Below are 57671 nucleotides of genomic sequence, written 5' to 3'. Positions count from 1 at the left end.
TAACAGGAAATTTATCTAGTGATGCCTGTAAAATAATATTTAAATATACTTCTACTTTGTTGCAAATTTGATCCCATGATTTTTCATTTAACATGACTTGTGCAAGTTCTTTATAAAAATCAGAACAAGAAAGCATATCATCTTCAGTTGCTGAGCAATTTTGATTGATATAGTGACTCATTTGCCTTCCTAAAAACATTTGTCCCGTGTGCGGATAAAAACGAATTCCAATGGCACAAACTTTTCCTCTAAAAACCATCGTCGTTAGATTTTTTGTTGGACCCATAATTGTTGTTTCTTGTTTTGCAATATGATCGTGATCTTTTAGCTTATATTCAATTTCATCACCAAAATTGATTACAATGCCACTGCAAGCATCGCTTAAAATCTTAAATGGTAATTCTTCTTGATTCGAATCATTATAGGCAAACCAAATGGTCTTCACGTATTCGCTAAGGATATTAGCTGGAGTAATCATTTTTAGATTGATGCTATTGAGATCTTGCATTGTTGTCGCATTTTTACAATTTTTTCCAATTGAGGGTTATTATAGTTTAATCACATCTTAAATTGGAGGACTTATGTGGAAAAAATACTTACTCTCTCTCGCAATTTCGTCGAGTTATCTCTCAGCTGTTGCAGATCGCTTTGGACTTTGGGGCGTCGCTGGAGCTGACGGAGTTGTTTGGGGTAATTATGAACAATTTCTCGCCTATACAAAGTACCTCAATGGCTGGGCACCAGAGGCGCTTATTCCATTTTTAGGAGGAAGTGCAACTTTCCTTGAAATAATTCTCCCCCTTATGTTTATCTTTAAATTTAAAGTGAGATATGCGGCCATTATCAGTACGGCCCTTTTGAGCACATTTGCCTTGGCCATGATTTTTTCAGGTGGTTTGAAAGGACCGCTAGATTACAGCGTTTTCACTGCTATTTTTGCATCTTTGATCTTAGTTGAAGATAAAAAAGCGAAAGGCCAAGAATAATCTTGGCCTATAATTTTATCTACTCTTGTTCGCAATATGAAAAGTCGAACTCATTCAGATATTTATATCCACTAGGAGAAAAGGCCTTATCCCACATTTCTACACCGGCCATTCGATTTAAAGCATCTTCTGCTAAATCTAAATTTCTATGATAAGAGGCCGAGTTTACAAAAGCACCTACAAGACTACCATTTTGATCTTTAACTTTATTTCCATAGCAATTCATTTCATTTTTTAAGTAATCATAAAGATCTATAAGACGTAATTCATTCATCGCCTTTGCCGAATAGTATTTAATCTGTCCATCTTCAACTACTGATAATTTTTTTAGAAAAGCATCAATATTTTTCTGAGAAAGTTCTCTACAGATTCTCACCTTCTTACCTTCATCATCACCCGCTCTATTTTCGGCAATAACTTCATTTGAGGCCTTCACAAAACAATTGAGAAATTGTCTCGAATTCAAAGAAGCAAAAGAAGGTAGTGACTGACAAATTAATAGTAGGATTAAACTCTTTTTCATAGGTCTCTCTCCAGTTGATTGGGTTATGAGACTAGTCTATAGAATTTATTTTAAAGCAGGTGGTGATTAGAAATAATTTCAAAGGGTGTCGGGTTCTTCAACACTTGCCAAAAAACCCGATTTTTCAACAACTTACTATATTTTACGATACTCTACATCTTCAATATCATCGCTTCGTCGCTTATAAACCACCACTCTTTCCTTTATGGCATATTTCTCTGTAGACTCTCCAGAGAGGGCCACAATCCAAGAGAACATCACTAGCACCGGGTTCGTTTCCCAGTAGGCAATTGTCGCAAGAATCGCAACCAATAGTCTTGGAGCAAAGATAAAACCCAACCACCACAAAAGCCCCCCAGAGACGACATTAGAGAAAAAAAGCGTTAGACGTGGGAAGATAGTTATAAAGATAAGAAAAAAGACGCCACGATTATCCCAATAGCTAACTGTTCCATAATCAACGTTAAAAACATTTACAAGAATTGACGATGCACCTGTGATTACCAGAAAGAGAATAACAATTTGAAATAATGACATATAATATTCCTTAAAACCGTATTATGAATCTAGTATAACGAATCTATATTATAAAAAAAATAGAATTGCAGGAATTGATGAAAAGACCAATTAACAAAAAACGTGTCATTCTTAAGACAACTTTATTAATCATAGTCTTGGCCTTCTGGTACATCATGTATCAAGGCATGACTGCTCCGAGATAATTATAGCGCCAGAACTCACATGCGCTTATAATTCATATTATGAAACACCTAAGTTCAGAGACCAAAGGTCGAATAGAAGTTATCCTAGCAAGCCTTGCCTTTGGCTTTCTTGGGATATTTGGGAAATTTGCCTTTGAAAACAATGTCAGCGTTGGTCAGTTGTTAACCTTTCGCTTTCTATTGGCCACTCTCGCTCTATGGCTATGGCTCTTTGTGTTCAAGCGCCACCTAATTAAAATATCTAAAAAGCAGCTCTTTATTACTTCTATGCTTGGTATTTTTGGCTATGCTTTTTTTTCAACGTTATACTTCGAAGCCGTTAGGGGTATTAGTGTCGCTCTGGCCGCGCTACTGCTCTACACTTATCCTATATGGGTTACGCTGTTTTCGGCCCTATTTAAACTCGAACAAATCACTTTAAAAGACTGGCTTATTTTGATTACGGCAAGCACTGGTTTAGTGCTTGTTCTTTGGGGTAATATTGAGGCCTCAAATCTCATGGCCCTTTTCTTTGGCCTTGGCTCTGGTCTTTTCTACGCTCTTTATATTCTGGCCAGTGGCCAATTTCAAAAAGATATAAAACCGATCACATCAACTTTATATGTTATTACCTTTTGCACCATTGCCCTTGCAGTTTTTCACAGACCCGATCTCGGCCATTTTTTAAGCTTAGGACAAAATGCCCTCATGGCCGTTGGTGGACTCACATTTATTTGTACCATCCTTCCTTTAACCTTGATTCTGGCCGGATTGCAAAAACTTAAAAGCTCAGAGGCCGCACTCTTAACGATGATTGAACCCATCACTGCAGTTGTTATGGCCCAGATCATCTTTGACGAAAAAATGAACTTCATGCAACTCATTGGCGCCCTCCTTATCCTCTCAAGCCTTAGCGCAAAAGCGATTAAAGTAAAAAGATACCGTAATTAGCGGCAAGTATCTGATATTAGAGTGGTGTTTTTTTTCCCTCATGTAATCATGGCGAAATTCTCAGATAATAGTCATCATGAGAAGAGCAACATCCATCATTCTAGCATTACTATTTTCATCAACCATTCTTGCAAAGAAGCTTGAGCAAGGCTCGACCTATCTTTTACAAAACGGTTCCATTTCAACAACAGATAACGAAGTTGTCCCCCAAGGAACTTATATTAAAGTTGTAAAGCAAGATAGTTGGAGTACTCATTTCCAAGTTTTGGATGAGAAGATGGCCCCTAAAAATGCAGTTAAAAGAGCAAGCACTCAATGGGCCGCCGCTTCAGCTGTTGAGATAGGGCCAAGGGACATAAAAGGAATTCTCGACAATGTTTCTGTAAAAGTTCCAGACCCAAATGAGAATTGCTGTCAGCCTGGAACAAATCACAAATCACGTGACATTGTTGCCCCAGAACCTGTGGTAACAACTCCAGCTTCGCTTAAAGATGACGACGCGCTTGCAAGCTACTTTTCATGTTATCAAAGAAACTCGTCACACATGATGAATTATCGTAATAAGTTCAAACAAAGTATTCGCGAAAGTGCAAAAACATACAACCAGCTCTTTGGTGATGAAGTTAGTGAGAATGAAGTTAATACAACATTGTCTTGTCTTCTCTTTAGAGAATCTTCTCATTGGGAAGGAAAAACTTCGGCAACAGGAGCTGTTGGACTAGGACAATTTACAGGAGTTGCAATCTCTCAAGTAAGAAAAATCCTAACCTATAAAGCCCCGCCAGCTAATTATTTTGAGAATAGAATTAATACTCAAAGAAATGAGCACAAGGCAAAAAGAATTAGTGCTTCAAATTTACAAAAAAATATTCGACTCATTGAAGCTGAAAAAAGAAACCACGATAGATTAACTGAACTAAAAAATCTTTGGGAAAAAATCAATATTCGCAATAGACCGACAGCGAATCAAATTAATGCCAACTATTTAAAGAATAATGAAAATCATGAGGCCGTCATTGCTCTTTCAACTCTTATGATTAGAAATTGCCAAATTCAATTACAAGACCGAAACTTTGAGATGAGTCAAAAGAATAGTCTCCTGGCCTGTGCTGGTGCATACAATATGGGTGTTGGAGGATTTGTGACGAATGCCCTTGGTGATGGAAAAAATCAAAATCTGAATACATGGATTTCGAATTTAAAGAAATCTGGAAGCTCTCAAAAGGCCGAAACAATAAATCACATTATTAGTATTCATCGCTGCTCTCAAAAAGATGCTAATCTTCCACCATGTGGAACAAGTTCTAATTACTGTACAGATTTACCAAAGGCCAATGCTTGTAACCCTAGGGCCAACCCTATTTGTGAAGGGGAATGTTAATGAAAAATGCAATTACACTTTTATCTATAATGCTAACTTTTAGCTTAATGGCAAATAGCTACAAAGTTGAGGTTTATACATTTGAACAACTTAATAAGCTTGAAAAAGAAATGGAAGCTTGGGCAAATAAAGTTGGCCAAAAAGATCTCATCGTAATGGGAAAAATGGATCAAAAACCAAAAGAGATAGAAACAATTCGTCTCTTCTTTCCTTACCTTCTGCCAAAAGAATATCTTACATACAATATTGATATGACCTGTGCTCCATCATTACAGAAGTTCAGAGATAAGAAGGATTTAGAGTTACATAAAGAATGGGAACAATGTGTGCGCGAACTATACGCAACAGATGTTCCACCTGAGCTTGAAAAGGCCCTAAAAGAATTAAGGCCCAAGAAATAATTAATGAACTTCTTTTGAATCTACAAAGAAAGTACAATTATCAGAATGAAGGCGCGTATAACCAGCACATAGGTCGCGCCCTTCTAAAGTTCTCGCGACACCTTTGTTTCCTTCAACTTTAATATAAAGAATATTTTCATCGTAAGAAAAAATCTGAGTCCCCTCAGTTTTCAATAGCTCATCATATAATGGCACATAACGAATTAAATTCACGCCATCATCACAAACGAAATATGTAACATTCGTTTTCTTTGAAGTAACGATTGTAAAATTGATTCCTGCTGGATCATGACATTGGATTTCGATAGCGTGACTAACAAATGATGTTAGAAATAGAAGGATAAGTGATAGTGTTTTCATAAAAAACTTCTATCACTTTCAAGGCTCCATGACATCAAAAAAATCTGGAAAAGATTTTGTAACAGAATTTGAATGAGTTAGCTCGCCACCACCATTGGCCCTCAAGAAAAGATAGCTCACCATCACCATGCGATGATCATCTGGAGGAGTTAGCGACATTACCTTATCTTTAATTATTCCAGTACCTTGAATTAGCAGTTCACCGAGACCTTCTTCATTTAATGTAAAATCAATAGAATAAGCTTTAAGCAAACGGATTATCTCCATCAGCCTATCGCTCTCTTTAAAGCGAAGAACATTCACTCCAGTAATAGAACTTGTGCCCTTAGTATGCGCACATAAGAAGGCCAGGGTTGGAATAAGATCTGGGCAATCAGTACAATCAAAAAAACCAGGTCTTAATTCTTGCTTCTCTATAGCAAGGCCTTTTGAATTCAGTTCGAAAACTCCACCCATTTTAGAAATGATAGATAAAAATTTTGAATCGGCCTGAAGGGAATCAATATGATGACAATTTGTCACATTCACTTTTCCACAAACGAGGGCGAGTGCAATTGGATAACTTAAAGAACTAAAATCGACAGGAACTTCAAACTCAGATGTTTTCTTAAAGTCTTCGATAAGATTAAGAGTAAGATCAAAATATGATTTTGATGTCGAAAGATTTTTTGCGACAACAGCAATTCCCAAGTGAGAAAGAGCAAGCTGCATTCCTGTTGCAAATTGAGTTGTTTTTTTACAATCCACTTCAACAGATTTAATGTCTGACGATATTGGCCCTTGAATTATAGGCCATCCCCCTTGGTTTTTCTCAAAATTCACACCAAGAGAACCTAAAACTTTATAAAGTTCATCCATTGGTCTTTCTTTCATATGACCTTTTGGTTCGATTTGATACTTGTTTTTGCCAAGAGCAAGAAGAGGTATAAGAAAACGATTTGTTGTTCCACCATCGCCAGTTTTTAAAGTTACGATACTTTGGGATTTAACTTCACATTCAGGAAAAGAGCCTTTAATTGTAACGGTCTCATTATCACGTAATATTTTAAGACCAATTTTTCGCAAACATTCAATCATATTCTCAACATCTGAAGATTCAGGCATGTTGTGAATAATAATATCTCTCTTATCTATTGCGGCCAATATTAAGGCCCTATTGGCATAAGATTTTGAAGTTGGAATTTCAACTTTCTTATTGAATGGATTATTTTCAACTCTATAAGTTTTAGAGTGCATCTATATTGGCCTTTCGTTTAATAAGGAGTTCGTTAAGTTTTGCAAGTTCAATTTTATCAATATAAGGAGTTCCCGCTCCCTTTAATCTGATTATTTCAAGAACACCTGAAGCAGCAACTTTTTTATCTTTGGAAACATAGCTCATCACTTTTTCAACATCTATGCCTTCCCCTTTCCAAGGGACGCTTCCAAACTCCCAACCGAGTGCAGAAGTTACTTCATCTAAGACTTCATGATTTTTCTTTTCATCAAATAATTCAAAGATAAAGCGCATACCATAATATACGGCCGCACCATGGGAGATAGGATACATCTTTTCTATAGCATGACCGAATGTATGCCCAAGATTTAAAATCTTTCTCTCTCCGATTTCTTTAAAGTCTTTTTCCACTAAAAGTTTTTTGAATTGGGCACAAGAACTTATAAGTGCATTGAAAGTCGTTCTTGCATCTTTGGCCTGACGGTAAATTCCACTGGAAATCAAAATATATTTTAGGATTTCACCACGACCACTTTGAATGTGCTCAGGTGGTAATGTTTCAATAAAGCTTGAATCAATCCAAATATTATCTGGCTGATAAAATGAACCGATAAGATTTTTTCCAAAACGAGAGTTTACAGCAGTTTTCCCACCGATTGCGGCATCAACCATAGCTAACAGCGTTGTCGGAATGACAGACCAAGAAACACCTCTTAATAAAATCGATGCAACGAGTCCTGCAAAGTCGCTTGTTACTCCACCACCAATAGCAATTAAGTGGCAGTTTCGATGGGCCCCTTTTTCAATAAAGAACTCTAAGCACTCTTCAAGGTAAGCAAGAGTTTTAAGACCTTCTGTTCCTTTTGCCTTGTAAACAATCACTTCTTTTCCGAGATCTTTTAGATTTGAGATGAAATCTTCGTACGACTTTAATACATTTTCATCTACAACTAATAAAAGCTTGTCGGTTTTTAAACCTTTTACTCTTTCAACAATATCTGATTTAGAAATATAATAAATTGAACTCAAAATTGACCTCTATAATTGATAAGCATTTTGTCTTAATAAATGATCTGCAATCGTAACTTTAACCATGGCCTCTACAACTGGAACGGCCCTTGGTAAAATACACGGATCATGTCTTCCCTCTTTAGCTTTTTCTCCAACAGTTGAAGTTGGCTTGAAAACTGATTGTAAAAGAATAGTCTCACCGTTTGAGATTCCACCTTCGATTCCACCAAAATTTTTAGCATCACTTGAAACTACACTTCCCATTAGGTTTTCCATATCTTCACCAAGACCAAAAGAGAATGAAACACAAGCACCAATGGACATGACCGCATGGGCAAGCTCTGCTTTTAATTTATCAAAGGCCGGCTCACCAAGACCAGCAGGACATCCTTCAATAAGAGTACAAACTCGACCGCCAACACTTTCTCCTCTCACCTTTAAATCAGTAAGAAAGTCTTCCATCTCTTTATTTGAAACCGTTGCGGGAAAATTATAACGATTGAGTTGAGTCTCAACACTCAGCTCTTCGTTGCGAGCATCAAAAGGACCCATTTTTGTAATAATTGTTTTAACTTTTATATCTTTAAGAATGAGAGAAGCAAAATAGCCAGCGATGACACGACTAACAGTTTCGCGCCCACTACTTCGTCCGCCACCTCTGTGATCTCTTACACCATATTTTTGAATATATGTTTTGTCTGCATGCCCAGGTCTGTAATTATCTTTTAATTTGTCATAATCACCACTGCGCTGGTTTGTATTTTCAATCATGACAGCAATGGGCGTTCCCATAGTTGTATTTTCAAAAATACCAGAAAGAATCACGGCCTTATCGGCCTCCGTTCTAGCTGTGGTTCCGGCCAACTTTCCAGGGGCCCTACGATCTAACTCTTTTTGAAGATCTTCTTCTGAGATTTTAATGCCTGCTGGCATTCCATCAATAACCACACCAAGGGCCTTACCATGAGACTCGCCAAAGGTTGTAAATGAAAACATTTTTCCAAAAGTATTTCCGCGCACAAAGATCTCCGATCTACTTGTTTATCTGTCTTCAATTCTACTATAATTCACCTAATTTGCGTGAAAGAATTGGTGAAAAATGAATATCGAAGACTACAAAAATCTCTATGAAATCCAAAGCCTTGATTTAAAGGTCAAAGAGCACTTAGATCTGATATCTGATGAAGAGCGCAGGATCGTATTCATGGAAAATCAGGAAAAAAAACGCAAAGAACAATACCAAATTGGACAAGAAAAGCTCAGAGAGACTAAAGAAATAACTAAGAAACTTGAAAAAGAGCTTTTTAGTATCCAGCAAGAACTCGATAGGGCCAATAAACATCTAAATGAGGCGCAAAACCAACAACAGGCCACCGCCCTTGAGACTGAAATCCAAAATTTATCACCTAAGGCAATGGCGTTAGAAGAAGAGATTTTCTCTTTAATGGAAAAAGAGGAAGAAATAAGTGCAACTCTTAAAACTGATGAAGACTATCTCGCTGGAGTTGTTGACACAATTAACGATATTAAAAAAGAAGTATCTACCTTTGTTTCATCCGAACAAGCAAAAATAAAAGTCCTAGATGAAAGGATTGCTGCGCTTTTTGAGAATACTCATCCAGACCTTGTGACTTACTTTAATCGCTCTAGATCAAAACATCGCTTTACGGGATCTCTTTCGACAATTCAAGGAAGTGGCTGTGTCAAATGTAAGTATGTTGTTCCCTCACTAGTAAGAGAACAAGTTGAAAGAATGACTGCTATAGAAATGTGCTCTGGCTGTGGGCGCTTATTAGCGCCACTTAATTCACGATTGTAAGAATCGTGCTATTTAAATAGAAAAGGCTCAATGAAAGTACATTGCGTTCAACTTCATATCTCGCCATTGAGATTTGGGTTTCAATTAATCTCTCTTCTGCATTAATAACCTGATCTAAAGATGCTCGACCTCTATTGTAAAGTTTGTTGTATTCATCAAGCGCTTTTTTCGCCAGATCAACTCTCTGTGTTGCCGATTTTAAATTCTCTGAAATTAAGTTGTATTGTGAAATCACAGAAGTTAACTCTGCTTCAACATCTTCAATCGCCTTCTTAATTTGATTTTGAGAGTCTAGCATTTTTATTAATGCTAAAGATTTATTGGCCTTTTCTGTCGAAAGGCCGAAAGGTAGCGACACTTCTAACCCTACTTTAAACTCACGATTATCAGATCCGAATGTTCCATCACTAAAAGATTTACTGCTTTTTTTATCAAAGTTATTTGTCGTGTAAGAGCCCATTAATGAGACATCTGCCGTCACATTATTATTTGCATAATGGAACTCTTTTTCTACGGCCATAAACTTCTGCTGAAGGCTTTTTACATAGTGATTATTTTTATAATCAAATTCCTTTGGCGGATTTTTAAGATTGATATCAATTTTTGATAGTTTTTCAATTTCACTTTCATCAACTTTTCTATGTAAAAACTTTCTTATTTTTTCTACATTTTTATCAAGCTCACTTTTTGCAGAACGAAGTGACTCTGTTGCATAGAGCTCTCCAGTTTGAGCACTAAATAAATCGGCCCTTTCTTTAACTCCATCGCGAACTTGTTTCGAAATTAGTTTCAATCTTCTTTGTGATCTCTCAAGGGCCATTTCTTGGAATGAGACGACACTTTTACTTAGCGAAGCTTGCATATAGCTTGTTAGAAATATAAGGAGCTTGGCCCCTGCCGTATTTGAATATTCTAATTTTGAAGACTCATATAATTCGTTTTTGCTATCTCTTAAAAGAAGTGAGTTGCGACCAAAAAAGTTTTTCCCTAAATCTTGCTTTAAAGACAAAGTTTGCGAATACCCACTTTGATCAACGCCAGCGTATTCCCCAGTCATCAAAGAACCTGAAAGGCTCAGAGTTGATCCTAAAATAGTCTCTTTCGATAGGCTCAATGTATTTGTATAGATCTTATTATTTAATGAATAATAACTTGAAGGAGAAGTCTTCAAAGTACTGTTAGAATATTCTGATGAAAGAGATAAAACGAAATCTCTTTTGTTTTCTTCTAAATCACTTAGAACTTTTGCACTTTCCAATTGGTATTTAGTCGATTGAATATCAACGTTTCGCTTTAAAAACTCAACAGCAATGGTTTTAGTATAAGCGTAAGCGTTGTTAAAATTACAAAGAAGAAGTAATCCAACTATTTGAACTTTCAAGCGAGCTCCGTGTGATAAGACTAGTGACAAAGTTTATTTAAGAACTTCTAACGCAATATTTCCAATTATTCAAAAGATTATGGCAATCTGAACAGATTTCGGGTAAAACCTTCAGACCGAGTCAGTGAGATCATCGCCGGAAAACTTCGGTTTTCGGGAGGAAAGTCCGGGCATCGTATGGCAATGTAGCGGTTAATGGCCGTCCACCGTGAGGTGAGGACAAGTGCAACAGAAAGGAAGTACAGGGGTCTGAGGACGTTTATGGTAGCTTCGGCCGGGTAAACTCCGACGGTTCGTCCACCTGCTGTAGTGAAAACAGGTAAACTCTACGTGATGCAAGCCCAAATAGGTCTGTGCTTGAAGGTTGCCAGCCTGAGCAGACGGGTTGGGTGCTTGAGCCTATCGGTAACGGTAGGCCTAGATGAATGATGGTCCTCGACAGGACCCGGCTTACACGCTGGCTCGGTTTTTTTTTAATGATCTTATTCTACGATCTTGTTTTCTAACAATTATGAAACTCCATTAATACTGTCTAGTTTTTGACTGGCCTAACACTTAGATAAGTCACTGAGAATTCACTTAGACTATAGAAATGAAAAATAAAATTGCCTTGATCAATTTTCCAAGTGAACTTGATGTAGGCTTTGATCTTCATTACTATTATAAGATTTATTATCTCAGCACTCCAATTACTGAGTTCGTCTTGACTCAATTTCAAGCGATCATAGTCTTCGATCCCAAAGATGAAATCGACACTGATTCTCTTAACTTTTTTTCAAAAATAAATAAGCTTAACGTAGAAGACTATAAGAATATAAAAAGAGATCCTCTTTTATTTTTAGATAATATCATTGGTCGTGAAATGCTCGTTAATCCTAGGCAGTTTGAAATTCTCCAAGGAAGTGTTGTTAAGAGCAAAATAGATGGTCGATTCGGTCCAGGTCTCGTAAAAGAAGTCATTGATGATTACAACGTCGCCATCCATTTTACGAATGCCAAAGAACTAAAGTTACCTGATACAATTAAATGCCATAAATCAACTCTAAGAGTGATTACTCATATTAAGGAGATTATATATCATGAAAGAAATAAATTTATTTAACGACAAAGGAATTATAACTAAAGAGGCCATTGAAAAACTTTCCATCATCGGAGCGACAGCTTCTTGTGAATGTCCTAAACATTTAATTGATATCCTAAAGGCGGTTCAAGAGTTTACCGAGTATCAAGAGAACTGTATCAACAATACGCCTCAAGATATTCATACCCACGCATGGTTGATGGCAACATCAAAAAACTTAGAACATATGGTTTCGAGTACTATCGTAAATTTGGCGAGGCTAGAGGGTATTATTGATCACAACAATAAAATAATTCAGGAGGATTAAAATTAAAATCCTAATGTCTTCAAAATTGAGAGGCATTGATGGGTATCAATATCTACTCCAACAGAAGGAACTCTTTGTCTAAAGATAGGATCTTCATATCTATTATGGCGACGACCTCTTGATTGGTTTTCATCAAAATTTGAAATATATCGATAAACTGAAAGAATATTATTCTCATCACAGGGTCCATCTTCACACATGTGGGGAGGATTATCTTGGATAAAGATATGGGCCAGTTCATGGGCAATCAGTCTTGATGAACTCCCGCAACCACCACCTTTAAGATTAAGTAGAACATGATCCTTCAACTGTTCTTTAAAATCCATTGGCAAACTTTGTTCAAATTGCACTTTTGGAAATGCAAAACCACAATGTCCTGTTAAATTGGGGACATCAATTAATGTTAGCTCTCTTTTATAATTCAAAAGATTATTTGATTTTAAAAGTTCTACTAACGATGGTTGAAAGTATTTTAATTGAAGGCCTTCATATTCAACGGTCATTGTTTCATTCACAAAATTAATATCGTGAGTAGATGCAATACTTCCTCTGTTGATTTCAAAATCAATATCTATCGAACAAGATCGCTTTACCTGCAAAGAGAAGAATTCAAGACCACGTTTTGCAGTCTCAAAAAATTGTGAATCGCCAGACTCAAAAACACTCACAGAGATCGTTTTTGCATACGCAGGAGAAAGTGCGATAAAAATAAAGACAAGATACTTAATCATCCAATTTTATTAGCATAATTTTGAATAAAGTGAGTCTATTCTGTAATAAATTTACAGAAATTTGAAGGCCTTATGGGAAGCCGTTGTAAAATTCGATTCTTTATTTTCAATAGGATAGAATGAGAATCCCTTTTCTTTTTTAGTAAGGGCCGTAAATTCATTCTCGCTTAGATGAATGACGTAATTTGAGATCTTATACTTTGTAATCGAAGTCTTATATTTTTTTAGGTTATCAACATCAATTTTTTTAGAAAGCTTAGGATATTGTTTAAGAGATACGTCTTCACTCTCAATGATAAAAGTGGGAATTTCAACCTGTCCTGAAAGCCATTCTTTTTCAGACTTCACATAGCCGAGGACTTTATCTCTTTTTTGAACGATAACCCTAAGAAGCTTTAGTTCAAAAAACTTCTCTTTCTTCTTCTCTTCATTCATTACAGGAATGGTATCTACTTTGTTTTCTTTAAACGAAACACAGCTTGCACTCACTGGGCATAAAGTACAATTAGCTTTTCTTGCCTGACAGTAAATACGCCCCAAATCCATTAGGGCCTCATTAATTTTTCGAGGTCCAATTTTTTCCATATTCGGAAGAATCATACCATCATTAAATTTTTGAGCGATCGCTTTAAGAAGCTTAGGCCCCTTTTCGACTTCAATACCATAGATACGAGCAAGAACTCTCTCAAGATTGGCGTCAATTGCAAGAGACACTTCATCAGCACCTATAGCTCTAATGGCATTGGCCGTATAATCTCCTACACCACTGATTGCTTTTAATTTATCTAACTCGAGTGGAATCTTCCCTTTGTAGAGTTCTTCAATATCAATGGCGGCCTTTCTCAAATTTCTGGCACGTCGGTAATATCCTAAACCTTTCCAAGCAATGCAAACTTCTTCTTCAGTAGATTTTGCCAGTTCTTTAGTATTTGGAAATTGCTTTAAGAAGCGATCGAAATGAGAAAGGACAGTTGAAACGGTAGTCTGTTGCAACATAATTTCAGAAACAAGAGTGCCATATAGCGAACGTTTTTTTCGCCAAGGCAAATCACTGTAAGTCCCTTCGGACCAAGTTATCAGTTTTTTTATTGAATCTTGTTTCATGGCAAAGACTATATTTTAGAGACTTTCTATTTGCAAGCTTTACCTAGATCAAGAGCGACCTGTTTTAACTTATCTGATGTCACATCGGCATAATCACCTCCGCGCATAACAGCATCGTTTTCCTCTAAGAAGCTTCTAAGAGAGGGAGAGAGTTCATCTACATCAGTGATAATAATAAGATGTTCTACTTTAGAATCTTGAATCCATTGCTTCATTCGACCTTCATCGTTTAGTCCATGATTAATGCACAATGAATCAAAAGTCCCCATTTGTTTTTTGGAGGTATCAAAAATACTAATTCCAACTTTTTTAGATGAGCAGCTTTTTATAAAATTTTCGACAAAAGTTCGACGAGCACAAAAATTCAAATCAGTTGAAAAGTCTACTCTTCTCATGCTTGAACTTGTATCAACCCAAATTTCTACATCAGAAGGTTTTGTATCTTCTTTTGTGGCCTTTCCACAGAAAATATCAAAGTAATTACCTTTCTCACAATTAACCATATCAACATCCATAGAGTTGATAGTTTTAACTTTTAATTCTTGTGGGGTTTCGTCTTTAATCGGTGAATTATTTTTATTATCTTCATTGGGAATATATCCCAACTGTGGATGAAAACATCCGTCTCCCATAGGCTGACACTCAACATTGAGAGCAAACATTGGACTTGTCATCGTAAATTCTCCAGGCAACATTTCTAAAAGAAGTGAAACCTTTGGAGGAGCGACAAAGAGAACTTCTAACTTTTTAGGAAAAGCATACGTAAAGTTACTTGTCATAAAGAGCGCTAGAAGAATGTTTTTCAACTAATCAATCCTTTCTGGCGGAAGTAGCGAAAGAGCTCATTGCCAAGATCGACAATTAAGTCTCTTCCTTCAATATCAAGATGCAAAAAGTCTGTCATATAGGCCTTTTGTCTTGGAGTAAGTTCGGCCAGTTTATTTTGTAGTGTATCAGCAGAACTTCTGCCCCCTTCATCTGCACGAAAAGGAACAGTTGCTTTACGACCACCAATATTAACGTTTGCGTTTGCATTGCGTGTCCCCACACCCAATGTCGCAATTATCGCAGCATCAAAGTCATTTTCGGTACCAACACTACTCGTCGCTGTTTGAGCAGCGCCCTTCGCGGGAGCACCTTGTGCTTGAGCTTGTTCATTAGAAGGAGCTGGTCCCTCTCTAAATGCTCGTACCAGTCGCAAGAACTGATCCGTATAATCCTCTTCGACAAAATCAGCAATTTCCATAGGAGGAATCGCAAGCTTTGCTACTATTTTAGCAACTAATACATCATCTATGTCCGTTACTTTCATAGACATGAAACGACTCATAGTAGAGACACCAACATCAATCTCATCTGCAAGTTGCTTTTGAGTCGATATGTCACGTAATTTCATATACTTGCTACATACCGCGAGAAAATCTTGCAATTTGTCTTTATCAAATTTCGACATGGAATCCTCCTGCGACGACCTAAGTTACTGAAAACTTGTCATCTCAATTTGACTCACGAAGAAAAATTGCATCGTGAGTGCTTGAAATCCCTATCGGTTTTGCAAAAAAATTCCTTAATGCAATTTTATATCTTGACGCAACGAGTCAGATATTCTATACTCGGTTCAGAGCTACCCATCGGGGGCTCAAAGCACAGGGTTCGGGGGTCACATGGAAAATACATTAACAAAATTCTTCAATCCTATTTACAACCAAGTTCATGACATCGCTCATTACGAGGTAATCGAAAATGAAGTTATTGATGCTCGTGTTCTTAACAAGTTAAGTATTTCTGGTTCTCTCTTCTCTCTCACAACTTTTAATGACGTGACTTTCGAATCTTGTGTCTTTTATGGATCTGTCTTTAAGAATTGCACGTTTTCAGGCTGCAAGTTCTTGAATTGCAGATTCGAATTTGGCGAGATTATTGAATGCGACTTTAGAGCGACAACATTCGATAATTGCTTTTGGGATTTCACAGTTCTTTCTGCTAACGTACTGAATTTATGTAAAATCGACGGTAAGACCTCTTTTTATCTTCATAAAGAGGACAATGAGCTCCACGGTTGTATCCTTGCTGGCCCAGTGAGTTGGGAAGAAGTTCTCAGCGCTCCAGAGGATGAAGTTCCACCAGCAATTCCTGTGGACGAGAATATTTTCTCTCTGTCTGAATACCTAGAAGAGAAGACAAGAACGTTAATGCACATATTTAATTTGGCTTCGTAATACCTGACACAATATCGGTCTGTTTGCTTCAGGGAGTATTTAAGTCAGGCACCATCCTTATACTTAAAGAAGCAACTAACCTTTTTCAGACAAGGAACTACGGATAGTTCCCCTGGACACCTCTCTACCCACTCTTTCGGCCGTGCGGGTTTTTACGAACCCGCACGAGACCTTCTTTAAAAGGGGTTTTTATGATCAGGATTTTAATTTACTCAATCATAAGTTTCATCAATATGTTTTTAGCGCAAAAAGCTTGGGCCTCGGAACACAGAGAAGTGAATATCAAGGCATTCCAAGTTCAAAATATTTCTCTTGGTTTAATAGTTCAGTCACCTTACAACTCGATCGAACAATTGCAGGACGCAACTTTCGATGAGTTCAAAGGAACTTTCTACAAGGAGGTTACTCGCGGCTCTTTTTTCATCGAGTATTCCCAAGAGATATAAGATGAATTATAGTTCGCAGCATGAAATCACAATTTATTCTTTGCCTTACTGTTCCTGGAAATGAAAACCATTTAAAACATGAAATTGAAACACGTTTCAAATTTTTGAGACCAAGTTTTCAAAAGAAGAATTTCATTTCATTTAAGGCCGACAAAGAAATTGGATTAAACGAGCTTGAAAAAATCAATCCCATTTTCTCTCTAAGAACGTCTCTGTTCATTGAGAAAAAATCGAGTGTTGAAATTTCATCACAAGAACATATGATTGAGATTAACGGTGAGCTCAATTCTAATCAAGGCCAGCCTTCGCAGATAGGTGAAACCGTAACAGATATTTTCAAACTATCAGATAAAGAATATTGGATAGGTCAACATATCCACACAAAGAATGTATCGGCCTATCCATTCTCAAACCCAAACATTATTTTACCTGAACACTCTCCTTCAAGGGCCTATCTTAAAATTGCTGAGGCCCTCATTTTAAGTCAGACCGAAATTAAAAACTCTACGATTCTAGAACTAGGAAGTGCTCCAGGTGGTGCAAGTCTTCGCATGCTAGAATTAGGGGCCAAAGTGATAGGAGTTGATCCGGGCCTTATGGATCAAAGTATTTTAGATAATCCCTCATTCACACATATTTTAGATTCCGTTCAAAAAGTGAGTTCAAGAAACTTACCTGAAAATGTGGATTGGCTTGTAAATGATATGAATATTCCTTTTGAGCAATCTATCGAAGAATCTCAAAGACTCATGAAACTTAGAGCGAGAGGATTAAAAGGCGCCTTCATCACGGTTAAACTAAGTAACCCACATATCTTAAAAAAATGCCTTCTTTATATTGATAAGATGAGAAAAGAATTTAAGGAAGTTGTTTGCTTACAACTTCCCTCACATAAAAAAGAATTTCTACTTATTGTTAAAAACTAAGACTTACGAAAAAAGCATCCAAGGGATTCGCGATTTCTTCTCGAAGCTTGTAAGACCATGTGTCCAACTTCGACAGCATTGCGAATTCCAATAAGCTCATCTGTTAAAACACATTTCTTATAAAATTTGCCAATCTCATCTAGAAGCTCATGAAACATAGCATTTGCTCTTCCAAGCCTGTCTGATGTTCTCGTTAAACCAACATAGTTCCACATAGTATGCTTTAAAGTTAACCAGTCTTGATGAATTAGGGCGCGATCTGTGTGCTTTGTTCCATCTTGCCAGTCTTTAATCATATATGAAGGATAAGATTCTTCTGCTGTGATATTTTCAAGAATTTCTTCTGCGGCAATATAACCAAAAGTTAAACCTTCCAACAATGAAGTGGAAGCGAGACGATTGGCCCCATGCAATCCAGTGCAAGCAACCTCACCTACTGCGAATAAGTTTGGAATAGTTGTTTGCCCTTTAAGATTTGTTTTTACTCCACCACAAGTATAGTGAGCAGCAGGAACAACTGGAATGGGCTTTAATGTAATATCAAATCCATTTTCCAAACAGTGAGCGTAAATTGTCGGAAAGCGATTCTTAATCCAATCAGGATCTTTATGAGAAATATCTAGATAGACACATTCATGGCGAGTTTCAATTGTCTCTTCCAAGATCGCTCTTGCCACAACATCACGAGGGGCGAGCTCCATATCAGGATGGTATTTCTCCATAAATCTTTCGCCATTGCAGTTTAGAAGAACTCCTCCCTCTCCTCTAATGGCCTCAGAAACTAAGAATCTTCTATGGGAAGAACTGTTATAAAAAGTTGTTGGATGGAATTGAATAAATTCCATATCAATTAGTTGTGCTCCCGCACGCTTGGCCATGGCATGACCATCGCCTCTTGCTCCTTCAGAGTTCGAGTGGTGCAGATAAATGGCACCAATACCACCCGTAGCAAGAATTGTATTTTTTGCGAGGACTTTTACAACTTGTTTCATTTCTTGATTGTAAACGTAAGCACCCACAACTTTATTTTCTTCATAACGTTGTTGAATTTTAACACCATGGTGAATAGGTGTTAGTAAATCAATCGCCGTATGACGAGTTAAAATTGAAACATTAGGAAAGCGAGTTTTATCTTTTAGATAATTAAGTAATGAAACTTGAATGGCCTTTCCTGTGAAATCACCCTGATAAAGAATGCGCTCTTTTGAGTGGGCGGCTTCTCGCGTGAATTTCAATTTCCCTTCATCTCTTTCAAAATTCGTTTGCGCTTTTTCAAGAAGCATTTCTTCAAGAATTCGCCCCGATCTTTTTGTCAGAATTTTTGCCGCCTCGATATTACAAGAATTTGAAGAGGCCTTAATGATATCTTCGATTAATGATTCATCACCGGCACTAGAATAGATTATTCCCCCCTGTGCCCAGTATGTATTAGTCACATTGGGGTCGGCCTCGCGAGTGATTATCCCGATTTTCAGGTTACTCTCAGCAAGTTTTGCAGCGGACGAAAGTCCCGCTACACCTGTTCCAATAATTAAGACATCAAAGTTATATTCATTCATAATAATTAACGATTATATTTTAGTGAGATATCAACATTAGGAGCACCATTAGTCAGCGCTCCAACACTAATCGCGTCCAATCCTTTAATGAGATAATCATCTAAGTTTGATAGGCGAATTCCGCCAGATACTTCGAAGCTTACGCCAACAGGTTTTAGCTTCACCGCTCTTTTAACCTCTTCAGGAGAGAAATTATCAAGCATAATATGGCGAATGCCTAAAGAAAGAACTTCTTCTAACTCACTCATGTTGTGAACTTCAACTTCGATTGGCGTATAGAAACCTTTCATTGACCTAAAAAATTCAACGGCCTCTTTCACTCCACCAAAGAAACTTTTGTGATTATCTTTAATCATCCAAAGATCTGTTTGTCCAAGTCTGTGGTTGTAACCACCACCAACACGAACGGCATATTTTTCTAAAGAGCGATGCCCTGGAGTTGTTTTTCTAGTATCAAGAATAGCAATTCCTTTATCCTTTGCTCTTGCTGCGAACTTACTTGTATAAGTTGCAATACTAGAAGCATGTTGTAATAGGTTTAGAGCAATTCTCTCACCGGTAAGAGCGATTGCAAAAGGAAGCTGAAAATGAATTTCTGCTTTTTCATCCTTCTTATATGTCTTTCCTTCAAATTTTTTAAAGTAGTCCCAGTCCAAACTTGTATCACCAAGATAGCGAAAGGCCTCAACAAAGTATGGAAGACCGGCCAAGAGTAAATCGTCTTTTAGTTTCAATTTACAATCAACGAGATCGTGTGGAAGGCTGGCCGTGTAATACAAATTTCGGGAAAGATCATCTTCCGAAAAATAAAGCTCTAAGTCTTTTTTTAAAGCATTGCTAATTAAAGGATTCATTTTAAAATCACCATAGATGGTCGTGTTCGTTAGATACCTATATACCTGATATCAAACATTTCAGTCAATTTTTGCACTCTCCCAAGAAGGCCATTTTATGTGCTCAAAAATAACCTTAACTATATCCATAGCTTAGACATAAAAAGGAGTGACACAAGTTGCAAATCTAGTGCGCATGAAATTTTATCTTCTTATTTTTACCATTAGTTTCTATCTCCTGACACTTCACGCAAAGTCATCGGGATTTAAATTTCAATCCCATAAAAGCAAGGCCTCAATTGCCCACGCCTTTATTCTTGGGGACAAGAGTGCCATTTCACGTACACAAAAAAATGATCTCAAAACACTCGGGGCGCTTCACCTTCTTACACCTTCGGGCCTGCATTTAAGTTCTTTCATTGCTCTTTTAAGTTTTATACTCTCTATAACAAATAGAGAAAAATGGAAGATTCCTGCCCTTATTGTATTAGGTATTTTTCTTTTTAGTATTCCAGATTTCTATTCTTTAAAGCGAACTCTTGCGTTTTATCTCTTGGGTTATTTTCTTTATCAATTTAAAAACTTCAAGAATAAATCTCATCTTATTTTTGGCGTAATCTTCATACTCGATTATTTTTTGGGTAGCTACAAATATTCACCATTAAGCTTTACCTTTAGCTTTCTATTTCTTGGAACAATCATTGCCTTAAAAGACGCGAAGAAATGGCAATTTTTTTCTTTCCTTTTTTTAAATCAAGTCCTTGTGAGCTACTTTTTCTTACAGAAATTCTTTATCCTAGGTCCTATCTTTGGCTTTATTCTCACTGGAGTTTTTGGATTTGTATTTCCAATAGGTATCATTGCTTTTCCATTTGATCTCATCACCCCTTATGAACCTAGTAACTTCTTCTTTTCACTCTTTTTAGATTTAGCGCATTTCTTTTCACTCGTGGCCCAAGAGGGGCCACGAGTGATGATCAGTCTTTGGTTTATTGTGTGTATGCTTCTTGGTTTGTTAACACAAAGACTTCGCTGGGCCATACCAATACTAATTTGTTTGGAGGCCCAGCCCCTTTTCAACTTACCTTTAAGTGCTTTTAAGAAAGAACCGACTTACTCAAATTACAAACTCACTCCAGAATCAGAAATTATTAAAGTTGATCAAGTCCGCAGAGGCTACCGTTCATGGCATCCCCATCAAATCAAATGTAACGTAACTCTCTACTCTTATTTTTGGGAGAAAAAATGTAGGATACACAATAAGACAATTTGAAAATAAAAAAGGGCCAAAAGGCCCTTTTTTATTAGTAAGAAAGTAACTTTTTAAGTTCGTTATAAACGTCAGATACTTGTGGCAGAAGTACGTCCTCAGAAGAAGGACAGTAAGCAACGTGAGAGTCTTTTGCAGCAACACGAAGGATTGGAGCATCAAGGTACTCGAAACATTGTTCGTTAACACAAGCAGCGATCTCACCAGCAAAACCAGAAGTTTTAGTCTCTTCGTGACAAACAAGAAGTCTGTTTGTTTTAGAAAGAGAAGTTTTGATCGCATCCATATCGAAAGGAGCAAGAGTTCTAAGGTCAATAACCTCAATTGTCTTACCTGTTTCTTCTTCAATTTTCTTAGCTGCTTCAATTGATTTTTGAACTAGGGCACCCCATGCAACGACAGTTGCATCAGATCCTTGTCTTGCGATACGAGCTTTTCCAAAAGGAATCATATACTCTTCGCCTGGATCAGCAGTTCTATTGTAACCTTGGTAGTAAAGGTGCTTATGCTCTAGGAACATAACTGGGTCATCACCACGAATGGCCGTTCTTAATAGACCAGCAGCGTCTTGAGCATTAGAAGGATAAACAACGCGAACACCTGGAATGTGAGTGTACAAAGACTCTCCACATTGTGAGTGGTACATTGCTCCACCTCTTAGGTAACCACCGATTGGAACACGTACAACCATCGGACACTTGAAGTCTCCACCTGAACGGTAACGAGTTGTCGCCATCTCGTTTTTAAGTTGCATATATGCAGTCCAGATATAATCAAAGAATTGGATCTCAACAACTGGCTTAATTCCTCTCATGGCCATACCGATAGCGCGACCAATGATATTAGCTTCAGCAAGTGGTGAGTTGAAAACTTGTCCTTCTTTTGATGCTCTTTGAACACCAGCAGAAACTTTAAATACCCCACCCTTACCTTTTAGGTTTGGATCATCAAGTTTATGAAGTTCAGAGAAGTCGGCAACGTCTTCACCAAACATTCTTAGAAGTGGGTTTTTAGAGAACTCAGATTTTAAAACTGCGTTGATAGCACCGGCCATTGGCACGTCATCTTTTCCAGAGAATTGTGGAGCAGTTTCAAATTCCGAAGAAGTCATATCTACTTCTTCTGAGTATAGGTGCTTCATTGCATCTGCAGGATCTGGCCATGGTGTCTCAAGAGCACGGTTCATAGCTTCGCGAACTTCAGTTGTTACTTCTTCTAGAAGAGCATCAACTTCTTTTTGCTTCATGATCTTAGCTTCAACAAGAAATTTTGGATAAGCATTGAATACATCTCTTTCTTTCTCATCTGCAAGATCTTCAAGAGTTCTGTACATCCCGTGATCATCTGAAAGAGAGTGAGAGTATGGTCTTGTTACGTGAGAGTGAACAAGAACTGGGCCTTTTCCTTCTCTTAAATATTTTGCAGCGTCAGAGAATGCTTCGTATGATTCGATTGGACAGTTACCATCACATTCAAAAATCTTCAAACCAGGAAAGTTATCAAGACATTTTGAAATTGAACCAGCAGGAGTTTGTACCCATACAGGAGTTGAGATAGCGTATCCATTATCTTCAACGTGGAAAAGAACTGGAAGTTTATTAACACAAGCAGTAGTTAAACCTTCCCAGAATTCACCTTGAGAAGTTGTACCGTCTCCACATGAAGTATAAACGATTTCAGCGTCTTCAACTTTGAATTCAGAAATATCAAGACCGTGGTCTTTGTTCATTTTTTTAAGATAGAGTCCCGCTTCCGCTACACCACATGCTTGAAGGAATTGAGTTCCTGTACATGAAGATTTAGAAACGATGTTAAGCTTTACGTTACCCCAGTGAGCTGGCATCTGACGTCCGTGAGAAGCAGTATCACCAGTGTTACCGTTTGCCTGACAAAGCATTTCGTAAGCTGTTACTCCAAGACCTGTACAAAGAGCTCTATCTCTGTAGTAAGGAATGAACCAATCGTGCTTTGGTTTTAGAACCATGGCCGCAGCAGTGAGAACACCTTCGTGACCTGCACCTGAGATTTGGAAGAAAGCTTTTGATTGTTTCTTCATGAAAATTTCTGTGTCGTCGATTTTACGAGAAACAAAAACATTTCTTAGCATGGAAATCATTTCTTCTTTTCCAAGCTTATATTTTTTAGCAATTTTTAATTTCTTCTCAATGATTTTTTCGCGTGATTCTTTTTTCGCTTTCACTGATTTTCCCTTGGTTTTATCGAGCATAGAAAACCCTCTGTTCTTTTTAAAAAATTTGGGGTTAGCTTACCTAAACTAGGGGATATTGTCTAAGAATCAAAGCTGTGCAGCGAATCAACGCCAACAAAACAAAGCAACTATCCCACTGATATTACATCATGAGACTCGGTGCACGATCATTTTTTTACGGGACAACTATGGGGAACTCCCATCTTCGAATTGACGGAGTCAATCGTGGTTGTACAAAGGTCTAGCGCCTCTTTTAAAGTGTCTTTACCATAAAGGTCTCGCGTGATCTGCTCATAGGCGGCATCGGCCCACATTTGACCACCTTTTGTATTGAGATGAAGCCCATCAGTTGTGTAACGGCCGGCCTTTTTTAACTTGTCTTTAAATGAGTAATCAACTTTATCACCATGACCAGTTGTAGAAATAATTTTGCAATTTGATCCTGCTAGTGCCTTCTCAATTGTACGACGTATTTCTATTTTTTTTTGATCATTCATGTGCTTATAGCCACGCTCAGGCTCTGACCATGTTGGAGTTACCCAATAACATTTCTGTGGTTTATTTTTTAAAGCTTCAAAACTCGCCAATAGAGATTTCGTTCCCTTTAAACTGTCGACATTGTCACCTAATTGAAAAATCACACAATCAACTTCACTTTTTTGATTATGGTGATTGATGGCCGTTTGTGCCCAAGGTGTCCTATCAGAATCATTGAGTGTTACTTGCTCTTTATCGTTATTATTTTTTGAAGGGTGAAAATAAAACTTTCCCTTTGTAAGTGTAGGCGCATACTTTTGTGAGTACTGAGCATTGCCCCAATGTGATGCTCGCGAACTAGGTCTCGCATATGTAAAAATATTCACGTCATCGTTTTTAAAATTCTCTTGAAGTCTTTTTGAAAAGGGAGTTTTTGAAGACTGGCTATCACCAATATGTACACATGTCATATTCGCGGCCAAAACAGGCTGAGAACATATCAGGAAAAGGAATAATTTCTTCATTAGAAACCAGTTGATATAGTCATCGCAAAACGACGATCTTCATTACCTTTATAACCTTCCATGCCGTTATCAACAGCATATGTCGTTAGATCAAATTCTAATTTTCTCGTCTTAATACCTAACCCAGCACTTCCAAAGCCATCACCATATCCAAGGCGAAAAAAGAAAGTGCGAGCAATATCAAGTTCTGAACCAAATGTGATTTTACGCGATGTACTTACATCAGAATATTCACCAGTGAAGTCTTTATAATTGACTTCAAAATGCCAACGAATAACTTTTCCAATTTGTGGTGTTACTGAGAAGCCAAGGTCCATCGTGTTTCTAATGGCATCAGGTTTACCTGCTCCACTTGCATTTCCAAAATCTTGTTCAGTAGCATTGTGCATAGTCGCCGCGAATGTTGGTAACCAAGCAACAGGTAAAGTAATTTTTGTACCAGCATTGATAATTGGTGCTGAGCCTTTTTTATAATCACCTTCACTCAAATCAATTTTTGTATTTGGATCAGATTGAGAAATAATTTCTTTTCTCATTAACCAAGTTACCGAAGCACCAAGTTTAAAAATTCCACCAAAAAGGGAAAGGTTTAAAGCAACGTATGGCCCATGATCTCTTCGCCACGCGTACTCATATTGAGCACCAGGTTCTGAACTTAGAGCGGCCCTTTGTCTAATTGAAAGAAGGTATCCGAAACTAATATATCTTGCGGTAAAGTTTGGCAGAAAATTAAATCGAGAGTGCGAGATATTACCAGGATTATCTTTTAACAACTCTCGCGTTCCATCAATTGAAAAACCTTTAAAAATATTTCCCGCAGCATCTGTGATAGGTCCACCAGCACCCGTTTTCAGCCAACCTTTATTCACTTCAAAGTGAATATTACTTAGGTGAAGATGGGGATAACGAACAGTCCCTAAACCTGCAGGGTTATAATAGACAGACGAACTATCATCCACTTTTGCAACGTAAGCATTCCCCATCGCAAGGGCACGTCCAGAAGTGGCGAGTTCTGGGAAAATGGCATCTTCAAAATCGATTGCAAAAGAGCTAAACGCTATTGCGAGTGACGAAATACCTGTGAATATGAGTCGACTAATACGTGTGCTCATCACCATTATTATAGGAAAAATAAGGGTGGGATATAAGTGAGGCAAAAAAGGGTCTTAAATAAAAAAAGGCCTCCAATCGGAGGCCTTAAATATAGAAAAATTAGTTTCTTCTAGTCTTTCTACCTGGGAAACGATGAGCAAGATTACCTAGGTATTTACCACTGATATTCTTGATCGCTTCGATTCTCTTCTCAGCAAGTAGGTCAGTTGCTCTGTGAACACCAATATTTTGCTCATCAGAGATCTTGAAAATTTCAAGAGTTGTATCATAAATAGTATCAACCATTCTGATAGCTTTATCGTTTGACCAACCTTCGAACTCAATTGATACGTTCATTACACCACCAGCATTGATTAGGTAGTCTGGAGCGTAAAGGATACCTTTTTCTCTAAGGATATCACCGTGCTTAGGCTCTTTAAGTTGGTTGTTAGCTGCACCAGCTACAATTTTACACTTAAGTCTGTTGATTGTGTCATCGTTAACTGTTGCACCAAGAGCACATGGAGCATAGATATCACATTCAACATCGTAAATTTCATTAACACCAACAACTTTCGCGTTTGGTACTTTTTGAAGGAAAAGTTCAATGTTCTTTTCAGAGATGTCACAAACGATAACTTGTGCACCATCATTGTAAAGCATTTCACCTAGGTGACGACCAACTGATCCTGCACCTTGAAGAGCAACAACTTTACCTTTAGTTGAACGGTTTCCGAAAACTTTTGTACAAGCAGCTTCGATACCTCTGAATACACCGCGAGCAGTATATGGAGATGGGTTACCTGAACCACCGTGAATTTCTGCGATACCTACAACGTTTCCAGTTTCAGTAAAGATATGCTCGATATCTTCAACGCTAGTATTAACGTCTTCAGCAGTAATATATCTACCATTTAGAGATTCAAGGAATCTTCCGTATGATCTGAATAGAGCTTCTGATTTAATTTCTTTTGGATCACCGATGATAACAGCTTTACCACCACCAAGGTTAAGACCAGAAACAGCGTTCTTATATGTCATACCCTTTGAAAGTCTTAGAACGTCATCGATAGCTTCTTCTTCAGAAGCGTAGTTCCAAATTCTTGTCCCACCAAGAGCTGGACCAAGAGTTGTGTTGTGAATAGCAACAATTGCTTTTAGCTTGCAGCTTGGGTCACTGAAAAAAATCACTTCTTCGTGGCCGTCTTTGTAAAGTCTTTCGAAGCTTACCATCGGGTACTCCTTTCTCTTATTATTTATGCGTGTTAGTTTTGGTGTTCTTAAGATTTATGACTATCTATCCGATAATCCTTAAAAAACGAAGCAACTTTACTCCTACGAGGAAGACAATCCTATGCCCATCGTGTCAATTACTGCACTCAAAGAAGACGGAAGTACCTGTAATGACGAGGAAAAATCATTCAAGGTCGAAGAAAATGGTGTGATCTACGATGAACTTGAGGCCCAAGGCCTTAAGCTTCCTCATGGCTGCCTATCGGGATCTTGTGGAACGTGTCGTATTCTTGTGATTGATGGGGCCGAAAATCTCAAAGACCCAAGCTTTATCGAACAAGATACTTTGAAATCAATTTGCGATTCTTATCGCAAAGAAAAGGGTGAAGAGTTTCTTAAGGACAAGACAATCAGACTCTCATGCCGAGCTCGTGTTCTTGGCGACGTTAAGATCTGCCCGTTAAAAAAATAGTCTACTGCGCAGAAACACCAATTCGTCTTGCAAGCCTGTAGAGTTTTTCATATTGATCTTTCATATCATCGGCATCGCCAGCACTAAGGTCCTCTCCCTCTTTTAAAACTTGATAGCGATCCTTCGTTGTCATCTTAAAATCATGAATTGCAACGACGGCCTCATCTTCAAAACTTAGAATATTATTTGATTTCTCTATAAGGCCTGATGCACTTTGCTCTATACTGCCGAGAATTTTCTTTTTCTGAGACATCACGGCATCAAAGCTTTTACGATAGGCCTCATCATTATTATAGCGAGCACTGTCATAGGCATTATCGTTTGATCCCATCTTTGGATGGTATCTATCCATATGATCATTCAATGCTTTTTTGTAGCCGAGAAGATCATCGAAATTAGCAAAACGATTAAACTTGGCCCCTTCTTCAAAGGGAAGAGATACAACACCGCGATCGTAATCAATTTTTAAAGTCGTAGTTCTTTTAAATGATTCATCGTGAACAGCTTCAACAACTTTCGTTGCATTGGCCTTAGTTTGTTTTACAACGCCCATAAGATTGTCAAAATTATCGCTAATAATCCTCGCCTCTTTTTCATAGTCAGGAAGCTTAGGAGTCAAATCGTTAATCCCTTTAACAAAAGGTTCTTTATCAAAACGTGATGTTTGCTTATAACCTTTTTTCATATCCCAAAAAATTTGGTTCGCAAAATTATAGAGCTCTTCACTTGATTGATAATTTCTATAACTTGTCGCCCCTAAACTATGCTTTGAATCGGCAACAAACTCGGAGTGATAGGGACTCTCTAATTTATTTTGACTTCTTTGAACTTCGAAAAACCTGTGCTGAAGCTCATGACGAGTTGTTCCCGTTACCTGACTCTCTTTAACAAGGGGACCAAGATCGCTCATTCTTAGGTAAACTCCATAATGTGGATCACTCAACCCCTCTGCTCTATAAATTGTAAGATTGTAGGGATCATAAAATAGATCCATTTGTGGAGTTTCATCAAAAACGGCATCTGTTACTGGAGGACGATCCAAAAGATCGTGTTTTTGCAGTAACAACCACTTTCTTAGTTTAGCATCTGTGTCCTTATAATCACTGACTTTATCTGTGAGCTTCGCTGCAGGAAATCCCATTTGTTTCAATTTTTCTTTATCAATTTTGATGAACATTCTTCCGTCGCTAACAAATTCTTTTTTGAACGGGATACCATTTTCGCGCAACATGATTTCAAATTCAAAAAGGGCCTCATCGTGATATTCGAGTGCTTGTTTTTTTAATTCTAAAAATTTATCTACACCAATCGCCCGCGCCAGTTCTTGATCACCAACAGGCATAGGTTCTCCTGGATGATTCTTTGTCCAATACAATCTAAAAGGGTTCTTCGTTATCAACTTCTCTTCACCAACATTTAAATAAATATTGCCGTCACTTTCTTCTGATCTTATGACACTTCCCTTCGAAGCTGAGCGAGGGTTTTCAACTTTTGCTACACCTTTAGCTTTGCCAATTTTACTAAAGCCTGGAGAGACAACATCTAATAAAGAAAAGTAGCCGTTAAGGGCCAACTCTCCCTCTCTATCAATAATTTTATTCTGATCAATTATGCCTGCATGAACCAGACCTTTGTCGAGTTGCAGATTGTGATAACTCGTATATGTTTCATGAATACCATAAGCGCCAAAACCAATCCCTCCCGCAATGGTGGCGGCAGCGAATACACCGCCAGGAATAAAGCTCATCGCGATGAGCCCTCCACCAGCAACAAGAAGACCCCAATTTGCTTTTGGATTTTCAGGATTGTCTTGAATCAATTTACAATGGGCCATTTGAAAGAGCAGACTATTACCATTTTTAATTTCGTCTTGATAAAGAGAGGTCATCAGCATCGGATGGTTATGAAGTTGATCAATATTTCCATCACAAAGTTCTGCCATTGAATTATTGAGATCAACAAGAGACTGCGCTTCTTTCGCCTCAAATAAATAGGACAGTTTTTTTAAATCTTCATCATTAGTGATCTTCTCTTTATTCTTTTCTACAAAGGCGCTAATCCTTTCTATAGACTCTTGCCCGTTAATTGATGAACTGCGATCACGAATAAGCATATTCTGATTATAGGCATACTCTTCAGTACTTATTTTCGATACAAAATGTTCTTTAAGCTTTTCTTGTAACTTAGAAGGCTTCAACTCTCCCGTAGGGTATTGGAAGATATTCTTTCCTCTTTCAAATAGATTAGGAAAAGAGCTAGATAGAACAATGAGTTCTTGATTCAAGCCATCAATCTTATTTTGAAGACGTTGCTTTTTCTCATATGCTTCACGCAACTTCGTTGCCTCTTCAACGCTTCTCACATTTCTCGGCACAACGATTTTGTTCATTTCATTTTTAAGATCATTCATTTCTTTAAAAATTGAATCTGTAAAAAGTGATGCATGAAGAACACTTTTAACGGCTTCAACTCTTAGATTTTCTTTATCCGCAGATATTTTTCCATTTGAAGCCTTCGGAATATTAATTCCTCTTTGTGATAAACATTGCTTCACTTTGTAATTTAGCTGAACTGGTTTTTCAGTCGGGAAGTTATTCAACTTTTCATTATAGAGATTACTCAAAGCGAGTAACGCCCGGTCTGCCATCTTTTTTTCTAAGATTGTTCTATATTTATCGACTTGATAATCGCTAAAATTTTCTGCAAAACTCATTAAATCTTTTGCGGAACTATCACTTTGTTTTTCTAAACAGATCGTAACATTAGAAACGATTTCATCTTCGCGTTCAGTACAATAACTTGGCAAAGCAAGTACCTGATTCGATAGAATTAAGAAGATTGATGAAATGAAATATACCCTACATTTTAACATAGGGTAATTATCGGATATTTTTAGATTTTTCTTAGAAAAAAGACTTAAGCAATTGAAATCAAATGACAAACATTCTTATAATTCGCCTATTTTTTGTGTTTTCTAGGCCTAGAACATAATTTTTATTGCAGGGTTTATCTCTTTAAGATCTCTACAAAAAGCATCCAAATCCTTTGGAGAAATTAGTGCCATCATAACATCCATGGAGTCAGCTATTCTAATGCGGTCAAAGGATAATGCAGGAGAAGATAATAAAGATGAAGACTTTTCAATTGATCCTATTTCTTTGATTGAAAAGGTTTGCTTAATGAAACTAATTTTAACAATCAAATTTTCACCATCAATAATATAGCGAATATTACATATAAAAATATATAAGATTGATGTGAACAAAAAAGAAAAGACTGATACCCAAAAATTTGAAGTAAGCTCAGGCCTATTAATCTCAGTGGCCACACTCAAGGCAAGAATAAGAAAAGGAATCGATAAAAGCACGATCATACTTTTATCGACTTTTGATTTATAGACTTTCATCTGCGTCCCGCACGAAGTTTTCTATTAATATCATCAGCAGAATCAACCGCCATGTCCCATGCAGTATATATTTGTTTCTTAAAACCTGCACGGATATCACCTGCCGCATAGAAATTCTCGACACTACTCATTCCTTGCGGATTTGTTGTAATGAATCCACGCTTATCAACTTCGGCATTTAGAGAAAGGGCAAGTTCGTTATAAACAATCATTCCCATGGAAACGAAGGCAAATTCACATTTATAATCACCATGATTTTTCAAAGTGAAAGATGAGAATGTTCCACTTTTTCTGTCACCATTAATTTCTAGAATTTCATCATCGAGATATTTGATGTCATATTTTGTCATTAGAGCTTTAACGTCGTCACTAAATGAACCTTCATTGTTATGACTAATCACTGCCATTGAAGGATTGTTATAACGCTCTTTAAGCATGATCGCGACCCAAGCGGCACCGTCACCATTACCAATAATTGCAGTATTTTTCCCAAGTGTGTGATGGCCATCACATCTTAAACAGTAATCAATCGACTGAGCATTGGCGTAAGGAAAAACGGGGTCCATTGAGCCTTGGATATGGGGCTGAACATCCATTACGCCAGTACAAAGAATTACATACTGTGCAAGATAAACGAAATCCTGATTATCTGTGAGAACAAAGATGTTATCAATTCTCTTTTCAATTTTTTTGATACCACGATTTTTATGCCAATGGAAAATTGAAGAGAACTCACTCTTTGCTAACCAATCAAGTGATTCTTTATTAGGTTCTTCAATTCCTTTTCTGTATTTTTGATGTCCTGGCATGTTGTCGACTTTTGCAACCCAGAAAGCACGAGATTTTTTCTTATCTTTTGGTGAACCCGGAAAAAAAAGGGTTTCATCATTATTTAAAACAGTACGAAGTACTGCCATTGTTCCAGCAGAGCCGCCACCGATAACAGCGACAGGATATATTTTTTCAGACATTGCCGTCTCCTTAGAAAACTATTCCCTCTTAGGATAAGACAATTGCAAACCATCGACCAGTGTTTTTCAAAAAGCTTCTCTAAGGTGCGATAATCCCATATGTTGCACTACCACCTAAAAAGATTTCAGAAAATTTAATTCCGCGATCAAATAAGAGAGGATCAGTTCTCGAACTATAATATTCGTCAGGATAAACACCTGTTTCATTACCGTCGTTATATCCAAAGCAATACATTTCACCTGTACCGCTTTCAAGACCACAAGTATGCCACCCACCTGTTTTAATCACAGACCAAGAAATTCCACCTTGAACAAGTCTTGGTTCAGGAGTATTGGAAAATGATCCTGTTGCCCCATTGCTTCCACTTCCCCAGCAGTAGGCATTTCCATCTGGCCTTAGTGCACACATATGATCACCTCCAGAATCAAGAGAGCTCCATGTTCCTCCTCCCGAAACTTTCACAGGTGTCGACTGATCCACATAACTTGCATCATTTCCAAGTTGGCCTCGATTATCTCTTCCCCAACAATAAATTTCATCAGTCGTTGTAAGTCCACACGAAGTATTGTCTGCAACGGCAATATCTTTAAATGTTAGGCCTCCTGAAACTGCAGTTGGCGTAGGTCCTGGTGTAGTTGTACCTGTCGCAATACCATTACCAAATTGACCATAGCGATTATAACCCCAACAGTATGCCGTTTGATCTGTTCTAATGCCACAGACATGGTTATATCCAACATCTATTTTAAGCCAACTGTGTCCACCAACGACAAGATTTGGCTCATGAAAAATGGCCGTGGCATCCCCGCTTCCAACTTGTCCATAATTATTGCGCCCCCAACAGTAGCCAACATTTGCTAGCGTAACACCACAAACAGTTTCGCTTGTCGCACTAATCTCTAACCATTTATATCCACCGTTTACTAAAACGGGATGTGAATGAGGGCTTGTATCTCCAGCACCATTACCAATTTCACCATAGTTATCATCCGCAGCGCAATAGAGATCATCACTAGAGTCAATTCCACAAAATGAAATATAACCGCCAGCTATTTTTTTCCAAGTTCGATCCCCAGGGATTTTTTTAGGAATAAATACAGTTGATGAATACAAACCATTTCCCATTTGTCCCCAGTTGAAATACTGACCCCAACAAAAAGCGCGGCCCGTAGAAGTGACACCGCAAGACATATATGCACTTCCCGCCATTGAGGCCCAATCATATCCTCCAACAACAAGAGTAGGAAGAAGTTGATCGGCAACGTCTCCGTTTCCAATTTCACCTTCTTCACCTTCGCCCCAGCAAAACATTTGGTTAGTTGTATCTAGGCCACAAGTATGTCGACCTGTAACAGAAACATCTTTCCACACATGAGTACCTGCAACTTTTACGGGAACAGGAGAACTTGCTCCTGTTCCATCGCCAAGATTTCCATTATTACTAAAATCAGATCCCCAGCAATAAATTTCGCTAGCATTTGTTAGTCCGCATGCATGAAAGTGATACATTTCCAATTTTGTAAAAGTATGGCCACCAGCAACTGCGGTAGGAGAATAAGTATCAACACTATTTCCATCACCTAGCACATGATTGGAGCCCATTCCCCAGCAATAACCTGCACCAGCGAGAGTTAATGCACATGAAGAATTTACTCCTGCAGATATAGATTTAAATTTTGTTCCACTACTGACTTGAGTAAGACCTGTTATCACAGTTGTATTATCACCCATTCCAATTTGACCGAAATGATTTCGCCCCCAGCAATAAAGATCATCAGTCATATTGATAGCGCAATAATGTGTCCCTGATGAAGCAGAAACCATCTTCCACTTATGGCCACCGGGCACAAGAGCTGGAACGTAAGAATCAACTTGTGTTCCATTGGCGAGTTGGTAGTAGTTATTATCTCCCCAACAATAAAGATCATCATTGCCATCAATCCCACAAACTGAACGAAATCCGACGGCCGCATCTTTCCAAGTTTTTTTGTAATCTACTATTTGTGGGAGATAAGAAGGCACAGCTAGTCCATTTCCAATGGCACCATAATAGCTTTGTCCCCAGCAATAAAGTTTTGCTTGTGTGGTAATTCCACACGACATCATTTCACCACCAATAATTTTCGACCAAGTAAACATACCAAGAACTTCTGTGAATTCATTCGGAACAAGTGACTTGAATTTGTTTTCATCATAAACATCTGCAATAGTTCCAACATCCCAAACCCCTACAAAATAACCATTACCAGTACCAAAACCGTAGGCCATCGCTCTTAAAGAATGCTCTGCTGAAACAATTGTTCCATCACCAATATAGATATTACCCAAATAGTACCCATCGCTTGAGCCATTGAGTTGAACATCAACTGTACAGGTATCACCTGGGTTTAAAACAACTCCTGTACATGTATCGTTGGCCACTTGAAAATCTGTCGATCCATAAATCACTGGAGCTTGTAATACACCTGTGGCCATCCCGCCTGAATTTGTAAGAGTAATTGTCTTTGCTGTTCCAGGACCAACTCCTGATTGATTGAGAATTGTCGAAGTCGTACTTCCAAGAGTAAGTGATCCAGTTAAGGACAATGTCGTAAAAGTTGCCGATTGAGTTGAACTCACGTTACCAGCATCGTCTATTGCCCTAACTTCAATGCGATAATCAGTTGTAGACTCTAAAGAGAGACCACTAACAGCAGATCCCTTTACGAGAGTAATCCAATCTTGAACAACTGTTGAACCTGAAACTTTAACGACTCGTACTTGATATCCACTAAGTGAAATATTATCTGTAGCATCTGTTGTCCATGTTATCGTGGGACTTGTCGATAAACTCGCAGGCACAGCTCCTAGAGAAAGAGCAGAGGTCGAAGAAGGATTTGTAGTATCTAAGACAATTGACTTACTAACAGAGGGAGTTGCAATATTTTCATCTCCATCTGCAGTGTAGATATAAACTGTTTTAGAACCATCCCCTCCAGACAAGGTTAATGTAGAGGGAAAAGTCGTCACCCAATTTCCACCAGCACAGCTTCCGTCATCAGTATTTAAAGGAGCGGTTGGTTGAGTTTCGCTGATACAAAATTTAATTTGATCAGTGCCGCCAGTTTTTACAATATCTATACTTGAATTATTTGTGTGAGTTTGCGAATTAGTTGATGTATCAGAAAGAGTGAAGGAGAAAGAATCAGAACCTGAATCAGGAAGCTCACTTCCTCCTGCACTTTTGATATCACTTGCTATATCAACAATGATCTTTGGATCTTGAATACAGCCGACGAGAAAAAATAAAAACGTAATTAAAAAAACCTTCATGTAACCACCTACTAAAACCACTGAGTCACTAATCGGGTTTTTTATTTAGGTCTTAATTAATTGAAGGCTTAAATCTGTTTTAATATCAAATACATAAGAAAATACTCTAAAGAAAGGAGGCCATTTTAAATACAACCCTCCGAATTCATTAAAGAACCTCTGTTTATGAGAATTAAATGATTTTGTTTTCACGAATCAAATTTTTCATCGAAGATTCAATTTCAAAAGTGATCATTTCAATCAATTTTAACTCTCCAGACACTTGCTCTTGAAAAAGTTGAAGCTGATCTAAAATATTTTTTACATCAGAATCTCCACCAATGCGGTTAAGCTCAATTCTGCCACTGAGTCTAATTAAGTCTAAAGCAATTAAATGGTTTCGCAGTTTTTGGGATATTCTTGAAAAGCTAAGAATGAGTCCATTGATTACTGAAATACTATCCAATGCTTCATTTTCATATTTACGCTCTAAAGGCCCAAAATATTCAAACTCTTTTTCAACATCGCAGTACTCTACTTCTTTATTCTCTTTAAATTTAGACACAATTTCTTTTACTAGAAAGTTTGCTGAAACGAGAAAGAGACAACCAAAGAGATTTTCATCAACCTTCAATGCTTCCTCTTCAAAGTGCTTCATGTGAATTTTTATTTCTTCAACTAGTTCTTGATACTTTTGCGAAACAACGGTGAAAGTCTTCACTGATGTATCGAGGTGACTTGATAGGATATCAAGATTTAATGAGGCCCACTTATTATCGTCATGATATGAAAATATTTTTTGAACACCTTCTTTGAGATCAATGCGATTTTGCAGCAATGAAATCATCTCCCCATAGGCCTTGGCATTTTTTCCTTGAATCAGATTATTTCGAGATTGAAGTTCTTGAATCAAAACTTGAGTCATAAAACTTTGATAGTTTTCAAAACCATTCTCATTCAATCTTTGAACTAAAATCTTTAAAGATTCTTCCTGAGAAGATGCCTTCTCGATTACAACAAGCTCTTCGTAAATAGAAAAAATAAAATTAAATTTCTCACTTGTAGGCTTTATGCGAATTGAAATATAACTATCGCTGATTGGTAGCGCGAGCCCAAAAACCCAATAGTAACTACCGTCTTTACATTTATTTTTTACAAAAGCACCAATTGGTCTTTTGGCACGAATCTCCTGCCAAAAATAATAAAAAATCGCCTTTGGCACATCTGGATGTCTAAGCACCTTATGAGGTTTTTCAATGAGCTCATCCCACTCGTAACCACTTATCTCTCTAAAAAAATTGTTACCAGCTTTAATTACTCCACGTTCATCAGTTCTTGAAAAAAACATTTCCCTTGGATCAAAATCGATCTCACCAAATCTCTCAAAACTTCCCACAGCATCTCCCTTTTATGCCATATTTTATAAACGATATTTAGATTTAGCTCATCAACAAATTTCCATGATTTTAATCACAAAGATTTGAATAAACTATGAAATTAATTTTTAGAAGAATTTTTAATTCAATGAGTTTTCCAAAAAAAGAATAACGAGATAGCGTGCAAATTTTCCAAGAGTTAGAAAAAGAGCTACTCGATAAAATGAAACTTTCATAATACCTAAGCTAAAGGCGATGACATCGCCAAACACAGGTAAAAAGCAAAAGAAGGCCAAGAACTCTTGGTGCTTTGTTGTGTACTTTTCTACTTTTGAAAGAGTGGACTCTTTTATGCCAAGATATTTTTTGGCCCATTCAATTTTTGCCAGATGGCCAATCCAATAATTGAAAAGTCCCCCTAACGAATTACCAACAGTCGCAACGATTAGGGTAAGCCATGCGGGATTTGATTTTAAAGCATAATAAAAATGAGCTTCAGATGATAAAGGAAGAAAAGTGGCCGCAAGAAAACTCGTTAGGAATAAACTTGGAAGGCCACTTAGTATTGTCATTACTTAGGAGAAGATTGCTCTTCTTGAACTTCACGACGTGAGAAGTAGTGTTTCTCTCCATCAACATCGCGAATCCTAACTTCACGGATTTCATAATCATCAACACGAGTAAGGTCAAAACTCAGACCTTCCCATACGATGATTTGTCCTTGCTCAGGGAAAGTATTCCCAAGCATATCAAGGATAAATCCAGCAAGAGTTGAATAGTTATCATTAAGTGGAATTTTAATATCGTAGTCATTATAAAGCTCACGAAGTGAAGTTGTTCCTTCAACAGTGATACCTTGTTCTAGGTCACTTTCTTCGTATTCTTTTCTTACGTCTTCTTCTTCAACGTCGTGCTCATCTTGAATCTCACCCATGATTTCTTCAATAATATCTTCTAGAGTGATGACACCAACGATGATTCCGTTTTCATCTTTAACAAGTGCCAAGTGAACTTTCTTTCTGTTCATATGATCGAATACGGCCTGAATCTTCATGTGCTCGTAAACGAAAAATGGCGCCTTAAGAACTGTCAGAAGATCAAACTCTTTTTTGTCCTCATCAGTTACAAAGGCAAGATCTTTAACGTGAAGGAAGCCCTTCATATTTTCAAGTTCACCGTCACAGACTGGGTAACGAGAGTGAGTATCTCTTTTAACAACATCGAGAACTTCTTCATAAGTACTCTTGGCCTGAATGTACTTAATTTCCATCCTAGGGATCATAATGTCTTTTACCTTAATCGTGGGAAACTCCAGAATTGAGTTTAGCAGATCAAGTTGCTTTGAATCGATTGTATTTTCTTTCTCAGCTCTTTGAACCATATACTCAATATCATTTTTTGTTACGATACGACCGGCAAGTTGAGCATTTTCTCCAAGAATTGTGTGAATCACCCAAACCATAATTTTTACGATTGGATAAATCACATAATACATGGCCTGAAGAACGCGAATAACAAATACCGATAATCCTTCAGCATGAGTTCTAGCAAAAGTCTTTGGCATAATTTCACCAAAAACTAGAATTGCAAGAGTTGTGATCCCTACTGAAATCCCAATAGCATTATTATCGAAGATGCGTGAGAAGATTACTGTTGTTAAAGATGAGGCCAAGATATTAACGATGTTATTTCCAACTAGGATTGTCGTTAAAAGTTCACTTGGTCTTTCAACCATAAATTGTAGTGCGCGACCTTTTGATCCACCGGCGTCAATAAGCTGCCTTGCTCTATCGATATTTAGAGAAAGCAGTACGGCCTCAGAACCAGAAAAGAACGCAGACAAAATAAGACATAAAACTAGAGAAAAAATCTCTAAACTATCTATCTCCATTTGGGCGATCCTGAAATGTGATTAAATGAATTATAGGGAATAATTTGAATTGAATGCTTTTTAAAATAAGCAGTTAAATAATCCGGAGGCTTTATAGCGTGTATCCTTGATGAAGTTAATAAAACCCGTAACCTGTGTATTCTACATGAAACGGGTATTTTTGTCTACGCACAACGTAATTTCAATGAATTATGGAATCTTCCTCGCTGATGCCCCTGCCACCAAAATCGTGATCCGCATACTTGATTCGGTCATTCATTTCGTGATCAAAGCCAGGAATATTCTTAATATTGGCCACATTTCTAAAGATAGTATCGCATTTGTAACAAATCGCGATGGGCTTTAGTCTTCTGAAAAGAATAAAGTCAAAAAGATAGAGCACAATAAAAGGTGTAAATGAATAAGGAGCGTAAGGAGACAAGAACATCCATAACGACAAGAGGGCCGTGATTACAAAAAGCACAACCCCAAGCTTTCTATTGAAGTCTTTTTGTGAATAAAAGTCTTTTCTCTCACAACATGGACAATCTCTTAGGATTCCCTTGCTATGGTTTTCGTCAAATTTTACATCCACTTCTTTATTACAAATTCCACACTGGGCCTTTGAAGCACCAAGTGTTGGAAGAACGTGAATTCCTGAGCCACACTCAGGACATGTCATAGTAATTTCCATCATACTAACATTCCAAACTTAAAGAAGAGGTATCCTGAGATCAGCTCTCCGATAAAAACAAAAATTGTCATTGCGTATAAAACACCTGTAGCACTTTGCGTGCTTCTTAGGCAAACCAGTTTCCAAGTAAAGACGCTCATTGTGAAAATTATCACATATCCCCAAATATAGCGCATAAGAATCATAAGCCAATTAAAGGCATAGCCACCACCAAGCATTGTTCCTTCTGCAAGATAATCAGTGCTTAGATATGTTCCGTATGATGACCAAACTAATTTTACTGCGAAGATCGCCCACATCCACTTAAGAGACATTTTTAGAGGATCAACAGTTAGCTTAGGAACAACGAGATAGTAGTGACCAAGAACCATGGCATACGTGATGACACCAAGATATAGGGCCGAGCTTAAAATAAAAGCAAAGTGAGTTAAGTTACCAGCACTGAACTGGTGAACGGCCACAAGCCCTGCGATATTATGAAGAGCGTAGAGCATCCACATAAAAGGAGACTTATCATCTGCGTGTAGTTGGCGAATTAAAAGAAATGAAATGGCCCCAACGTAATATGCAATGGCCTCTAGATTTGTCGCATCACCATAGCTTGCATGAATGATGGCCGCAATAAAAGTGGCCCCAAGACAAACAGAGTTCACAAGTTTTTGAAAACCAGCTCCAGTTAATTTTGCAGGTGCGAAGTTATTAAAGACCCCTACCCCAAAACCAAGAGCGATAAGAAATGCTTGAGCAATTTTAATTATTTCTGCCATACCCTTTCCAAACAATTTGCATCGTACTGTCTTTTTAAATAATCCAAAAGTTGATCGATGAATTCATAATTAACTTCTGGTAGACGGCCTTTATATTTTTTTGATTTTTCAACATAATCAAATTCAAACCACTCTCCACAATCTGTGGGAAGGTCTGAAAAATTAGAAAAGAAGATATTTAAAAGGACGCTGCGATCTTTGAAGTCGTAGCGCAGAACTTTTAATTGATGGAACATTTCCAATGGAACATTCACCCCAACTTCTTCTTCCACTTCTCTTTTGCACGCTTCTACAGGAAGTTCGCCTTGCTCGATTTTTCCGCCAGGAAACTCAAGCAGACCATCAAGAGGGCCTGCCTCTCTTCTAACCTGCATCCATAATTTTGCACCCTTAGCATCAATATCTTTGACAAATAGAGCAATAGAAACAGGAATCATTTAGACCCGACCTTAATTAAGTGTGAAAAGATGTGTACTAGCTACCATATTCACCACATTCGGGCCATAGAAGCATGGATAAAAATAGCAAGGTGTGCTAATGATACGGGTCATGAAATCAATCCCTTATGGCCAAAAAGGCGCTCTTATTTTTGCTCCCATGGAAGGTGTTACGGATGAACCGTACCGCTTGGCCATGTCGCGTCTCTATCCAGAGTGGGATTACTATTCAACAGACTTTTACCGCGTCCCCACTGTGGGAAATATAAGTGTTAAAACTTTAAGAGAACATTTCGGTGAAAGTGTCTTCAAGAAAAATGAAATTCGCAAAAAAACCACTTATCAGATTCTGACAACAGCGAGAGCTCAGACAGAAGATGTTGTTCGCGCCATTAATGAACTTGATGTTGACCATCTCGATTTAAACCTCGGTTGTCCTTCAAAAAAAGTTAATGCTCATAGAGGTGGAGCCTATTTGCTTTCAGATCTTGATGAGCTTCGTCGTATCATTCGCATTATTAGACAAAATTTCGATCGAACCTTCACTGTCAAAATTCGTATCGGTTATCGAGATGATTCTAACTTTGTTGATCGCTTAAAACTTTTTGAAGACGAAGGTGTAGAGGCCATTACTTTGCACGCCCGCACTCGTGACCAACTCTATCAAGGTATTGCAGATTGGTCTTATATAAAAGAGGCCGTTAAGAATGTTTCTATTCCCGTTATCGGAAATGGAGATGTTTGGAATGTTCACGATGTCGTTCGCATGTTTGAAGAGTGTGGTTGTCACGCTATCATGATTGGACGTGGAGCTTTAAAAACGCCATGGCTTGCGACTTTGTATAAAGAATTTTCAAAAAACTTAGATTTTATCAGTGATGAGTATTTATTAAGTATTAGAACTGAACATCTACAACTTTATTTTCATGAACTTGAAAAAGAGTACCGTAAAGTAGAATTATCTGACGGACATATACTTAAACGTTTCAAATCTTTTTCACGTTATCTTTTTGATGATTATCAAGACGGTGAAAAAGTGCGAGGAAATTTTCTTAGAAGTGAGAATCTCTCTCAGTTCAAATATTTCCTCGACACCCTTTAATTCCTACAGACCGAAGTAAGCTTCTTCTTTCACTGAACTCATTTCTTCAAGAGTGATCAGTTTAATCATATTATTTATATCTCTATCGATATCAGTAATTCTCTCTACTCTTTCTCCGACTCGATAAGAAAGATCAGAACAAGTTTTTGTAACATGAGCAAGATGCTCATTTCTCCAAACTTCTTGAAACACCTTACCATCTGTCAATGTACGACTATTAACATATGCTGCATATTCCGTTTGAACACACATATCAATTTCAAAATTTCCTAGAAAAACAATTCCAAGGCCATTGAGAAAATCTACCATATAGTCATTCATTAATTCGGAAGAACCTTCTGCTTTTAAAGTATTGTAATATTCAACAAGAAAATCCATTTGTGTTTTTTTCAAATCCACAATCTTATGTTGGTTCTCTTTTACATATCCAATAAGATCATCTCTTAATTTCTTATCTAGTGAAACAAGAGCTCTTTCAAAATTCATTACTTCTTCAGGATTCTCGGTTGTCATTCTTGTATGATGAGTGACTCTCACTTCAAACACAGGAAGTCCTGATTCAAGAAATCCAGCAAGTGATACATTTGTTTCTTTGTCTGTGATGACTTCTTTTCTTTTTTCTAAGAGTGAAGTTTTCACATTGGCAACGATTTCTCTTACTCTTAATGCATCCAATTTGTCTTCAATTGTACTTAGCTTATTTGTTAAACCATCGAGACTTGCATAAGAATTGGCCATTAGTAGCATTGTCAAAAATATTGTTTTCATCTTTATATTCCTTTCTTAATTTTTTTTAATTATAAACAAGTCACAGATTCGATAACTCTCGTCCAATCTTTATTGATTTCGACAAGGCTTCCAAAGTCATTCAAAATTACTTTCTTAGATTCACCATCACTAAAATGGCGAATATCGATTAACTGACCTTTTCCTAGCGATCGACAAGCACCTAGAGCCGTTTCATTAGAAATAAAATAACCATCGAATTTAACAGTATGGTAAGTGATTGAACCGTCGGCATTTCTTTGTGCTGATTTAAATTTCACTTTGTCATTTTTAGCAAACTTAATCGTCTTTAATGCACTCGAAACAGATAAGTTCTTTTGAGCTTTTTTATAATTTGCCACATCGGCCAAAAAGCCTTCTTCTCCACTTTCATCAATTTCTTTTGCAAGATCGAGGATCTCATTTTGAAAGAGAGTTAATGAGAATCCATCAATGACATCCGAATCAAATAGCATATAAAAAATATCTTCATTGCCAGCCTGATTTGAAATTTTTCCAATTGTAATTGGAAGATCATAACTCTTAACTAGAGTTTCACGAGCGGCCTTTAGTATCGACATATTTTTAGATTTCTTCTCTAATTCTTTTTTTACAACGGCCTTAACTGTTAGTACGTTCAGTCTTTTAATCAGTTTTACGATATCCATAAATAGACCGCCTCTATAATTCATAAGCTCATCTTCAATACGAATTTTTGCTTGATGAGGTAGAGCTGAAAAATCTAGTTCTAATTTCGCCGATACAATCTCTTCATCATTCACAAGGTTCATTGGAATTGGTAATTGTGTCTTCCCACCTTCTTTATATCCGAGCTTCATATAAGCGTTTTTCAAGTGGCTTTGTGCCAGACGAAATGCATCGTTGTATTTTGCTTCAGATATTAGATTTTCAATTTTTCCGATATTCGAATTAATTGCCTCATAGTTTTTTGCAATTTGAGCTTCGATAGTAGAAGAGTCATTTGCCATTACTGGTTGTAAAGTAACTGCAAGGTTAAGCATCATTGCGATTAGTGGTAGTTTTGCGTTCATCGTGTTCTCCTATTTATTTGTTGTTGTCGTGATTCAAACATTGATTTAATGAACACAATTTACTGCAAATAATTTCTCTTCATCCTAAGAAGAACTAACAAGTATGAACCGAATAAAAGTCAAAAATTACGATGGGTTAGCTATTTCTGTAGACGTTTATACAGAAATTCAAAGAGGGCCAGATATAGAAGTGATCCTATTAAACAATAGAAAGGGGCCACATCACTGGCCACAAAACTCATGAGCGAGCAGTAGATAAAAGGGGCCAATGCCATTTTTATTTTTTCACCGTGATTAGGAGAAAGTTTCAAAGAAAATTCTCCTAAGAAGTGATCGAGATTAAAGACAAGTCTCATAAAAGAGAAACGATACTTTGGGTTTTGTATTCTTTCTTTTAGTCCAGGAGTCTCAATTGAGTAAGGCCATATATAACCTATATAGATAAAAAATCTCGCCATAATATCCATTGGAGTTAATTCAATAACTAGAACAAGTAATGCAAAAGGAGCTAGACCTCTGAGGTAATACTTATTTAATTCTGGATTGTTTTTAAAAAGATTTTTAAACATAGGCAAAAAAAAGGCGACCCGTGAAGGCCGCCTCTATTGAAAACTTTATTTTGCAACACCAATAGCTTTAGTCTCACGAACAACTGTAATTTTAATTGTTCCAGGGTAAGACATTTCTTCTTCGATCTTCTTTGCGATATCACGAGAAAGCATAACTGTTTGTTCATCATTGATTCTATCGTTTTCAACGAAGACTCTAACTTCACGTCCACCAGAGATAGCGTAAGACTTAGATACACCTTCGAAAGAGTTAACGATTTCTTCAATATCAGTTAGACGAGATACATAAGATTCCATCATTGCTTTACGAGCACCTGGGCGTGCACCTGAAAGGGCATCAGCAGCAGCTACAAGGTGAGCAAGAACAGATTCTGGTTTTTCATCGTCATGGTGAGCACGGATAGCGTGAACGATATCTGGTGATTCACCATATTTCTTAGCGAAGTCAGCACCGATAACGGCGTGAGAACCTTCAGCAGATGCATCAAGAACTTTACCAATATCGTGCATTAGTGCTGCTCTTCTTGCTTGCTTAACGTTTAATCCCATCTCAGCGGCCATAGCTCCACAAATAAATGCGGCCTCTAGTGCGTGCTGGTATTGGTTTTGAGTATATGAAGTTCTCCAGTTAAGAGCACCAATTAGCTTTAGGATTTCAGGGTGGATACCGTGAACACCAATTTCCATCTGTGCTTTTTCACCAAGAGTTAGAAGTTGTTTTTCAACTTCAGCTTTTGATTTATCGTGGAATTCTTCAATTTTTGCTGGGTGAATACGACCGTCAGCAATTAGTTTATTGATCGTAAGTCTTGCGATCTCACGTCTAACAACGTTGAAAGAAGAAATAACAACAACTTCTGGAGTATCATCGATAATTAAGTCAACACCACAAATTTGCTCGAAAGCTCTAATGTTACGACCTTCACGACCAATTAGACGACCTTTAACATCATCAGATGGTAGATCAACTGTTGAAATTGTTTTTTCAGCCACGTGCTCACCAGCAAATCTTTGAATAGCGATTCCGATGATTCTCTTTGCTTTATCCTCTGCAAGTTCTTTAGTTTCTTCTTCAATTTTCTGAAGTTCTTTCGCGAAATCAACGCGTGCATCTTCAGTCATTAGATCTAGAAGCTCTTGCTTCGCTTGCTCTTTAGTCATATTACTAATTTCACTTAGCTTAGCTGCAACTTCTTCTTGCTTTAACTTAAACTTTTCAGTCTCTCTGATAGCATCAAGCTTCTTATCATCTAGTTCTTTGTTTTTAAGCTCTAGTCTCTTTGTTTCTTTGTCTAGATCTTCAAGCTTTGTTTCGATTTTTGCTTCTTTCTTTGTAAGCTCACTTTCTTGCTCTTTAATCTCTTTTTGCTTTTTAGAAACATACTTATCTGCTTCTTCTTTTTCTTCCTTAGCAATTTCTTTGGCTTCTTTTCTTGCTTTGTACTGAATATCTGCTGCTTTTTTCTTCGCATCTTCGATGATTTCATCACCCTTAGCTGCTCTTTCTTTATCGACCTTTTGTGCTTGAAGGTGACGAACAATAAAACCTGCTCCCACACCAACAATCAAACAAAGGATCGAAGCTAAAATAACTTCTGTACCCATATATGTGATCTCCCTCTATTTAAGAACTTTAATTACGCTCGTTTCTGTGACAACAAAATCCATGAATGTGTCGTGTTCATCCATGGGAATCCCTGCCAAAACTTGCTCATCAAAGCATATCCCAATCTTTATATTATTATAGTTTTCTAAAAATTTATCGTAATGCCCTTTGCCTCTTCCTACTCTCTCTCCATTTCTTCCAAAAGCACGACCTGGAATTAGAAGGACATCAGGTAAACATATTTTCTTACTTTCATCTGGAGTAAATATCTTCACTCCAAATTTTTCGCTTTCATTTAATTCACTATACAAACTTTCTCTAAAACACATTTTATTTTCTGTGTAGTCTGGAAAAAGTGAAACAGCTTCAAGCTCTTCAAAGATCCCAATACAATCCACTTCATCAGCAAGTGGAGCATAAAGACCAATTTTAAAATTATTATGGATTTGAAAATGATCGCTTAAAAAGCGCACGAGATTTTTCGTTACTAGATTAGATTTTTTATCTAACTCTTCTTTATTAAAGAGAGAAAGTTTCTCTTTAATGAGAGCTCTTATCTGTTTTTTCAATAACAATCTCAATCACTTCATGCGAAAGAGAAACATAGAATTAGATTGTACTTGGAGAAACTTCTTCAATATAGTTAAGGGCATCTGTGGCGGCCCTACTCATTCTCATGACACTATCTTTAAACTCATCATCGAGAGTTAATTTATCTGAAGCAATCTTCAAAGCGGCAAGTACCGCTGTTTCTCCTGGTCCTAAGTTTGGGGCCTTCTTGCGAATGCTATCTATTTCAGCTTGCACCAATTCAACAATTCGTTCAGGCGCAATATCCCCATTACCTTCGTCGGCCTTCAGCCTGACGTTATAACCCAGTACGTTAAATTCTTTGACTTCTCTTTTGCTATCCATATTACTTAAAGGGTAATTCAAACCCTCATTACAGTCAATCAACTAGCGTTTTTTAAAAATCTAAAAGCGCATTTAAATATTCATCTAAACTGAATACATTGAGGTCTTCAACGTTCTCACCCACACCAATGTACGCTATTGGTACTTTTAACTGAGAAACGATAGACACAGCGCTCCCCGCTTTTGATGAACCGTCACACTTAGTAAAGATAAGACCAGTCAGCTCAAGTGCCTTATTAAACTCCTCGGCCTGACGAATGGCATTTTGACCCGTAATGGCATCAATAACCAATAATGTCTGGTGGGGAGCTGTTTCATCTAGCTTCTTAAGTACATTCTTTGACTTTGTTAACTCATCCATCAAATTTCCGGCCGTATGAAGACGTCCAGCTGTATCCAAAATACAATAGTCGGCCTTATCGTTGATGGCCTTTTGAAGAGCATCATAACCAACACCGCTTGGATTGGCCCCTTCACGTGCTCTAATCATTTCAGCTCCAGCACGCTCACACCATACTTGAAGTTGGTCCACTGCCGCGGCCCTAAAAGTATCACAAGCACCAACAACAACTTTCGCCCCTTGTGACGTTAATTTTGTCGCAAGCTTCCCAATCGTTGTCGTCTTACCTGCACCATTTACACCCACAACCATGATCACTTTTGTTTGACCACGTTTAGATTCATCAAATTTGTAAAGGTCACTGTCTACTTTATCTTGAATAGAGGCCATACGTCCTTTTAAGAACTCGTGTAAAAAGGCCTTGAATTCATCTTGCCCAAATGATCCTTCTTTCACTTTTTCCGATAGAGCATCAATGAGTTCAGCAACAGTTTTTGGACCGATGTCTGCGCTATAAAGCAGCTCTTCGATTTCTTCAAGAGTATCTTCATCAAGAACCTTGCCAGAAAAAATATTGCCGAGTTTCCCCCAAACTTCTTGGCGAGAACGCGAAAGTCCTTTTTTCAATCTGTCTGTCCAACTTGGACCTTCAGTTTTAACAGGCGCTTCAACAGTTTCTTCTACAAGTTCTTTCGCAACAACGACTTCTTCAACAACTTCTTCTACGATTTCTTTTGCAATTGGCCTTTCAACGATTGTTAAATCGGGCCTAGTTGTTTCAACAACTTCTTTCGCAGCTTCTTCTTTTTTAACAGGCGCTGGAATTGGAGTTGATTTAGTTTTTGTTTCAACTTTTTTTGAAGGAGTAACAAGTTGAGAAATAACGATGGCGAAGAGAAGAATTATGATACCAGCAATGGCATAAACTTGGTTTTCAGTGGCCGATATATCAAGGCCTAGATGAAGGTAAAGCGCTTGCAAATTAAGAAGTGCTTTGTACATAAACGATCCTTATTTTTAGGGAAAATTTCTTAGTGATGATATGTCATAGGCCCTATAAAAAAGCAACTTTTTCTTGCAATGCAAAAGTTCCTAAGTGTATAAACCCGCTATGAAAATTTCAAATAAATTACCCCTCTTTGATTTGTTGCAGGCCACAAGAAACTTTTTTCTAAATGACGCATTTATTGACGTGATGACGCCACCAATTGTTTCAAATCCAGGGATGGAAACTCATATTCATCCCTTTCAAGTCGGGCGGGCCATCAATAAAGAGTTACTTCCTCTCTACCTCCACACTTCGCCAGAATTTCACATGAAACAACTTCTAAGCGAGGGGTTCGAAAAGATTTTCACTCTCACTTACAGCTTTAGAGATGAGCCTAATTCTGAAACTCATAGACCACAATTTATAATGCTTGAGTGGTATCGCGCCCATGAACGCTATGAAAAGATCATGGACGATACAATTGAGCTTTTTGCCTTTTGCTGTGAATACTTAAAATCGAAGGGACACAAAATAGCTCAAGGTTATGAATCATTCACACCAACAAAGATGACGGTAAGTGAAATTGTTAAAGAATACTGCGGCTTCGAAATTCTAGACTACTTAGAAAAAGAAGATCTCTATAATCTTATCAGTGAAAAATATAAAGATATCCCGCTTGGTCCAATAAAAGACTATTCTTGGGACGATTTATTCTTTCTTTTCTTTTTAAATAAAGTTGAACCTCACTTCAAAGAGATTCCTTTTTTACTTCTTTACGAGTTTCCTCACCACTTAAGTGCCCTTTCAACATTAAAAGACAGTGACAACAGAGTGTGTGAACGATTTGAAGTTTACTGCCATGGGGTTGAACTTTGTAATTGTTTCAATGAGCTTACAGATATTGCAGAACAAAAAAGAAGATTTAAAAATCAGGCAAAAGAAAAAGAAGAACTATACCAATACTCTTTACCAGAAGCGACTCTCCTTTTTAATGCACTAGAAAAAGGACTTCCAAGAGCGAGTGGAATCGCCCTTGGAGTAGAAAGAATGCTAAAAGTAATTCTTGGTTTAGAGAATCCGTTTTACGACTAAGCGCCGTTAATTGAATTCATAAGCAGATGAAGCTTAAGAATGACCTCTGATTTAACAAATTGAGAAGGGACTTGTTTTGCCCATTCATAATGTTTTTTTGCAGAAGTATTTTGTCTCACTTTAGAAGTAAAACGCACTCTATAATCTTTTGCCATATCCGCAGAAAAAACAGCATACCACTTATAAAAATCTTCTTTATCTTTCATATAAAGAGCATCGACGATCTCTAGGGTTTTTTCGACGACTACTCTTTTAAGCATATAGAAATTTGTTTGTAGCAAAGTATCTTTCGTTGTTTTTCGATCTAAATATTTTCCGAAGTAATTAATAACAAAGATGGCCAACTCTTCTTTAGTCTCCTTATCATAGTTTTCAAGACCTCTGTAGGTATCATCTAGAACAAGTGCTCTATAAACACCCTCACGATTTGCCCCCTGATTCATAACATTCATCCACTTTGCGAGTTCATCTCCATTAATTTGAGCTCCTCTAACTAAAGTAAATGCTTCTTCTAAAAAAGCAGCGTTGTAGCGCTCAAGGTCTTCTTGCTTAAACTTATTCTCTTCCTTTTCTCTATTATAAGAATCAGTCGATTTTGCATTTGCTGTCACAGTTGGGATCGCTGGTAGTGCGAATTCACTTTCGCCTTCTCCAAAAATTTTAGTCGTAAGATCACTTCCTAAAAACTTTTCACTGTACCCTCTTACAGTATCTAAAAAGTTGGCTTCACTGTTAAAGGCCAGCAGGCACAACATAATTGCTAATTTATTTTTCAAAACGATCCTCCATGAAATTCATTATGCGATAAAAAGTATTCGATGATATTTTTAACGTTCTTATTGTATCTCTTACATTCCCTTTATTTTCTAAAAGGGCATTCTTTACCACTTGTCCTTCAATCAGCTTCACAAGGCTTGCAAGACCAAATTCTTGTGCATACTCTTTCAGTTGTTTATTAACTAAAAGCTCTAGACTTTGTTTTTTATAATTCAAAATCTCTGAAGGTAATTCTTTCGAAGTGATTCTTGCATTTAATGATGCCAAAAATTTATCGAGCACACCATTAAGCTCCCTCATATTCCCTGGCCAAGGATAACTAAACAGCTTATCCATCACCTCTTCATCAATTAGAATCTTTCTTGCAGAGTTTATGAGTTTAAATTGTATATAATGTTCTATATCTTGCTTGCGACCTCTAAGAGCTGGGATCTCCAGAGACAAACCTTTTATTCTAAAATACAAGTCTTTTCTGAATTTTGAATTTTGAACATCGCTCTCTAAAGAATCACAAGTCGCACTTATAAGAAAGAAATCAGACTTCCTCTCTTTAGTTTCACCAACACGTGAGAAAGTTCCTTCTTCTAAAACCTTTAGTAGCTTCTGTTGAATTTTCTCAGATATAGATGCTATTTCATCCAAAAAGAGAGTTCCTCCATGGGCAAGTTCGATTTTTCCAACTTTATCTTCTAAGGCACCAGTAAATGAGCCTTTGGCGTGGCCAAAAAGTTCAGACTCTAGCAAAGACTCATTTAATTCAGCACAATTAATATGAATAAAAGAATCTTTCTCCTTATATAGTGTTTTATGAATAAGGTATGCCAAATGTGTTTTTCCCACACCTGTTTCACCCAAAAGAAGAAGCGGCCTTTTCGATAGAAGTGAATTTTCCATCTGTTTTAATTCTTCTAAGAACACAGGCGAACTAATAAAGAGCTTCGACGAAATCTCTTTATCGAATTTTGAACTCAAATTAAAAGACATTCGCTCGCACAAAGCGTCCATGGCATTTTTAGTAAATGGTTTTACGAGATAATCTATCGCCCCAAGATCATAGGCCTTTTTAATAAGATCCAATTCTTCATGGCCAGAAAATACACAACTTGGCACTTTATCTTTAAGCGCCTCAACAACCTGCAAACCTATCAACTCTTTTTCGAGATCAAGATCAACAAGGGCCCAATCATAATTAAGTGAAGATAATGTCTCGAACTTTGAAAAACTATCTATAATTTGGACAGTTATTTTCTTATTTCGAAAATACTCTTCTAAAACTTTTTGAATAGTTACATTGTCTTCAACGATGAGAACTCTCATAGATATACCTACCACTTCTTTGTGAGCATGATTCATAATCGGCAGATATCAATAATTTATCACCTCTTACCCCACAAATTTTTGGCAATCGGCACTCCCTTCCCCTAGGCAAAATTTTCTAACCTTCTGATTTTTCAATCAAAATAAATCTTTCTAAAACTTTATTCGTTACATGTCGATAATATGTACATGAAGACGATAAATGGAATTATTTCGACATTTTTGGTTTTAGTTTTGGTTACGGGATGTATGCCGGACAGCCTTACTAAATTTAAGGAAAACCCTGTAAAAGATGTTCCTGTGACATCAGGAGGTACGGACGAACCAGATCCTTGCGTTGAAGGCTCTGATCCGATTTGTACACCACCTGTGGATTTCGCTTATCCAAGCACAGACTTGCAATACACCATTGGAACAGAAGTTACTGATAGCCTTGTTCCAACTGTTATCGGTGGACTAGTTGGTGTTGAAAATTATCTCTCATATTCCATTACTCCCGTTCCTTCAACTAACCCAACATTAAAAAATGCAACAGGATTGAATTTTGATACAAAAACTGGTGAGATTTCTGGTTTTGTTACAAAGTACTCTCCATCGACAAGCCAATACCTTGTTACTTTGAAACACACTAATCCTGATGATGGGACAATTTCAACTGTGGGTAACCCTGTTACTCTAACTATCGCAACAGGATCTGAGCTAAAAACTCTTTCTCTAAACGTAAGCGTTACGTGTGCAGCTATTTCTGGTTCATGTTTAGCTGTTGGCCAACAACTTAATGATCTCAAGTATTACGATTTGACTGTAGGCTCTGTAACTCCTTTTAGTGTTAACCAAAAGATTATTTCAAATCTTGGAACAAAAGGTGTCATTACTGCAATTGATACAGCAACTAAAACTTTAAGAGTTAAGCTAACAAACTCAAAAATGGGATTTGCTATTGGTGAATCTCTAGATAATTCTCTTGCGGCCACTGAGCCTGTTTATATTTCACCAAAAGCAACTATCGCTGATTCAGTATTCACTATTGTTAATAGTGCAACTTATCCAGACATCAGCTATGCAATTAGCCCGACAGTTGGCTATGGTTCAGCCCTCGATACTGCCAATGGTGAAAACACTGCTATTTTGTATTTAATAGCTCCTCCTCTTTCTGAGCAATATGCTTACGATATCGACGGAGACAATATCTATGATGCTGGCGAAGTCATTCCTTCACCTGCTTCATTAACAGGTCTCTTTACAATTAGAACTCCTACAGTTGGTGATACTCTTAGTGCAAGAGAGTTCACTTATTCTGTATATCACAGCGCTCTTAAGTCGAGTCTTTCAACAAATGTAAAAATTAAAGTTGAAGGGGTAACAGGGGTTGTTGCTAATGGGAGAATCTTCTACCCTACTTCTGATGGCGACAGACTTGTCCTAGATGTTGCTAATGCTACAAACTTTGTGGCCGGTGGAAATCTTACAGTAAATTCTACGGCCGCTGCTGATCCAACATACACAGTTGACTATGTTTATAATAATAGAATTTATGCCACTTCAAATTGTGGTGGAATTTGTGAGGACTCAGTTCTTGCAGGACAAAGTGTAGACAACGCTGCAACTTTTGTTGCTTCTGAAACGACTATTACTTCGGCCCATGTTATTCGTAACAATCAAGTTTCTTTTACATCTATTGAGCCTGGTCTAGATACTGATCTGGCCCAACTTAATGATGAAAGAAATATGACTTTCTCAATTGATCCAGACATTAGTGCTCTCGATCCTAAGTTAAAGTTTCAAGTGAAGTCTGAATGTTCTAATGGTTCATACATTACACGCTCAACGTGTACAGGTGCAGGTGCAACTTGGTTTGCAGGTGGTTCTATTAGAGCTATCAACAATACACCTCCATTCAATATCATCGCACCTCAAGAGTTCACAATTAGTGCTGATACAAATGACGCGAGAACAGTAACAACTAAACTTAAATTTGGTATGGGTGAAATTCCTTCTGCTCTGGCCTCTACTCAAATGGCACTATTAAAAGTTTCTAATACAACAAAATTCCAAGAGGGAGATGTTATTACTTCTTCTTCAGATGGTATCGCTAGAAAAGGAAAAGGATTTGTTCGTCGTGTATTTAGTACCCAAAAATACATCGTTGTAGAAATCGAATCTGGTACTTTCGAAGCTGGAGACAGCTTGAACAATAGACTTTATGTCGGAACAAGCTTTGGTGGAGAATTAGCGACTATTAATGCTAATGGTGTGACTAAATTTTCATCACTTCTCATGCTTACTGATACAGCACAAAACTTTGCCGTTAACGATCAAGTGACTCAAGGTGGAAATTCTGGATATGTCGTTTTTGATTTTGATGACTCAGGTACAGAGTATGTCTTTGTAACAACTTCATCTGGAAATTTTGCGACAGGCACAAGTATCTCAAATGGAACAGTTTCTAAAACAGTAAACAATGTTCTTGCTGTAAACGTTATTGTAACTGCAGCAACAACTCCTGGAGCGGCCTTTGTTCTTGGTGGAGACCTTGCTGTTGCAGATTCAACAGGTTCAACTCACCTAGCAAGTGCTTATACAAATGATATCAATGGAAACGATCTCTATTTAACGACAAGAAAAGGTATTATTGGGTTCGGTAATAGAGTTTATTCCACAAACCCTCTTGATGCGGCCAGAGTCGCTCCATCATTTGTTTCAGTAAATACAGTTGCTCATGAGCAAGCTTTCTACCTTTATAGAGGTGTTGAATCATCTATTAATTTAACGTCTCTACTTGGTGGTGCAAGCGGTAACCAAAAATATGTAATTTCACCTGCTCTACCAAATGGTTTATCTATTCCAGATGAAACAAGTGGTCTCATTTCAGGAAGTGCCCTAAGTGCTTCTGAGAAGAAGAGCTATACTGTGACACTAATGAATGATTATGGTTTTGAATCAAATTCTTTTGAACTAGAAGTTATAGAATACTTCGAAATTAAGGCCATTACTGAAAATACAACTTATGTGGCCCACAAATGGGGTTACGGAAATGCTCGCACAAGTTGTCGTGTAACAAAATCACAAATTGAAAATGCTACTTCAACTAAAGACACTGATATTATCTGTTATATCGATGCAAATGAAGGTGAGATCAATATCAGTGGATTAAAGATTGATGTAAACGCAGGTCCTGATTTATGTTCTACCATGCTTCACGAACCGTATTTCTTTGAAAACTTCCCAATCGTCGATACGAATGAGACAGTTCTTCAATATACAGGAAGTACGACTGACAACGCATGTGTGGTTCGATTCCAACAAGCTGATTTCAACCCAGCATATTCAGGGTCAGAACTCCCAGCGTTTACAAGAACAAACTACCAAGCACTAAACATCACTGGTCCAGATAAAATGTGTGGTGGTAACTACTCACAATCAATTAGCTCTGATCTTCCAAACTGTGACATTGGTAGTGTACGAGTAATTGAAATGCAAGCCTTAGCAAGCTGTTCAAACTCGACATTTACTGATGAAGCATCTTGTACTGGTGGTGGAGCAACTTGGTCATGTGAAATCACAGAGGCCGATGAATCTACAACTCAATGTGGTGGTGAAATCTCTAAATGTGTAGATGGTGGTATCGACAACGTACTATCTGCGGCAAATATTAACAACGGTATCAGATCTCAACAAGTTGGTTTCTCAACAGGAACTACTGCGAGCAAAGAATACGACTATACTTTAAAAGCTTCTGAAGTAGTTACAACTTCAAACATCAGAATGACAAACTACTCTAGTAGATATTGTGGTGTGGCCAATGGTTATGAAGCTGAATTTAGAAAGTCTGTTCTTTATAGAGATGATCTGTTCACGAGAGGACAAAACGCTTACGTTTATACATGTCGTGACTCTGCCAACGCGCCTCTTGCAAGAGTACACTTGTACGTAAGAGATTGGAACGACAAGTTTACAATGGCCAATGATATCGAATCTTTCATTCCAGCAACTCTCATGGATGCAACTGGTACGGATGGATTTGGAGTTGAGATTAATAACAACTATGACCTTGATGACTACTTCTTTGGAACAGACACGGCATTTAACTGTGCCGGTGCAACACCAGTAATTTCTGGTGCTGATATTTCAAATGCAGGTTTGAGTATAGATGGAGAAAATGGTCAGCAAAGAGTGAAACTAAATGCTGCCGCCACTCGTAACTTCTACGATATTGACGGCGCAGGTACTCGATTAGTTGCTGGACAGAAAATTACGATCGCAGGAAATGATTACGTTATTATGGTTATTCATAACAACAGCAACCTCGATGTAAATATCCCTCTTGCTGATGACTATGCTGGCGAAGTGCCGTCATTCCCACAAGGGTTTATCTACCCACTAATTGGCGGTCGCTAATTAGTAAACGATTCTTCCAACTAAATCATAATCTAGAACTTCGGTGATCTCGACTTTTACGAGATCACCCTGTTCAACCTCAATCCCATTAAGGTCGTTGATAATCACGTTTCCATCGATATCTGGAGCTTGTCCAAAGTGACGACCTTGAATTAGAAGCTCAGTCTCAGGGTGTTCCCCTTCGATGAGAACTTCTATTGTCTTACCAAGGAACTCTTGGTTTAGCTCTCTTGCGATTTCTCTTTGAGTTTCATAAAGCTCGTCAAAACGATCTTCAATAACTTCTTGAGGTACTTTTTCTTTTAGTTTAAATGCAGGAGTTCCCTCTTCATCAGAATAACGGAATATCCCAAGGTGGTTAAAACGAGCTGTTTTAACGCCCTCTAGAAGCTCTTGGAAGTCTTCTTCTGTCTCACCAGGAAATCCAACGATGATTGAAGTTCTAATAACGATACCAGGAATTCTCTCTCTAAGTTTGGCAATTCTTTCGTGAATTTTTGCTCCAGTAATCTTTCTGTTCATTCTCTTAAGAACGTTGTCAGCAAAGTGTTGCACTGGCATATCAAGGTACTTACATACCTTTGCAGATGTCGCCATTTTTTCAATAACTTCATCTGTTAATTCATCTGGATAGAAGTAGAATAGTCTTACCCAATCAACACCCTCAACAGACTCTAATCCACCAAGAAGGTTAAAAAGATTGTTGTTTTCATCTAGGTCTACACCGTAATCTGAAAGGTCTTGAGAAATTAGATTAAGCTCTCTAACTCCATTTGCCGCTAATTGTTCAGCTTCTTTTACAAGAGACTCAACAGATCGTGATCTTAGTCTTCCTCTAAGTTTTGGAATAATACAGAAAGTACAATTTCTGTTACATCCCTCAGAAATTTTCAACCATGCTGTATAGAATGGTGATGTATTTAATCTTGGATCAAATTCTGTATGAATGAATTTTGGAATTTCTACGAATGATTTTTTCTCAAGTTTGTTATCTTCAAGGGCGCGAAGAAGTGGAACAATTTTATTGTACTCACCTGTACCGATGAACATATCTACTTCTGGAATACTTCTTTCAAGCTCGTCAGAATATCTTTGGGCCATACATCCAGAAACAACAAGGGCCTTACATCTTCCAACGTCTTCATTTTTAAAGTCGGCCAGTTCTAAAATCGTATCAATACTTTCTTTTTTTGAGGCCTCAATAAATGAGCATGTATTAACAACAATAACTTCAGCATCATAGGCCTCTTGAACAATTGAGAAACCATCTAGGCCCATATAGCCAAGCATAACCTGAGAATCTACTAAGTTTTTAGAGCAACCAAGAGAAGAAAAGTACACAGTCTTATCAAGAAACTTCTTCGTTTCTGGTGCATCAATTTGAGTCGTCATTTTTTGCCTCTTAAATAATGATAAAGATTTAAACCTTTTTAATACAGATCCGACCTATTTTCAAAACCCTATGAAGAAATTATGCAATAACCGACTGCATTAATTTGTTAAATTTCAAAGATTTATCAAACTCTTCCAGAATCTGTGCTAAAATAAACATCGTGGTTTTGCACAAAAACAAGGAGGATTTGTGCATCTTCAAATAATTGTTATTTTGCTCTGTCTTGTTGGCTGCTCCCATATTGGTGGCGTAAAAGCTCCTGAAAGAGAACATACCCTAGAACTTGCTAAGAACAATTCATTCGAAGATCTCGATGAGTCAGAGACTATTGCCTTAAAATACTTAAAAGCACAAGAGAAGACTTTCGAGAGCTGCATGTATTTAACAGAGATCGCTGGCAATAAAGAGTTTCCTCTTAGCGAATTGGCCAAAATTAAGTCTCTTGAAATTTGTGACTTCCCTCCTGAAAAACTCACAGAGATCTGGCAACAAAAAGCAACTGTTCCAAAGTGGCTTGAAAAGAGATTTGTTGAAACATCACTAGAGCTTGCCAAGCATTTTAGCATGAGCAGCTTTATCGCCGATTTTACAATTGATTACCTAAGCTTTTTAAAACTTCAAAAAGAAAAAGAAGAGGCCATATATGCGGCACTTACTTTTGCTAGAAAGGCCAAGGATAGAGATTCTGCTTTAAAGCTCGAAGAGAAGCTCTATCAAGTTTCACCTCGTTTAAAGAAGTTTTATACGGATAGCGATCTATATGAGATTGCTCGTGACTTTGAGAAAAATAGAAGCTTCACAAAGGCCCGTCGTCTTTATAATAAAATCATCCACGGACGCCAGTTTTCAATTGATGAAAAAATGAAAGCTTGGGGTCGCTATAGACTTTCGTACAAAATAGAAAGAGATAAGAAAACCTATCTTGCTTATACTGAGAGAATGGTTAGTTTTTTGAAAAAAGAGTACAAAAAAACGAAAGATCAAAAGACACTTAATTATCTCATCGATGGCATGATTACTCTTTCTAGAGCGCAGTGGACTGAGCACCAAGCAGGAACAGCTCAAAAGACGCTAGAATCTCTACTTCGAAATTATACTGTAGATAAAGAGAATATGGCGCTTACTTACTGGTTAATTGGATCGATTAGACTAGAAGCAAAAGATTATAATCAATCAACTAGCTTCTTTGAAAAGGCGATTGCCCTAAATCCAAAGAGTGAAACAATAACTTGGAGCTTAGGTTGGAATTACTACACAGTTAAAGACGATCAAAAACTCGTTAATATTTTTGAGACTTATTTGAAAGAGACAAATGATGATTCACAAAGATT

The 57671-nt window shown here is 37.5% G+C and carries 54 protein-coding genes and 1 other RNA gene (1 of these 55 running past the window's edge); 17 read left to right on the top strand and 38 right to left on the bottom strand.

What is annotated here, in order from left to right:
• Window positions 1-508: the 5' portion of a helix-turn-helix transcriptional regulator gene (locus M899_RS08740; protein ID WP_021271112.1), read on the bottom strand. The gene continues 320 nt to the left of window position 1, outside the view; only the first 508 of its 828 coding nucleotides appear in the window; the start codon lies at window positions 506-508; its stop codon lies beyond the left edge, outside the window.
• A gap of 73 nt (window positions 509-581) precedes the next feature.
• Between M899_RS08740 and M899_RS08735 the strand changes: the two genes are divergently transcribed.
• On the top strand, window positions 582-986 hold the full coding sequence (locus M899_RS08735; RefSeq protein WP_021271035.1) for a hypothetical protein: 405 nt from the start codon (window positions 582-584) through the stop codon (window positions 984-986).
• Window positions 987-1005: 19 nt separating this feature from the next.
• On the opposite strand, the gene M899_RS08730 is transcribed toward M899_RS08735, so the two are convergent.
• Complete coding sequence (locus M899_RS08730) at window positions 1006-1509, bottom strand: hypothetical protein (protein ID WP_021271078.1); 504 nt, start codon at window positions 1507-1509, stop codon at window positions 1006-1008.
• Window positions 1510-1644: 135 nt separating this feature from the next.
• Window positions 1645-2046: a hypothetical protein gene (locus tag M899_RS08725; RefSeq protein ID WP_021271062.1), complete on the bottom strand. Its 402-nt coding sequence runs from the start codon at window positions 2044-2046 to the stop codon at window positions 1645-1647.
• 224 nt (window positions 2047-2270) lie between these two features.
• Between M899_RS08725 and M899_RS08720 the strand changes: the two genes are divergently transcribed.
• The 3 genes from M899_RS08720 to M899_RS08710 all read left to right on the top strand — a co-directional run bounded on the left by M899_RS08720 (window position 2271) and on the right by M899_RS08710 (window position 4943).
• Complete coding sequence (locus M899_RS08720) at window positions 2271-3161, top strand: DMT family transporter (RefSeq protein ID WP_021271093.1); 891 nt, start codon at window positions 2271-2273, stop codon at window positions 3159-3161.
• Between the two features lie 76 nt (window positions 3162-3237).
• Window positions 3238-4542 carry a hypothetical protein gene (locus tag M899_RS08715; RefSeq protein ID WP_021271109.1) on the top strand — a complete coding sequence of 435 codons (1305 nt, stop codon included), beginning with the start codon at window positions 3238-3240 and terminating at the stop codon, window positions 4540-4542.
• Window positions 4542-4943, top strand: coding sequence for a hypothetical protein (locus M899_RS08710; RefSeq protein ID WP_021271028.1), 402 nt, complete (start codon window positions 4542-4544; stop codon window positions 4941-4943). Before M899_RS08715 ends, M899_RS08710 begins: the two co-directional genes overlap by 1 nt.
• Here M899_RS08710 and M899_RS08705 read toward each other — a convergent pair whose 3' ends face one another.
• Genes M899_RS08705 through aroC form a run of 4 tightly spaced genes read right to left on the bottom strand, consistent with a single transcriptional unit; the run spans window position 4944 to window position 8550 of the window.
• Window positions 4944-5303 carry a hypothetical protein gene (locus M899_RS08705; protein WP_021271077.1) on the bottom strand — a complete coding sequence of 120 codons (360 nt, stop codon included), beginning with the start codon at window positions 5301-5303 and terminating at the stop codon, window positions 4944-4946.
• 18 nt (window positions 5304-5321) lie between these two features.
• Complete coding sequence (locus M899_RS08700) at window positions 5322-6539, bottom strand: 3-phosphoshikimate 1-carboxyvinyltransferase (RefSeq protein ID WP_021271057.1); 1218 nt, start codon at window positions 6537-6539, stop codon at window positions 5322-5324.
• Window positions 6529-7548: a 3-dehydroquinate synthase gene (locus tag M899_RS08695; protein ID WP_021271083.1), complete on the bottom strand. Its 1020-nt coding sequence runs from the start codon at window positions 7546-7548 to the stop codon at window positions 6529-6531. The genes M899_RS08700 and M899_RS08695 overlap by 11 nt, the downstream gene beginning before the upstream one ends.
• Window positions 7549-7557: 9 nt before the next feature.
• Window positions 7558-8550 carry a chorismate synthase gene (gene aroC, locus M899_RS08690; protein WP_021271113.1) on the bottom strand — a complete coding sequence of 331 codons (993 nt, stop codon included), beginning with the start codon at window positions 8548-8550 and terminating at the stop codon, window positions 7558-7560.
• Between the two features lie 79 nt (window positions 8551-8629).
• Between aroC and M899_RS08685 the strand changes: the two genes are divergently transcribed.
• The gene (locus M899_RS08685) at window positions 8630-9349 is read left to right on the top strand and encodes a zinc ribbon domain-containing protein (protein ID WP_021271104.1); all 720 of its coding nucleotides are present in this window, start codon (window positions 8630-8632) and stop codon (window positions 9347-9349) included.
• Here M899_RS08685 and M899_RS08680 read toward each other — a convergent pair.
• Window positions 9333-10730 carry a TolC family protein gene (locus M899_RS08680; protein WP_021271027.1) on the bottom strand — a complete coding sequence of 466 codons (1398 nt, stop codon included), beginning with the start codon at window positions 10728-10730 and terminating at the stop codon, window positions 9333-9335. The genes M899_RS08685 and M899_RS08680 overlap by 17 nt on opposite strands.
• Before the next feature lie 117 nt (window positions 10731-10847).
• On the opposite strand from M899_RS08680, the gene rnpB reads away from it, so the two are divergent.
• From rnpB to M899_RS08670, 3 genes are all read left to right on the top strand, one after another.
• Window positions 10848-11199: RNase P RNA component class A (gene rnpB / locus M899_RS17700), an RNA gene on the top strand.
• A 123-nt stretch (window positions 11200-11322) separates the two neighbouring features.
• Window positions 11323-11832, top strand: coding sequence for a hypothetical protein (locus M899_RS08675; RefSeq protein ID WP_034728605.1), 510 nt, complete (start codon window positions 11323-11325; stop codon window positions 11830-11832).
• Window positions 11810-12118, top strand: a complete 309-nt coding sequence (locus tag M899_RS08670; protein ID WP_021271071.1) for a hypothetical protein — start codon at window positions 11810-11812, stop codon at window positions 12116-12118. Before M899_RS08675 ends, M899_RS08670 begins: the two co-directional genes overlap by 23 nt.
• Before the next feature lie 2 nt (window positions 12119-12120).
• Here M899_RS08670 and M899_RS08665 read toward each other — a convergent pair whose 3' ends face one another.
• From M899_RS08665 to M899_RS08650, 4 genes are read right to left on the bottom strand one after another with little or no spacing between them, the layout of a single operon-like run.
• Window positions 12121-12849, bottom strand: a complete 729-nt coding sequence (locus tag M899_RS08665) for a hypothetical protein (RefSeq protein ID WP_034728603.1) — start codon at window positions 12847-12849, stop codon at window positions 12121-12123.
• A 51-nt stretch (window positions 12850-12900) separates the two neighbouring features.
• Complete coding sequence (locus M899_RS08660) at window positions 12901-13953, bottom strand: A/G-specific adenine glycosylase (RefSeq protein ID WP_052610333.1); 1053 nt, start codon at window positions 13951-13953, stop codon at window positions 12901-12903.
• Window positions 13954-13979: 26 nt separating this feature from the next.
• Window positions 13980-14759 carry a hypothetical protein gene (locus tag M899_RS08655; protein ID WP_021271084.1) on the bottom strand — a complete coding sequence of 260 codons (780 nt, stop codon included), beginning with the start codon at window positions 14757-14759 and terminating at the stop codon, window positions 13980-13982.
• Window positions 14756-15406, bottom strand: a complete 651-nt coding sequence (locus tag M899_RS08650) for a hypothetical protein (RefSeq protein WP_021271099.1) — start codon at window positions 15404-15406, stop codon at window positions 14756-14758. Before M899_RS08650 ends, M899_RS08655 begins: the two co-directional genes overlap by 4 nt.
• A gap of 211 nt (window positions 15407-15617) precedes the next feature.
• Here M899_RS08650 and M899_RS08645 point away from each other — a divergent pair, with 211 nt between their 5' ends.
• The 3 genes from M899_RS08645 to M899_RS08635 all read left to right on the top strand — a co-directional run bounded on the left by M899_RS08645 (window position 15618) and on the right by M899_RS08635 (window position 17544).
• Window positions 15618-16172, top strand: coding sequence for a pentapeptide repeat-containing protein (locus M899_RS08645; RefSeq protein ID WP_021271079.1), 555 nt, complete (start codon window positions 15618-15620; stop codon window positions 16170-16172).
• Between the two features lie 191 nt (window positions 16173-16363).
• Entirely contained in the window at window positions 16364-16618 is a 255-nt protein-coding gene (locus M899_RS08640; RefSeq protein ID WP_034728601.1) for a hypothetical protein, read from the top strand.
• Between the two features lie 20 nt (window positions 16619-16638).
• Window positions 16639-17544, top strand: a complete 906-nt coding sequence (locus M899_RS08635) for an SAM-dependent methyltransferase (protein ID WP_021271090.1) — start codon at window positions 16639-16641, stop codon at window positions 17542-17544.
• On the opposite strand, the gene M899_RS08630 is transcribed toward M899_RS08635, so the two are convergent.
• Both M899_RS08630 and nadC read right to left on the bottom strand, forming a co-directional pair.
• On the bottom strand, window positions 17541-19103 hold the full coding sequence (locus M899_RS08630) for an L-aspartate oxidase (RefSeq protein ID WP_021271088.1): 1563 nt from the start codon (window positions 19101-19103) through the stop codon (window positions 17541-17543). The genes M899_RS08635 and M899_RS08630 overlap by 4 nt on opposite strands.
• A gap of 5 nt (window positions 19104-19108) precedes the next feature.
• Window positions 19109-19957, bottom strand: a complete 849-nt coding sequence (nadC, locus tag M899_RS08625; RefSeq protein ID WP_021271092.1) for a carboxylating nicotinate-nucleotide diphosphorylase — start codon at window positions 19955-19957, stop codon at window positions 19109-19111.
• 175 nt (window positions 19958-20132) lie between these two features.
• On the opposite strand from nadC, the gene M899_RS08620 reads away from it, so the two are divergent.
• Window positions 20133-21209, top strand: a complete 1077-nt coding sequence (locus M899_RS08620; protein ID WP_021271108.1) for a ComEC/Rec2 family competence protein — start codon at window positions 20133-20135, stop codon at window positions 21207-21209.
• A 31-nt stretch (window positions 21210-21240) separates the two neighbouring features.
• Here M899_RS08620 and M899_RS08615 read toward each other — a convergent pair whose 3' ends face one another.
• The 4 genes from M899_RS08615 to M899_RS08600 all read right to left on the bottom strand — a co-directional run bounded on the left by M899_RS08615 (window position 21241) and on the right by M899_RS08600 (window position 26741).
• On the bottom strand, window positions 21241-23433 hold the full coding sequence (locus M899_RS08615; RefSeq protein ID WP_021271050.1) for an alpha-ketoacid dehydrogenase subunit alpha/beta: 2193 nt from the start codon (window positions 23431-23433) through the stop codon (window positions 21241-21243).
• A gap of 149 nt (window positions 23434-23582) precedes the next feature.
• Window positions 23583-24416, bottom strand: coding sequence for an SGNH/GDSL hydrolase family protein (locus M899_RS08610; RefSeq protein ID WP_034728599.1), 834 nt, complete (start codon window positions 24414-24416; stop codon window positions 23583-23585).
• Window positions 24416-25528, bottom strand: coding sequence for a hypothetical protein (locus M899_RS08605; protein ID WP_034728597.1), 1113 nt, complete (start codon window positions 25526-25528; stop codon window positions 24416-24418). Before M899_RS08605 ends, M899_RS08610 begins: the two co-directional genes overlap by 1 nt.
• Window positions 25529-25628: 100 nt before the next feature.
• On the bottom strand, window positions 25629-26741 hold the full coding sequence (locus M899_RS08600) for a Glu/Leu/Phe/Val family dehydrogenase (RefSeq protein ID WP_021271056.1): 1113 nt from the start codon (window positions 26739-26741) through the stop codon (window positions 25629-25631).
• A gap of 121 nt (window positions 26742-26862) precedes the next feature.
• Between M899_RS08600 and M899_RS17690 the strand changes: the two genes are divergently transcribed.
• Window positions 26863-27213 carry a 2Fe-2S iron-sulfur cluster-binding protein gene (locus M899_RS17690; protein WP_021271106.1) on the top strand — a complete coding sequence of 117 codons (351 nt, stop codon included), beginning with the start codon at window positions 26863-26865 and terminating at the stop codon, window positions 27211-27213.
• A gap of 1 nt (window position 27214) precedes the next feature.
• On the opposite strand, the gene M899_RS08590 is transcribed toward M899_RS17690, so the two are convergent.
• The 10 genes from M899_RS08590 to M899_RS08545 all read right to left on the bottom strand — a co-directional run bounded on the left by M899_RS08590 (window position 27215) and on the right by M899_RS08545 (window position 40026).
• On the bottom strand, window positions 27215-30085 hold the full coding sequence (locus M899_RS08590) for a hypothetical protein (RefSeq protein WP_155897161.1): 2871 nt from the start codon (window positions 30083-30085) through the stop codon (window positions 27215-27217).
• Window positions 30086-30193: 108 nt separating this feature from the next.
• Entirely contained in the window at window positions 30194-30619 is a 426-nt protein-coding gene (locus tag M899_RS17685) for a PH domain-containing protein (protein ID WP_021271069.1), read from the bottom strand.
• Entirely contained in the window at window positions 30616-31590 is a 975-nt protein-coding gene (locus M899_RS08580) for an NAD(P)/FAD-dependent oxidoreductase (RefSeq protein ID WP_021271070.1), read from the bottom strand. The genes M899_RS17685 and M899_RS08580 overlap by 4 nt, the downstream gene beginning before the upstream one ends.
• A gap of 79 nt (window positions 31591-31669) precedes the next feature.
• On the bottom strand, window positions 31670-34903 hold the full coding sequence (locus M899_RS08575; protein WP_021271065.1) for a chromosome condensation regulator, RCC1 repeat-containing protein: 3234 nt from the start codon (window positions 34901-34903) through the stop codon (window positions 31670-31672).
• A 172-nt stretch (window positions 34904-35075) separates the two neighbouring features.
• Window positions 35076-36278, bottom strand: a complete 1203-nt coding sequence (locus tag M899_RS08570) for a PAS domain-containing protein (RefSeq protein ID WP_021271098.1) — start codon at window positions 36276-36278, stop codon at window positions 35076-35078.
• 120 nt (window positions 36279-36398) lie between these two features.
• Window positions 36399-36830, bottom strand: a complete 432-nt coding sequence (locus tag M899_RS08565) for a YqaA family protein (RefSeq protein WP_021271086.1) — start codon at window positions 36828-36830, stop codon at window positions 36399-36401.
• The gene (locus M899_RS08560) at window positions 36830-38149 is read right to left on the bottom strand and encodes a hemolysin family protein (protein WP_021271064.1); all 1320 of its coding nucleotides are present in this window, start codon (window positions 38147-38149) and stop codon (window positions 36830-36832) included. Before M899_RS08560 ends, M899_RS08565 begins: the two co-directional genes overlap by 1 nt.
• Before the next feature lie 181 nt (window positions 38150-38330).
• Window positions 38331-38825, bottom strand: coding sequence for a hypothetical protein (locus M899_RS08555; protein WP_034728594.1), 495 nt, complete (start codon window positions 38823-38825; stop codon window positions 38331-38333).
• A complete protein-coding gene (locus M899_RS08550) occupies window positions 38822-39589 on the bottom strand; it encodes a hypothetical protein (RefSeq protein ID WP_021271043.1) in 768 nt (255 codons plus the stop codon). The genes M899_RS08555 and M899_RS08550 overlap by 4 nt, the downstream gene beginning before the upstream one ends.
• Complete coding sequence (locus tag M899_RS08545) at window positions 39577-40026, bottom strand: NUDIX domain-containing protein (RefSeq protein WP_021271110.1); 450 nt, start codon at window positions 40024-40026, stop codon at window positions 39577-39579. The genes M899_RS08550 and M899_RS08545 overlap by 13 nt, the downstream gene beginning before the upstream one ends.
• 100 nt (window positions 40027-40126) lie before the next feature.
• Between M899_RS08545 and M899_RS17680 the strand changes: the two genes are divergently transcribed.
• Window positions 40127-41128, top strand: coding sequence for a tRNA-dihydrouridine synthase family protein (locus M899_RS17680; protein ID WP_081653771.1), 1002 nt, complete (start codon window positions 40127-40129; stop codon window positions 41126-41128).
• A gap of 3 nt (window positions 41129-41131) precedes the next feature.
• Here M899_RS17680 and M899_RS08535 read toward each other — a convergent pair whose 3' ends face one another.
• The 7 genes from M899_RS08535 to ftsY form a co-directional block, all read right to left on the bottom strand.
• Window positions 41132-41896 (bottom strand): hypothetical protein, encoded by a 765-nt coding sequence (locus tag M899_RS08535; protein WP_021271049.1) that lies wholly within the window; start codon window positions 41894-41896, stop codon window positions 41132-41134.
• Window positions 41897-41925: 29 nt separating this feature from the next.
• Window positions 41926-42945: a hypothetical protein gene (locus M899_RS08530; RefSeq protein ID WP_021271076.1), complete on the bottom strand. Its 1020-nt coding sequence runs from the start codon at window positions 42943-42945 to the stop codon at window positions 41926-41928.
• Between the two features lie 140 nt (window positions 42946-43085).
• Window positions 43086-43514: a hypothetical protein gene (locus tag M899_RS08525; RefSeq protein WP_021271053.1), complete on the bottom strand. Its 429-nt coding sequence runs from the start codon at window positions 43512-43514 to the stop codon at window positions 43086-43088.
• Window positions 43515-43559: 45 nt separating this feature from the next.
• Window positions 43560-45119, bottom strand: a complete 1560-nt coding sequence (gene rny / locus M899_RS08520) for a ribonuclease Y (protein WP_021271107.1) — start codon at window positions 45117-45119, stop codon at window positions 43560-43562.
• 15 nt (window positions 45120-45134) lie between these two features.
• Complete coding sequence (locus tag M899_RS08515; RefSeq protein ID WP_034728588.1) at window positions 45135-45689, bottom strand: 5-formyltetrahydrofolate cyclo-ligase; 555 nt, start codon at window positions 45687-45689, stop codon at window positions 45135-45137.
• Window positions 45690-45729: 40 nt separating this feature from the next.
• Window positions 45730-46035 carry a cell division protein ZapA gene (gene zapA / locus M899_RS08510; protein WP_021271094.1) on the bottom strand — a complete coding sequence of 102 codons (306 nt, stop codon included), beginning with the start codon at window positions 46033-46035 and terminating at the stop codon, window positions 45730-45732.
• Window positions 46036-46087: 52 nt separating this feature from the next.
• The gene (gene ftsY / locus M899_RS08505) at window positions 46088-47377 is read right to left on the bottom strand and encodes a signal recognition particle-docking protein FtsY (RefSeq protein ID WP_021271048.1); all 1290 of its coding nucleotides are present in this window, start codon (window positions 47375-47377) and stop codon (window positions 46088-46090) included.
• A gap of 109 nt (window positions 47378-47486) precedes the next feature.
• On the opposite strand from ftsY, the gene M899_RS08500 reads away from it, so the two are divergent.
• Window positions 47487-48455 (top strand): amino acid--tRNA ligase-related protein, encoded by a 969-nt coding sequence (locus tag M899_RS08500; RefSeq protein WP_021271080.1) that lies wholly within the window; start codon window positions 47487-47489, stop codon window positions 48453-48455.
• On the opposite strand, the gene M899_RS08495 is transcribed toward M899_RS08500, so the two are convergent.
• Complete coding sequence (locus M899_RS08495; RefSeq protein ID WP_034728585.1) at window positions 48452-49231, bottom strand: hypothetical protein; 780 nt, start codon at window positions 49229-49231, stop codon at window positions 48452-48454. The two genes, M899_RS08500 and M899_RS08495, sit on opposite strands and share 4 nt — an antisense overlap.
• Window positions 49221-50585 (bottom strand): sigma-54-dependent transcriptional regulator, encoded by a 1365-nt coding sequence (locus M899_RS08490; protein ID WP_034728581.1) that lies wholly within the window; start codon window positions 50583-50585, stop codon window positions 49221-49223. The genes M899_RS08495 and M899_RS08490 overlap by 11 nt, the downstream gene beginning before the upstream one ends.
• A 153-nt stretch (window positions 50586-50738) precedes the next feature.
• Here M899_RS08490 and M899_RS08485 point away from each other — a divergent pair, with 153 nt between their 5' ends.
• Window positions 50739-54947 carry a hypothetical protein gene (locus M899_RS08485; RefSeq protein ID WP_155897157.1) on the top strand — a complete coding sequence of 1403 codons (4209 nt, stop codon included), beginning with the start codon at window positions 50739-50741 and terminating at the stop codon, window positions 54945-54947.
• Here M899_RS08485 and rimO read toward each other — a convergent pair whose 3' ends face one another.
• Entirely contained in the window at window positions 54948-56339 is a 1392-nt protein-coding gene (gene rimO, locus M899_RS08480) for a 30S ribosomal protein S12 methylthiotransferase RimO (RefSeq protein ID WP_021271075.1), read from the bottom strand.
• 190 nt (window positions 56340-56529) lie between these two features.
• On the opposite strand from rimO, the gene M899_RS08475 reads away from it, so the two are divergent.
• A partial coding sequence (locus M899_RS08475; protein ID WP_021271063.1) for a tetratricopeptide repeat protein occupies window positions 56530-57671 on the top strand: 1142 nt, incomplete at its 3' end.

The organism is Bacteriovorax sp. BSW11_IV (assembly GCF_000447755.1).
GTDB lineage: Bacteria > Bdellovibrionota > Bacteriovoracia > Bacteriovoracales > Bacteriovoracaceae > BSW11-IV.
Note: the sequence above shows the minus strand (reverse complement) of the source record. Positions and strands in the feature narration are given on the sequence as shown.

What these genes read in the sequence shown, in the direction of transcription:
- M899_RS08550 (WP_021271043.1), bottom strand. Translation starts at nt 39,589, where the DNA reads ATGGCAGAAATAATTAAAATTGCTCAAGCATTTCTTATCGCTCTTGGT.
- M899_RS08720 (WP_021271093.1), top strand. Translation starts at nt 2,271, where the DNA reads ATGAAACACCTAAGTTCAGAGACCAAAGGTCGAATAGAAGTTATCCTA.
- M899_RS08675 (WP_034728605.1), top strand. Translation starts at nt 11,323, where the DNA reads ATGAAAAATAAAATTGCCTTGATCAATTTTCCAAGTGAACTTGATGTA.
- M899_RS08575 (WP_021271065.1), bottom strand. Translation starts at nt 34,903, where the DNA reads ATGAAGGTTTTTTTAATTACGTTTTTATTTTTTCTCGTCGGCTGTATT.
- M899_RS08700 (WP_021271057.1), bottom strand. Translation starts at nt 6,539, where the DNA reads ATGCACTCTAAAACTTATAGAGTTGAAAATAATCCATTCAATAAGAAA.
- M899_RS08560 (WP_021271064.1), bottom strand. Translation starts at nt 38,149, where the DNA reads ATGGAGATAGATAGTTTAGAGATTTTTTCTCTAGTTTTATGTCTTATT.
- M899_RS08715 (WP_021271109.1), top strand. Translation starts at nt 3,238, where the DNA reads ATGAGAAGAGCAACATCCATCATTCTAGCATTACTATTTTCATCAACC.
- M899_RS17680 (WP_081653771.1), top strand. Translation starts at nt 40,127, where the DNA reads ATGATACGGGTCATGAAATCAATCCCTTATGGCCAAAAAGGCGCTCTT.
- M899_RS08605 (WP_034728597.1), bottom strand. Translation starts at nt 25,528, where the DNA reads ATGAGCACACGTATTAGTCGACTCATATTCACAGGTATTTCGTCACTC.
- zapA (WP_021271094.1), bottom strand. Translation starts at nt 46,035, where the DNA reads ATGGATAGCAAAAGAGAAGTCAAAGAATTTAACGTACTGGGTTATAAC.
- M899_RS08500 (WP_021271080.1), top strand. Translation starts at nt 47,487, where the DNA reads ATGAAAATTTCAAATAAATTACCCCTCTTTGATTTGTTGCAGGCCACA.
- M899_RS08600 (WP_021271056.1), bottom strand. Translation starts at nt 26,741, where the DNA reads ATGGTAAGCTTCGAAAGACTTTACAAAGACGGCCACGAAGAAGTGATT.
- M899_RS08725 (WP_021271062.1), bottom strand. Translation starts at nt 2,046, where the DNA reads ATGTCATTATTTCAAATTGTTATTCTCTTTCTGGTAATCACAGGTGCA.
- M899_RS08630 (WP_021271088.1), bottom strand. Translation starts at nt 19,103, where the DNA reads ATGAATGAATATAACTTTGATGTCTTAATTATTGGAACAGGTGTAGCG.
- M899_RS08685 (WP_021271104.1), top strand. Translation starts at nt 8,630, where the DNA reads ATGAATATCGAAGACTACAAAAATCTCTATGAAATCCAAAGCCTTGAT.
- M899_RS08485 (WP_155897157.1), top strand. Translation starts at nt 50,739, where the DNA reads ATGAAGACGATAAATGGAATTATTTCGACATTTTTGGTTTTAGTTTTG.
- M899_RS08525 (WP_021271053.1), bottom strand. Translation starts at nt 43,514, where the DNA reads ATGTTTAAAAATCTTTTTAAAAACAATCCAGAATTAAATAAGTATTAC.
- M899_RS08580 (WP_021271070.1), bottom strand. Translation starts at nt 31,590, where the DNA reads ATGTCTGAAAAAATATATCCTGTCGCTGTTATCGGTGGCGGCTCTGCT.
- M899_RS08620 (WP_021271108.1), top strand. Translation starts at nt 20,133, where the DNA reads ATGAAATTTTATCTTCTTATTTTTACCATTAGTTTCTATCTCCTGACA.
- M899_RS08640 (WP_034728601.1), top strand. Translation starts at nt 16,364, where the DNA reads ATGATCAGGATTTTAATTTACTCAATCATAAGTTTCATCAATATGTTT.
- M899_RS08615 (WP_021271050.1), bottom strand. Translation starts at nt 23,433, where the DNA reads ATGCTCGATAAAACCAAGGGAAAATCAGTGAAAGCGAAAAAAGAATCA.
- M899_RS08660 (WP_052610333.1), bottom strand. Translation starts at nt 13,953, where the DNA reads ATGAAACAAGATTCAATAAAAAAACTGATAACTTGGTCCGAAGGGACT.
- M899_RS08545 (WP_021271110.1), bottom strand. Translation starts at nt 40,026, where the DNA reads ATGATTCCTGTTTCTATTGCTCTATTTGTCAAAGATATTGATGCTAAG.
- M899_RS08705 (WP_021271077.1), bottom strand. Translation starts at nt 5,303, where the DNA reads ATGAAAACACTATCACTTATCCTTCTATTTCTAACATCATTTGTTAGT.
- rny (WP_021271107.1), bottom strand. Translation starts at nt 45,119, where the DNA reads ATGGGTACAGAAGTTATTTTAGCTTCGATCCTTTGTTTGATTGTTGGT.
- M899_RS08490 (WP_034728581.1), bottom strand. Translation starts at nt 50,585, where the DNA reads ATGAATCATGCTCACAAAGAAGTGGTAGGTATATCTATGAGAGTTCTC.
- rimO (WP_021271075.1), bottom strand. Translation starts at nt 56,339, where the DNA reads ATGACGACTCAAATTGATGCACCAGAAACGAAGAAGTTTCTTGATAAG.
- M899_RS17690 (WP_021271106.1), top strand. Translation starts at nt 26,863, where the DNA reads ATGCCCATCGTGTCAATTACTGCACTCAAAGAAGACGGAAGTACCTGT.
- M899_RS08645 (WP_021271079.1), top strand. Translation starts at nt 15,618, where the DNA reads ATGGAAAATACATTAACAAAATTCTTCAATCCTATTTACAACCAAGTT.
- M899_RS08535 (WP_021271049.1), bottom strand. Translation starts at nt 41,896, where the DNA reads ATGAAAACAATATTTTTGACAATGCTACTAATGGCCAATTCTTATGCA.
- M899_RS08565 (WP_021271086.1), bottom strand. Translation starts at nt 36,830, where the DNA reads ATGACAATACTAAGTGGCCTTCCAAGTTTATTCCTAACGAGTTTTCTT.
- nadC (WP_021271092.1), bottom strand. Translation starts at nt 19,957, where the DNA reads ATGAATCCTTTAATTAGCAATGCTTTAAAAAAAGACTTAGAGCTTTAT.
- M899_RS08555 (WP_034728594.1), bottom strand. Translation starts at nt 38,825, where the DNA reads ATGATGGAAATTACTATGACATGTCCTGAGTGTGGCTCAGGAATTCAC.
- M899_RS08665 (WP_034728603.1), bottom strand. Translation starts at nt 12,849, where the DNA reads ATGATTAAGTATCTTGTCTTTATTTTTATCGCACTTTCTCCTGCGTAT.
- M899_RS08530 (WP_021271076.1), bottom strand. Translation starts at nt 42,945, where the DNA reads ATGAACGCAAAACTACCACTAATCGCAATGATGCTTAACCTTGCAGTT.
- M899_RS17685 (WP_021271069.1), bottom strand. Translation starts at nt 30,619, where the DNA reads ATGAAAGTCTATAAATCAAAAGTCGATAAAAGTATGATCGTGCTTTTA.
- M899_RS08635 (WP_021271090.1), top strand. Translation starts at nt 16,639, where the DNA reads ATGAAATCACAATTTATTCTTTGCCTTACTGTTCCTGGAAATGAAAAC.
- M899_RS08650 (WP_021271099.1), bottom strand. Translation starts at nt 15,406, where the DNA reads ATGTCGAAATTTGATAAAGACAAATTGCAAGATTTTCTCGCGGTATGT.
- M899_RS08610 (WP_034728599.1), bottom strand. Translation starts at nt 24,416, where the DNA reads ATGAAGAAATTATTCCTTTTCCTGATATGTTCTCAGCCTGTTTTGGCC.
- M899_RS08730 (WP_021271078.1), bottom strand. Translation starts at nt 1,509, where the DNA reads ATGAAAAAGAGTTTAATCCTACTATTAATTTGTCAGTCACTACCTTCT.
- ftsY (WP_021271048.1), bottom strand. Translation starts at nt 47,377, where the DNA reads ATGTACAAAGCACTTCTTAATTTGCAAGCGCTTTACCTTCATCTAGGC.
- M899_RS08670 (WP_021271071.1), top strand. Translation starts at nt 11,810, where the DNA reads ATGAAAGAAATAAATTTATTTAACGACAAAGGAATTATAACTAAAGAG.
- M899_RS08710 (WP_021271028.1), top strand. Translation starts at nt 4,542, where the DNA reads ATGAAAAATGCAATTACACTTTTATCTATAATGCTAACTTTTAGCTTA.
- M899_RS08735 (WP_021271035.1), top strand. Translation starts at nt 582, where the DNA reads ATGTGGAAAAAATACTTACTCTCTCTCGCAATTTCGTCGAGTTATCTC.
- M899_RS08590 (WP_155897161.1), bottom strand. Translation starts at nt 30,085, where the DNA reads ATGTTAAAATGTAGGGTATATTTCATTTCATCAATCTTCTTAATTCTA.